The sequence below is a fragment of the Pseudotabrizicola sp. L79 genome (genome assembly GCF_036553525.1).
Lineage (GTDB): Bacteria > Pseudomonadota > Alphaproteobacteria > Rhodobacterales > Rhodobacteraceae > Pseudotabrizicola.
Window position 1 is genome coordinate 1 of sequence record NZ_JAZHDA010000053.1, and the last position, 54,643, is coordinate 54,643.

Below are 54,643 nucleotides of genomic sequence, written 5' to 3' on the forward strand. Positions count from 1 at the left end.
GATCCAACCAATCCCGCCGCCGCCTCACCGTCCAGTCCAACTTCCGTCAGCCCGTCCGCTTCGGTGAGGCGGTGTTTACGTCCCACCACAAAAACCCGCAAGAGAAAAAAACACCTCACGTCGCATTTTTTTCATAAAGCCAATGTTTATTGGGTGAATTGCCTGTGGATAAGGCAGGGGCGCTGGCCCGAACGGCAGGCCGCGCCCCGTTCCAGCCCGCTGATTCCACATTCTGCCCCCGGAATCGGGCCGCAAAACGGGCGACTCGCGCCTAATTCACCCCCCGCTGGGGCGACTCGGCCATCACGCACAGCAGCTCAAACAGGATCGACGCCCCCAGAACGGCCGTGACCCCGCCCAGATCAAAGGGGGGCGACACTTCCACCAGATCGGCCCCGACGATCTGCACCCCTTTCAGTGCCTGCACCACCTGCAGCGCCTGCCAGCTGTTGGGGCCCCCCACTTCGGGCGTGCCTGTGCCCGGCGCAAAGGCCGGATCGACGAAATCGATGTCATAAGAGATATAGGTCTCGCCCGCCCCGGCCCGCATCCGCGCCTCAAGCATCACATCCTTGACGCCCCTCTCATGAAATTCCTCGATCGGGATCACCCTTATCCCCACCGCTTTGGCAAAGTCGCGGTCCTCATCATCATAGGTCGTGCCGCGGATGCCGATCATCGTCACCCGATGCGGGTCCAAGAGCCCCTCTTCCACTGCGCGGCGAAAGGGGGTGCCATGGGTATACATCGCCCCGCCGAAATAGCTGTGGAACAGATCGGTATGGCTGTCGAAATGGATCATCCCCACGGGCCGGTCCTTGGCAAGGGCGCGCAAGATGGGCAGGCTGCACAGATGATCGCCCCCCGCGGTCAGAGGCCGGATCCCCGCCGACCGCACCTGCGCATAGAACGTCTCCATCCGCGCCAGCCCATCCATCAGATCCGCCGGGTTGGGCGGCACATCGCCCAGATCGGCGCAGGCCATCGCCTCAAAGGGGCGTATCCCGGTGACACCGTTTTGCGCCCGCATCATCGTGCTGGCATCACGCAGGGCGCGTGGCCCATGGCGCGGGCCGGGGCGGTTTGTCGTGCCCCCATCCCAAGGCGCACCGATCAGCCCCACCTGCACCTCGCCAAATCGCGCATGCCCCGGTGGTACATGCGGCAGCCGCATAAAGGTGGGAATGCCCGCGAATCGCGGCAGATCAAATCCCGACACCGGGGTAAAGAACGGATCGACAGTCATCACGGGGCCCCCTTTGCCGCCATCAAAAGCCAGCGCCACAGCGCCGTCTGCCCTGTCACCGACCCTGCACACGCCATTCCCTGCCCGAATCCGACATCGACCGGGGGGCAGGTCTTGACCCCGGCCCAGCCATCAGCCCTTATCGGGCAAACCCAATCCAACGGAATGACCATGTTCAACAAGACCGCAGACCCGACCTCGGCGCCGACGCCCCGCGCCTCGAACACCAAATCCGTCTTCGCGGCTGATCTCAAAATCTCGGGCGAGGTATCGTCCTCGGGCGATATCGAGATGGCAGGCGAGGTGGATGGCAACATTTCCGCCCGCAGCCTTGCCATCACCACCGATGGCCGCATGAATGGCTCGGTCCAGGCAGACACGGTCGAAATCAAGGGCAAGATGGACGGCCAGGTCGAAGCGGGCACCTTTACCCTGCGCGCCTCGGCACAGGTCGCGGCAGATGTGGCCTATACCGCACTGGTCATCGAAAGCGGGGCCAGCATCGAGGGCCGCTTCACCAAGAAAAAGTAACCGCAGCCCCAAGGTTCTGCACAAAGGCCCTGCCATCCCAGCAGGGCCTTTTGCATGTCAGCCCCGGCCCGGCGGAATCGCATAGGTCAGGCCCGCCCGCGCCACCGGCTCGGCCACGCCTTCGGAAAACAAGACCACATCCCCCACCGCCAGCCGCTTGCCCAGCTTCAACAGCCGGGCCTCGCCCACCAGATCACGGCCCGCTTCGGGCTTGCGCATGAAATCAATCGCGCAATTCGTGGTCACAGCCAGCGCCACCGGCCCGATCCGTGACAGGATCGCCAGATACAACCCCACATCCGCCAGCGCGAACATCGACGGCCCCGAAACCGTGCCACCGGGGCGCAAATGCCGCTCGGCCACGCGCAGGCGCACACGCACACCGTCCAAATCCGCACGCTCTACCACGAAATCATCGGCCACCTGCCCGAAGTCACTGGCCAGAAAGGCCTGCAACTGGCCCGCATCCATCTTCAACGTCACGTCTTTCCTCCGCCCCACGTCCCAGCCTAAGCTGACCGAAAACCGCCGGAGGATGCAATGACCGACACGATCCTGATCCGCGAAGACGCAGGCCCCATCGCCACGCTGACGCTGAACGACCCCACCAAGCTGAACGCCTTATCCGATGCGATGATCGCGGCACTGTCGCAAAGCCTTGATGCCCTGGCGACAGATCCGGCCATCAAGGTGGTGATCCTGCGCGGCGCAGGCCGGGCCTTTTGTGCGGGCCACGACCTGCGCGAAATGCAGGCCGCCCGTCAGGCCCCCGATGGCGGGGCCGCCGCCTTCAAGGATCTGTTCGACCGCTGCGCCACCATGATGCAAAAGATCCCCGCCCTGCCCCAACCGGTGATCGCACAGGTGCATGGCATCGCCACCGCGGCGGGCTGCCAGCTTGTCGCATCCTGCGATCTGGCTGTGTCCACTGCCGACACCCACTTTGGCGTAAACGGGGTAAATATCGGTCTGTTTTGCTCTACCCCCATGGTAGCACTGACACGCAAGGTGCCCCCCGGCGTGGCCTTTGAAATGCTGACCACCGGCGAATTCATCACCGGCCAACGCGCGGCCGAAGTCGGCTTGATCAATCGCCTTGCCTCGGCCGAAGACCTGCCCGCCGCCACGCACAAATTGGCAGAAACCATCGCCAGCAAACTGGGCGCGGCTGTCAAAATCGGCAAACGCGCCTTTTATGACCAGCTTGGCCTGCCCCTTGCCGCCGCCTATGCACTGACCGGCACCGTCATGGTGGAAAACATGCTCTATCCCGACACGAACGAAGGCATTTGCGCATTTCTGGAAAAACGCAAACCGGACTGGGCCTGACCGACCCTTGGCCCCCCGTTATGCCGCCACCTTGATCCCCAGCGTCAGCACAAAGGCCGCCACCGCCAGAAGAACGGCCACAGCAATCAAAAGCGCAGGCCCACCCACGGCCATCAGCCCGGTGCCGATCATCGACGACAGCGCCGTGACGATCACCCCCGGCAGCGAAATCACCGCTGCCGCCGCGGCATAATCCGTCGGGCCGTTGATCTCGGCAATCAGCACAGGCCGCAGGATCGTCATCACCCCCATCGCGCCCCCCTGCACCACCGCAAAGACAAAGGCCGCGCCCACGCCAACCTCGGCCAGCACCAACATCGCCGCCGCCAAGATCAGCGCCCCGGCCACAATCCGCGCAGTGGCCACCGTGCCAAGCCGTTGTCCCCCGCCAGTCAGCAGCAGAATACGCCCCGCCACCTGTGCAGGGCCGATCAGCGCACCGGCCAGAATCGCCATGCGATCCTCCATGCCCAGCCGATCCAGCAAGGGCCGCAACAGATTGACGACCATCCAGTGATCCAGACTGATCAGCGCGAACAACGCCATCAGCCGCCATGCCCCCGGTTTGGCCAGCAATTCGCCCCAGCGCGCAGCCTGCACCAGCGGCATCCGGCCCCGCACACGGCCACCGCCCAACACCCATGCCCCCCAAAGCTGCACGGGCAGCATCACCGTCAGCACCACGCCGCAGGCCACCCAGACCGCAACCCGCCAGCCAAAGGCCCCGGCCAGCCACGCCCCCGCCGGAAAGGCAAGGGTCGAGGCCAATCCGGCCACCAGCGTCACCTTGGTGATCGCCTGCCGCGCCCGGTCCCCAAACCGGCGGATCAGCAGCGCAAAGCACACCTCATACAAGGTGGTTGCAGCAGCAACCCCCAACCCGGCAAAGGCCAGCAAGAACAGCCACGGATTGGGCGCCAGCGCCAACAGCGCCAAGGCCGCCGCCCCCAGGCACATGCCGCCCACCATCACGCGCAGCGCAAAGCCCCGGTCCACCCAGCGGCCCACCCAGGGCGACAGGCCCGCCGTGCACAGGATGGCAACCAGCGGGCCTGCCGCGATAACGCCCTCGCCCCAGCCCAGATCGCGCTGCCAGTCCAGCACCAGCGCGGCAAAGATGTAAAAGAAACAGGCATAGCCCAGCGTCTGGCCCAAGGCCAAAGCCCAAACCGCCCGGCCATCGCGCGCCGACATGGAAACGCCGCCCGAAGGCGGCGCAGTCTCAGACCCCATAAATTTCCCCGAACTTGGCATCGAGGTAATCCAGAAGCGGCCCCTCGCTTGGCTCAAACCCGCAGGCCCGCGCCACTACCTCGCGCGGCTCATACAGGCCACCATGGGTTTGCAGGTTCTGGTGCAGCCACGCCGTCGCCGGCCGCGCATCCCCCTGTGCCAGATGGGCCTCTACATCCGGCACCGCCTGCCGCAAGGCCACGTTCAGACAGCCCGCATAGACATTGCCCAAGGTGTAGGTCGGGAAATAGCCGAACAGGCCACAAGACCAATGCACATCCTGCAACATGCCATGGCGCGGCCGATCCACCGCCACGCCGAAATCGGCCTTGAACCGATCATTCCACGCGGCCTCCAGATCGCCCGGCAGCAGATCACCCGCAATCAGCGCCCGCTCCAGATCGAACCGCATCATGATATGCAGATTGTAATGCACCTCATCGGCCTCGGTGCGGATATAGCCGGGCTGCACCCGGTTGACCGTGGCATAGAACGCCGCCGGGTCGGTCACGTTCAGCGGCCCAAAGGCGTGCTGCATTTGCCCGTGCAACCACCCCGTAAAGGCCCGGCTGCGGCCCAACTGGTTTTCATAGATGCGGCTCTGGCTTTCATGCACCCCCATCGACACACCCGCCCCCAAAGGCGTCAGCCGATAGGCCGGATCAATCCCCAGCTCATAGCAGCTGTGACCGACCTCGTGGATCGTCGAGTAAAAGCAGTTGAACGGATCGCTTTCGACCACCCGCGTGGTGATGCGGCTGTCATCGCCACTGCCCGAACTGAACGGATGCACCGCAAGGTCGATCCGCCCCCGGTTCCAATCATAGCCAAAGGCATCGGCCAGCTTGCGCGTCAGAGCCATCTGCGCCGCTTCGGGAAAGTTGCCCTCCAGCTTGGGCACCACTTTGCCCGACCCCAGCACCCGCTCACGCAGCGCCACCAGACGCGGGCGCATCCGATCAAACATCGCGCCAATCGTTTCGGCCGTCGCCCCCGGCTCATAATCATCCATCAGCGCGTCATAGCGCGTGCGCCCAGCCGCCAGACAATCGGCCTCTTCCTGCCGCAGCCGGATCACCTCGGACAGAACCGGCAAAAAGGCCGGGATGTCATCCGCCGCCCGCGCCGCGGCCCAGACGCCCTGCCCCTTGCTGGTCACCCGCGCCAATTCCTGTGCCAACCGCCCCGGCACCCGCGTCATCCGGTCATAGCTGCGGCGGATATGGCGCAACTGCGCCGCCGCCACCGGATCGACAGCGCCCACGCCCTCTTGCTCGGCCCGCACCAGCCAGTCGGCAATCCGCGGGTCCGTGCGCCGCGCATGCAGCACGCCTTCCATCGCGCTCATCTCCTCGGCGCGCTGATCGCCCGACCCGCGCGGCATCATCGTCTCCTGATCCCAGCCCAGCCGGCCAGCCACCTGCCCCAAAGCCTCGGTTTCGCGCTGATGGGCCATCAACTCGGCATAGGCGGAATTCGTCAGCATCATGCAGTCCCTTTGCGAATAGACCCGGCCACCGGGTATTGGGCCAGATGCCGCCCGCGGATGATCAACACCCACAGCACCACAGCCCCGATCTGATGGGTGATCGCCACATGCATCTGCGCCGCCGTCACCGCCGCCATGATGCCCAGCCCAACCTGGGCCACCATCATCAGCATCACCATGTCAAAGGCAAAGCGCGTGGTGCCATGCGCCGATTTGCGCGCCCGCAGCCAGACCACCACCCCAAAGACGAACAGGCCATACCCCGCCATGCGATGCATGAACTGCACCAGACCGGGGTTTTCAAAGAATGCATGCCAGATCGGCAAGGCCCCCCCATTGCCATCGGGCACATAAAACGCATCCGCCGGGAAGAACTGGCCATTCATATCCGGCCATGTCGGAAAGGCGCGGCCCGCATCGATCCCCGCCACCAAGGCCCCCAGCAAGATCTGCAAGAACGCAAAATGCATCAGCCCAGTCGACATCGAAAACAGCTTTCCCTCACGCCCGCGTCGCGCCTGCATCAGCGCCGCATCCGTCCGGCCCAGCAAGAACACATACCACGCAATCAGGCCCAGAATGATAAAGGCCAGCCCCAGATGCGTCGCCAAGCGATAGGACGCCACATCCAGCATCGTCCCATCCAGACCCGACGACACCATCCACCAGCCGATGGCCCCCTGCAATCCGCCCAAGGCCCCCAGCCCCAGCAGCCGCCCCGTCCAGCCCGGAGGGATCTGCCGCGCCGCCAGAAAGCCAAAGAACCCAACGGCCCAGACCAGACCAATCACCCGGCCCAACTGCCGATGGCCCCATTCCCACCAATAGATGAACTTGAACTCCTCCAGGCTCATCCCCTTGTTTTGCAACTGATACTCGGGGATCGCGCGGTATTTGTCGAATTCCGACGCCCAGGCTGCCTCATTCATCGGCGGCAGCGCCCCGGTCACCGGGCGCCATTCGGTGATCGACAGGCCACTGTCGGTCAAGCGCGTCAAACCGCCCACGGCGATCATCAGCATCACCAGCGCAAAGATCACCATCAGCCAGGCCCGAACGCCCCGCCGCGCGCCCTTGGGGCGGCTGTCGATCAGCCCCCCGGCGGGTTTGATGTCCTGCGGTTTGGCGGGCGACCCCACCTCTTCAAAAATGCTGCGTTTCCCGGCCATGCCTGCCTCGTCTGATACCGGGGCGAACACTAGGCCCCTGCCCCCCGCGCTTCAAGGGGGCGCGGCAGCTTGCCCCAAGCCCAAACACGAGGCCCCAACCCAAGCCTCAGCCTTCGCCGCCATCCTGACGCTTCAGCTTCCACGCGATCTGGCGCAGCATCCCGTGAAAGGTCTGCACTTCGGCCCGCGTCAGGTTCAGCCGCGCCCACATGTTGCGCAGGTTCAGCTTCATATTGGCGGCCTTGTCCTCGGGGAAAAAGAACCCCGCCGCGTCCAGCCTCTCTTCAAAGTGATCGGCCAGCTTTTCCACATCCACCTTGCGGGCGAATTCCGTCCGCGCCAACCCCATCACCTCGGGCACGATCACCTCGGTCTGTCGCCGCCACTCATAGCCCATCAACAACGCACATTGCCCAAGATTCAGGCTGGGAAAATCCGGGTTCACCGGCACCGTGACAATCGCATTGGCATGGGCCACATCCTCATTTTCCAGCCCCGCCCGCTCGGGGCCGAACAGGATGGCCACCTTCTTGCCCTCGGCGGCCATGGCCCGTGTCATCTCCATCGCGCGCTCGGGCGTCACCACCGGCTTGACCAGTTCACGCCCGCGCGCCGTTGTCGCAAAGACATAATCGCAATCGGCCACCGATCCGGCGACATCGTCGAAAAGGCCCGCCGCATCCAGCAGCCGCCCCGCGCCACTGGCCATCGCCACCGCCTTGGGGTTGGGCCAGCCATCGCGCGGCGCCACAATCCGCATCCGCGTCAGGCCGAAATTCAGCATCGCCCGCGCGGCGGCACCGATATTCTCGCCCATCTGCGGGCGCACAAGGATGAAGGCAGGCTCGATCATCGTCATCTCCCACAGGTCACGCCTCAAGGTCGGGGCGGCTGATACGCTGCCTTGGCCCGCAGGGCAAGAAGAGCGCAAGCCCCGCACCATCGCCCCCGCCGGCCCGCAGCCCGACATAGCCAAGGCCGAAAAAGGCTGCTACAGGGGCCAATACCGCCAAAGAGGATGCCATGGCCAGCGAAGAACGCCCGCAGATCAACCTGATCACGCCCCCCAGCTTTGACCTTGAAACCTTTCCCGCCCAGCTTGCGGCGGTGATGGACGCGGTTGATATCGCCTGCCTGCGCATCACGCTCGCCACCCGCGATGAAATGGAACTGATCCGCGCTGCCGATGCGATGCGCGAAGTGGCCCATGCCCGCGATGTGGCGGTGGTCATCGACAGCCATCTTTTGCTGGTCGAACGCCTGGGGCTTGATGGCGTGCACCTGCCCGATGGTGCCAAATCGGTGCGCAAGGCCCGCAAAGACCTTGGGGCCGATGCGATCATCGGTGCCTATTGCGGCGTCACCCGCCACGAAGGCATGGCCGCGGGCGAGGCCGGGGCCGATTACATCGCCTTTGGCCCGATCGGGCCCAGTGATCTGGGCGATGGCCAGCAGGTCGATTTCGACCTGTTTCAATGGTGGTCCGAGGTGATCGAGGTTCCCGTCGTCGCCGAAGGCGCGCTGACCCGCGATCTGGTCGAGAAATTCGGCCCCGTCTCCGACCACTTCGCCTTTGGCCCCGAAATCTGGGGCACCCCCGACCCGGTCCAAACCCTGAAAACCCTGATCGCCCCCTTGGGATAGCCGCAAAGCGCAGGTCAAGACCCGGCAGCACCGGTCGGGGCCCCGCCCCGACCGGTGCTGCCCTCACCTGAATGCCCCGTTACCCCAACCCAAAACGCAGGTCGGGCTTCAGCCCGCCCTACCGCGCATGCCATCTCCGGCAGGCACCCTCAAAACCTTAACACCTCATGAATTTCCGCAACTAACCCTTTGATTCAACCTACACCCGAACCTGTCTCTGCCAGAGACAGCCCTTTCATTCCGCAAACGGCAGACTGGCCCGCACCACCCGTTCACAATAGCCGGCCAGAACCTTGCGGTTTTCAAAAGCATCGACCGGCACTTCGGGATGAAAGACCACCTCAACCCGCCCCTGCCGCGGCGCGGCCAGCACCATCAAAAGATGCGGCGCAAAACCCATCTCTCCCCACCACCCATAAAAGCGCCCATCCGCCCCCTCTGGCGGATGATAGATCACTGTGACCGGCTGGATATGCATCAGCCGATCCAGCCCATGGGTATAAAAGGCCTCAAACAACGTGGTCTTGAACGGCAGCACCCGCCGGCTGTCGGTCGAGGTGCCCTCGGGAAAGAACAGCAACCGATGCCCCGCCCGCAACCGATCTTCGAACAGCGCCAGATGCTTCTTCGCCTCGCTGCCCTTGCGGGCAATGAACAGCGTCCCCGTCGCCCGCGCCAGCCAGCCAATGCCCGCCCAGCCCTCGACCTCGGCCTTGGCCACGAAAAACACCTGCGCGCAGGCATTCAGCGCAAAGATATCCAGCCACGAGGCATGATTGGCCACCATCGCCCCATCCCGGCGCATCGGCTGCCCCCGAACAATCAGGGGCAGCCCCAGAATACGAAAAGCCGACCGACACACGAACTGGGTCAGATGCGGCGTCCAGGGCCTGCGCAAGCCGAACAGCGGCGCCTCGATCAGCCGCAGCAGCAGCATCAGGGCAAGGCACCCATAGGTCACCGCCCCCAGCAGCCCGCCCCGCCACAAGACACGCAGCCAGCCCATGGGCCCGATCGCGGGAAAGGCCATCTCATCCGCTTTCCAGTCGCGCATGATCAGCCCCGCCGTTTCGTGTAGAAATCGCGGTGCTTGGCACTCATCCTCGCGGTGTCCATCACCAGACAGACATCCGTGGTGTTGAAGGCGCGATCCAGGAACGCCCCATCCCCGACAAACCCGCCAAGGCGCAGATAGGCCTTGATCAGCGCCGGTATCTGGGCCGCCGCCGTCCGACGGTCAACCTGCCCATCGGGCAACAGATCCATCCCCACGGCCCCGGCGCCAATGGCCCGCACGCGCAAAGCCTCGGGGGCCAGGTGATGGTGATAAAGATACGAGAGCGGCACTTTCAGCGCCCCCACATCGGTGCCATGCAGACTGGCCGCCCCGAACAGCACTTCGATCTCACGCTCTAGCACATAGGCCGCAAGGGCATTCCACAGCAAGAACATGCCCGTGCCACCGCGATGATCGCGATGCACACAAGACCGCCCCAGTTCCAGCAACCGCCGCCCCGAAGCCTTGAGCACCGACAGATCGAATTCGGTTTCCGAGTAAAACCGCCCGGCCTGATGCATCCGATCACAGGGCAGCAGACGATACACGCCCACAACATGATCCAGTGCCTTGGGGTCACGCGCCCGGTCGATCAGCACCATATGATCGAAATGGGGGTCGAATTCGTCCCGTTCGATCTGGGCGGCATGGTCCACCAGCGGGCCATTTGCCCCCAATTCCTGAACAAAAACCTGATAGCGCAGCCGCAAAGCCGCGGCATGGTCAGCCTCGTCTTGCGCCAGCCTGACAAGATATCCGTCTTGCGCTGCCATCCCCCGGTTTTCCCATCTCCCTGACATCTTGCCGCTCAGACAGTCCTTGCCCAAAGCCCGAGGCCTTTGCCAGTCTGGGCCGTATCTCGGTTAACACCCGATTAACAGTTGTCGGCATAAAAGTGACACAGCCCCGGCACAATCTGCCTTGGGCGAAACCGCCTTGCCACACTGCAATTGCCTTGCCCAAATACCCCTATGCGCCAAAAACCGGAACCAGTTCGATATGACGGGCATCAATGACAACCTTGCCCACATGTTCAAAATTCACCGTGATGCGCCCGCCGATGTTTGATTGCACCTGCCCCAGCCCCCAGTCCGGCTGTGCCGGGTGGCGGACCAGCATTCCCGGCTCCAAAAGCGCATTCATCATGATCTTTTTCCCATCTTCAGGTGGCCGATGACCGACAAACCCGATCTGACTGCCCTGCTCGGCTCTCGTATCTGCCATGACCTTATCAGCCCGATTGGCGCCATCGGCAATGGTGTTGAGTTGTTGATGATGGATGGCAACAGCAACCGCCCTGAAATGGCGCTGATTTCTGACAGCGTGGCCAATGCCAATGCGCGGGTGCGGTTCTTTCGGGTGGCCTTTGGCGCGGCGGGGGCGATGGATCAGCAGGTGTCCCGCGCCGAATGCAGCGCGATTTTGTCAGATCTGACGCGGGGCGGGCGGCTTAAGGTGCAGTTTCAGGCCCCCAATGCCTTTCCCCGGCGCGAGGCGAAGCTGGCCTTCCTGATGCTGATGTGTTTCGAAACCGCCCTGCCCCATGGTGGACTGGTCGAGATGGAACGCGGTGACGCCCGCTGGTCTTTGCTGGCGGCCGGCCCGCGCCAAAAGATCGACCCCGAGTTGTGGGAAATGCTGTCAAACCCGGCCCTTCGGCTGGAGCTGACACCGTCAAACGTGCATTTCGCCCTGCTGCGTGAGGAATTGAGCCGCCAGCACCGCCGCCTGACGGTGGATATTCGCGACCCCGAAATCCGGCTATCGTTCTGACAAAGCGCCTTAGGCGCGGCAAGTGCCGTCGCCGGTGACCAGATATTTGAAGCTGGTCAATTGCTCGGCCCCAACCGGCCCGCGCGCATGCAGCTTGCCGGTGGCGATGCCAATCTCGGCCCCCATGCCAAATTCACCGCCATCGGCAAACTGGGTCGAGGCGTTGCGCATCAGGATGGCGCTATCCAACCGCTGGAAAAACCGGGCAGCCGTGGCGTCATCTTCCGTCAGAATGCTTTCCGTATGGCCCGAGCCATAGCGGCGGATATGCTCGATCGCACCATCGACGCCGTCCACCAGCTTGGCCGCAATGATCATATCCAGAAACTCGCGGCCAAAATCGTCGGGCGCAGCCTGCACGGTGCCGGGCACCTCTCGCAAGGCGCCTTCGGTGCGCACCTCGACCCCCGCTTTCACCAGATCTTCGATCAGTATGGCCCCATGGCGGGCATAAAACTGGCGGTCGATCAACAGACATTCGGCCGCGCCACAAATGCCGGTGCGGCGGGTCTTGGCGTTCAAGACAACGCGGCGGGCCTTGTCCAGATCGGCCTGACCATCGGCATAGACATGACAGATGCCTTCCAGATGGGCAAAGACCGGCACCCGCGCCTCGCGCTGCACAAGGCCCACCAGCCCTTTGCCGCCGCGCGGCACGATCACGTCAATATAGGCCGTGGCCCGCAGCATTTCGGCCACCATCTCGCGGTCACGCGTTGGGATCAGCTGGATCGCCGCCTCTGGCAGACCGGCGCTGCGCAGGCCCGCCACCATGCACTCGTGAATCGCGGTCGAGGAATGAAAACTCTCGCTGCCACCGCGCAAGATGACGGCATTGCCCGCCTTCAGGCACAAAGCCCCCGCATCTGCGGTGACATTGGGGCGCGATTCATAGATCACGCCGACCACGCCCAAAGGTGTGGCCACGCGCTGGATATGCAGGCCCGTGGGGCGATCCCATTCGGCCAGAATGCGGCCCACCGGGTCGGCTTGCTCGGCCACCGCGCGCAGGCCATCGACAATGGCCCGGATGCGCCCCTCATCCAGCCGCAAACGATCAATCATGGCGGGTGACAGGCCCTTTTCCTGACCATAGGCCAGATCAAGGCTGTTGGCATCGATGATCGCGTGCCGGCGCTGCCAAACCGCCTCGGCGGCCCCGATCAGGGCGGCATGCTTGCGCTCGGCCGATGCAAAGGCCAGTTCGGCCGCCGCTGCCCGCGCCTTGGCCCCGATCTGTGCCATCATGTCGGTGAATGACCCGTCCATGCCATTGCCCCTTTATTTGCTCAAACCTGATCCCGCGGGCCAGAGGCAGCGCCCCCGGCCATCACCGGTCAGATCACCATATCATCCCGATGCACCAGCGCCGCGCGGCCCTGATACCCCAGAATACCCTCAATATCACTCGACCGGTGCCCGGCGATTGCCCGCGCCTCCTCCGAGGTGTAGCGCACCAGACCCTTGCCCAGCACCACGCCCTGCGGTGACAGGATCGCCACCGGCTCACCCCGGCCAAACTGGCCCTGCACCCGCGTGACGCCAGCGGGCAGCAGGCTTTTGCCCGCATTCAGCGCCACCACGGCCCCGGCATCCAGCACCAGTTCGCCCTTGGGCTTCATCGCGTTGATCCAGCGTTTGCGCGCCAGTTGCGGATCGGCCTGCGCCACAAACCATGTGCGGTTCGCCCCCGCCAACAGCGCCGTCAGCGGCTGCGCCACACTGCCCTCCATGATCGCCATGGCGCAACCCCCAGCCACAGCGGTCTTGGCGGCCAACAGCTTGGTCTTCATCCCGCCCTTCGACAGGCCCGAAATCGGATCACCCGCCATCGCCTCGATCTCGGGGGTGATCTTGTCCACCAGATCAAAACGCTGCGCCGTCGGGTCTTCCTTGGGATTGGCCGAATAAAAGCCATCGACATCCGACAACAGAACCAGTTGATCGGCCCCCACCGTCACCGCAATCTGCGCGGCCAAACGATCGTTGTCGCCAAAGCGGATCTCATCCGTGGCCACCGTATCGTTTTCATTCACAATCGGCACCACACCCAGCCCCAGCAGGGTTTCCATCGTGGCGCGGCTGTTCAGATAGCGGCGGCGGTCTTCGGTATCTTCCAGCGTCACCAGCACCTGGGCAGTGGTGATGCCATGCGGGGCCAGAACTTCCTCATAGGCGCGGGCAAGGCGGATCTGCCCCACGGCGGCGGCGGCCTGCGATTGCTCCAGCGTCAGGGCGCCATCGGGCAGGCCCAGCACCTTGCGGCCCAAAGCGATCGAGCCGGACGAGACCAGCACCACATCACTGCCCCGCCGCTTGGCCTCAACCACATCCAGCGCAAGCGCCGCCAGCCATGCCTGTTTCAACCCCGTCGTACGATCAACCAACAGGGCCGAACCGATCTTGATCACCAAACGCTTGGCCGCCCGCAGATCGGGTGCCACCAGCGGCATCAGGGCTGCCACGGTCCGGTCTCCTCTTTGGGTTCCTGGTCCTGGATCACGCCATAAACAGCGCGCAACACATCTTGCAGGCCCTTGCCCGACACGCCCGAAATCACATGCACCGGCCCGCCACTGGCCTTTTCCAGCGCGCGGCGGCGGTCGCTGATCTGTTTGGCATCCATCGCATCGGTCTTGTTCAGCGCCAGAATGCGTGGCTTGTCGCCCAGTTCCTCGTCATAGGCCTCAAGCTCGGCCACGATGGTGCGGTAATCCTTGGTGATCGTCGAAGATGTTCCATCCACCAGATGCAAAAGCACCTTGCAGCGTTCGACATGGGCCAGAAACTGCGTGCCCAGACCCCGGCCTTCGCTGGCGCCCTCGATCAGGCCCGGAATATCGGCCATCACGAATTCGCGCCCATCCACGCCCACCACCCCAAGGTTGGGGATCAGCGTGGTAAACGGGTAATCCGCGATTTTGGGGCGGGCGTTTGACACTGCCGCCAGAAAGGTCGATTTGCCCGCATTCGGCAAGCCCACCAGACCCGCATCAGCGATCAGTTTCAACCGCAGCCAGATGGTGCGTTCAACCCCGTCCTGCCCCGGATTGGCGCGGGCCGGTGCCCGGTTGGTCGAGCTTTTGAAGCGCAGGTTGCCCCAACCGCCATTACCGCCTTGTGCCAGCAGCACCCGCTGGCCCACTTCTGTCAGATCGGCGATCACCGTTTCTTCATCTTCGTCGATGATCTCGGTGCCCACGGGAACGCGCAGCACGATATCTTCGCCAGACCGGCCGGTTTTCTGGTTGCCCATGCCGGGCTGGCCGGATTTCGCAAAGAAGTGTTGCTGATAGCGAAAGTCGATCAGCGTGTTCAGCCCCTCGACCGCCTCGGCATAGACCGAGCCGCCGTTGCCTCCGTCACCGCCATCGGGGCCGCCGAATTCGATGAATTTCTCACGCCGAAACGACGCACAGCCCGCCCCGCCGCCGCCCGAGCGGATATAGACTTTGGTCAGGTCAAGGAACTTCATGGCAAGCGGCTTTCGGTTGGGATCGGCTTTGGCGATACAGGAACGGGGGCCAGACCTCAAGCAGGGGCCATAGGCAAAGGCGACCACCCACGGCGGTCGCCCCATGTTTTCTCAGGGGCTGCACGCGCGCAGCCCCGCCATCACGGCAATTTGCAGATATAGGTCCAGGTTGGCACCCGCGCCCCCCGCGCCACCGAATAGGTCTCGGCATCGCCCAGATACTGGAACCCCGCATTGGTCAACACGCGGGCCGAACCCGGATTGTCCTGAAACACCTCGGCAAACACGGTTTTGTTCTTTTGCGGATTGGCCCCGATCAGGGCGCGCACCGCATCAGAGGCAATGCCAAGATTCCAGAAGGCCGGCGCCACCCAATACCCGATTTCCGATTGGTCACGGTTATACTTTGCCACATCCATGCGCTTCAGGCTGATCACCCCCAGCACTTCGGGCAAGCCCGAGGCGGTGCCATCCATCACCCAGATATCCTCATCCCCGCCCGGGGTCGTCGCGCGGGTCACAAAAGCCTCGGCCGCGCCGGGGGGCAAGGGGTGGGGGATTGAACGGGTCGCCTCGGCAACCCGGCGGTCGCCGGCGTAAAGCGCAAACAGGCCCGCATCAGATTTGCGCACCTGCCGCAGCACAAAGCGTCCGGCCGGAATCTGGCCATCCATCGCAGCGGCTGCAATCATGTCAACGGTCATGGCTTCCCTCCTACGAAGCGCATGAAGGGCCATGCTGGCCCGACACGTCAAATACCCAATGTCCTGCCTGTGTCAGATGGGAACCCCCTCCCCCTCTGCCAAGACATTGCGGCAGAAGCGTGATTTCAGGTGACCATCCGTGTGACCGGCAGTGGAAATAAGCAAAGGGACCGGCTTTTCAGCCGATCCCCCGTTTACAAGCCAATTGTAAAGGTTCGGCTTACTCGGCAGCCTCCGCCACCGGGAGAACCGAAATAAAGGTGCGGCCTTTCAGGCCTTTCTTGAACGACACCTTGCCCTCGGTCACCGCGAAAATGGTGTGATCGCGGCCCATGCCAACGCCTTCACCCGGGAACCAGGTGGTGCCGCGCTGACGGACGATGATGTTGCCCGGAAGGACGGCCTGGCCGCCATAGAGCTTGACGCCAAGACGACGACCCGCAGAGTCGCGACCGTTGCGGGAGGAGCCGCCTGCCTTTTTATGTGCCATGGGGTGTTACTCCTTATGCTTCAGCAGCGGCTTTTTTGGCGCGCTTCGGTTTCGCCGGGGCAGCCGCAGCGCCGGGGGCCTCATGGGCGGCCAGACGCGCATCGGCAGTGCCGGTTGCCGCCATCACGCCCGACTTCTCAGCGCCCGAAGCCAGAACTTCGGTCACGCGAACCAGCGTCAGTTGCTGACGGTGGCCTTTGGTGCGCTGCGAGCTGTGCTTGCGGCGACGCTTGACGAAGTGAATGGTCTTTTCGCCCTTGATCTGGTCGATGACTTCGGCCTGCACGGCCGCGCCCGAAACCAAAGGTGCGCCAACGGTCACAGACTCGCCGCCGACCATCAGAATTTCGTTGAACTGGATCTTGTCACCAGCATTGGCCGCCAGCTTTTCAACGCGCAGAACGTCACCCGCCTGCACCTTGTATTGCTTGCCGCCGGTCTTGAGGACCGCAAACATGGGTCTTTCCTTTTCCATCTCCGCGCCCTGCGGCCCCTGTTTGCACAGGCGTTTCGGGGTTTCCCCGCCTTCGGGCAGCGCGCCCCTTTCGGGGACATCATTGCAAAACACGAACCCGGCAAAGATTCGCACCTGTGCCGGGATGCGGGCTTATCGGGGGAAAGCGGCGCCAAGTCAAGCCGGTTCCGCGGGCCAGTTCCTTGGCCGGGCGGCGCCATGTGGTCGCGTGGGGGGGCTTGCCAGCGGGATGGGCCGCACCATCTTGAGGCGCATGAAAACACCGACCGAAGTTCTTTACAACGCCGATTGCCCGGTTTGCCGGGTGGAAATCGACAGCTATCGCCGCAGGGCGCTGCGCGACGGCCTGCCGTTGCGGTTTGACACTTTGGACGAGGCCGAACGCTGGGGCATCAGCCGCGATCAGGCGGCACGGCGGCTGCATGTCCGCAAGGGCGGCGTGATCCTGTCCGGCCTGCCCGCCTTTCGCGCGCTGTGGGCCGAGATGCCGGGCTTTCGCTGGCTGGCTTGGGTGACCGGCCTGTGGGGCCTGCGCCATGTGGCGGGCGCGGTCTATGACCATGTGCTGGCACCGGGGCTGTATTGGATGCACAGGCGGAGGGGTGAGAACCGACCCCTGCCCAGCCGGGGTAACAACGGTCCAGTGGACCGTTTTTAGGTTCGAACGCCCGCGCACACCTGCGCGGGCCGGGCCGCCAATGCAGCAGACCCCTTCCCTTGCCTCCACCCATGCCGCCACCCGCCTATGGGGTGCAAAGCTGACCGCGACCGAGCCGCCGGGGCCCTGAGGGTGCGACCATCGTCGCGCCCGCCCCGGTGGGGCGGTTCGGGCGCGGTCAGATTTGCTTTGGGCAAATCTGACAGTGGGAGAAAGACTGGGTGAAGCCGGACCTAAACAAACCTATTGCTTCTTCTTAGAGTCGAAGTGTTCGCGGAACCATTTTGAAGCGATTTCTTTACTCTCGATGAATATCCGAATTTGGTCGTTTAGCTCCCTATCTGACAGCAAAGGGAATTGCCCTCGCGTCCAGATGACTGCTTTTCGCTTCCATTCTCGTGGACCAATCTGCCATTTCGGGAGGAAAATTATTCTACCGGGCGAATCTTCGAAGTCAGTCAAACGAAATACGGAGCGTTCCAAGATGGTCATGTAAAGTGAGGCTTGGTAAGAGTCGAAAGCTATCTCGCTCCATGGGTTTAAGAAGTTCGGGACAAAAAGCCCGCCTTCCCGAGTAACTGACAGAGGTCTAATAGGCAAAGGTTTGGCATCGGGCCCAATTGGAAACCACTCCACGAGGCTTGTAAATGCCGGAACTCCGCGTATTGGGAAGTTTTCCACGTAATCGAAGAAAGCATCAACCGCGTCTCTATTGTGAGGACGTCCAGCCGGGTTGCCCTTCATGGCAACAGTTTTTTGCGCCGTTTCGCGATCAATTGCATCTTCTATGTAATATCGTGCAGCATTTCTCGTAGCTTGGTAGTTCCAAGTTACCGACCCTCGCAAAAACGCGATAAGACGTTTCGCCGTTCGGTTCACTTCCGGGTGCTGCATTCGTGACCAATGCTCTGCGGCGGGAGGCCTGTTGATCTTATTGAAGTCAGTCATTGGATCTTGATCCTTTTTCCGATTGGAAGTTCACATTCTCTAATAATCGCTTCTGTGATCTCCATCCCGGCGTTTATTTCTACGCCTTTTGACCACACTCTATCCCAAGCGCCTCCCGTCGCGTGGGATAGTTCAACAAGCAAACCCGCAGGAACGTTAAGATATAGGTCTGCTAGCTCTCGTACGTATCGAACAGTGTCTTCAGGTATTGGATCATGCGCATCTACTAATTCACCGGTGGCATAACTAACCCGTTTTGCAAGTCCGCCAATTGGTTCCTTTTTGTAGCGCTTGAATTGATTATAGACCTCGCGAAATACTGGGCCGTATTCCCAAGCCTCAATCTTGGCAGAGACTAATGGCTTGTCGAAGTCCCGCAGGTAGTCAACGTGTATGAAAAACAAGGATTTGTTGAGATGCAAGTTGGTCACCCCCAAACCCAGTTCTCTAGCACGCAGCAAAACAATGTTCGCAACCGAACGAACGTCATACCCCCTTTTCATGAATCGCCCGTGTTCTTCATATGTTCATACTCTATTCACTCTACGCTCTAGTCAAGAGAGACGGCTGTTGCTAATCTTGGCTAGTACTCCCTACCCCCACACCTCACAAAACTCCCGCCATTCCCCCTTGCTCATGCCCGAGGTTTCCTGCGTCACGACCTCACCTTTCAACCTCCGCTTCAAAACGGCAATCGCTTTGGCCGAAAGGGTCACGCCCCCCATGCGGTAGTCCTCAAACGCGGCATAGGCCAGCGGCACCCAGTCGCGGACGGTGGCCGCAATCGCCTCGGCATAGACGCGGATTTCGTATTGGGCGTGGGCATCGGCGCGCAGGCGCAGGAAGTGGAAGAGGTTGTGCAGGTCCACCTTCCAATACCATTGGGTGTAGATGTTCATCGGCAGGTTCATCCGCGCCAGTTCGCGGGCAAGGCCCTGCTGGCCCTCTTGGCTGAGCATCGCCTCATAGTCGTCATAGCATTGGGCGGCGTCGCGTTTCAGGATTTCCAGCACGCGGGCGGATTCCGCGCCCGTCAGCACCTCGCCCCGGCCCTGATTGTTCACCACCGACTGGGCGGCCAGATGTTCGGGCTGGGGGATGTAGAATTCGCGATCCAGGATCGAATAGCGGGCCGAGTATTCGTTGACATTGGCGGTGCGGTGGCGAATCCACTGGCGGGCAACAAAAACCGGCAGTTTGACGTGCAGCTTGATCTCGCACATCTCGAACGGGGTCGAGTGCCAGTGGCGCATCAGATAGCGGATCAGGCCATCGTCGTTCTGCACATGTTTGGTGCCGGCGCCATAGCTGACGCGGGCGGCCTGAACGATGGCCGAATCGTCGCCCATATAGTCGATGACGCGGATGAACCCGTGGTCCAACACCTCATGCGCGCGGTAGAGATGGGCCTCCATCCCCTCGGAAACGGCGCGCAGGGTGGGGCGCGGGGTTTGCCGGGCGGCTTCGATTTCGGCTTTCTGGTCGGGGGTCAGCGGCATGGGGCGTGGCCTTTCGAATCCGTGGGGTTGCGACATCTGGTGTCTGTTGCGCCCCAAGATACGAGAGGTTGGGAAGGCGCGGCAAGGGTGTGCGACACATCTGCACCAATCCATGACGCACGGGCTTGGATTCGTTGACAGAACTGTCGGTTGCGGGCACCCTTGACGACAAAAGAACAACTCAATCGAGCAGGTAATCATGTCTTGGCGTTTGATGACGGTCCTGGTGGCCGGTCTTGGTGTTGCGGGCTGCAACGGGAATCCGTTTGACAACGAACCGGACTGTGACGCCGCGCCGTTTACTGCCGGCTGCACGACCACAGGCACGGATGGCAGCACCGATGGAGGCTCGACTGGGGGGTCAACGGGCGGGTCAACTGGGACCGCGTCGATCCCCGAAGCGCTGAAGGGGAACCTTGAAAGCGTCACCTACAGTGAGTCGGCTGGAACGCTGACGGCCGTGATCGACCCGCTGGATGCCAGCCCGGTGACGGTAACCTTTGTGCGCAATGCGACTTATGACACCACAGGCTATCAGGCCTTCACCTATCAGGAAACGTCAAGCAACCGCATCTTCCTGGCGCTGTTCAACACGTCGGCTGATGGGGCGGTGACAGCAGGCGTGGCGGGCAGCGGGCAGTTCACTGAAATGGTTTGGGGCACAAATTATGGCGCCAATACCGAGTTTTCTGCCCCAACCTCGGGCGGATTGGCCAATTACGCCGGCACCTATACCGGCCTTTTGAATACGGGCGTCACGGTGCCGGGCCCCGGCGCCCCGTTTGACCCCTCGCGCCCGGCACGGGTTGAGGGTGACGTCTTGCTGAATGCGGACTTTACCAACAATTCGGTCGAAGGCGGCATTCGGAACCGGACTGTGGTGGAAACCGGGGGGGCGCTGGCAAATCTGTTCCTGCAGATCACCGAGATTTCGACCGATGGCACCTTTGGCGGCACGGTTGTATTTGCAGACCAGACCGACGCTGGCACCTACGCTGGCGCCTTTGGGGGCACTGGGGCAACGGCTGTGGCGGGGGGCATCGAAGTCGGCCCGGATTCGACCAACAGCGACCTGCTGGAGCGTGGGGTTTTCGTGGGCGACCGCTGCGCGCCGGGTGACCCGTCGCCCTGCCCGTGAAACGCTCGCTTTTTTCCGCCCTTGCCACGATGGTTTGCCTTGCGCAGCCCGTGGCATCGGCCGGACAGCCTGATCTAGCCAGATCAGCCCAAACCGCCTTCACCGCCGGTCAGGTCGAGATGGCGCGGATGCTGGCACTTGCAGCCCTGAACAGTGATCCGAAAGACCCGACCGCATTGGCGGTGTTGGCGGCGGTGGGGCTGGCCACGAAAGAGCCTGAGGCGGCCCGTATCGTCGCCGCACAATCTTTTCGGGCTGCCCCCGACCGCGAAGGCAAATTCACCGCCGCAAGGCTGGCGGCGCGGGCGGCCGTAGAGACAGAGCAGACGGGCGTTGCGAAATACTGGCTGCGCCGGGCCGTTCAGGTTGCCCCCAATGATACCGCCCGCGCGGCCACCATCCGGGATTTTACCGCTCTGCGGGCACACAGTCGCCTGCGCTTTGATGTCGATCTGTCGATCAGACCCTCTGATAATGTGAATCAAGGGGCGCGGGACCAGCTTTTGGTGATCGACGGCAACCCGACATGGTTCTACTTTGACGGCAGTTCCATGGCTTTGTCGGGCATTGAAACCGCTGCGAGTCTGGGCCTGCGCTATCGGCTGGCCGGAACGGCCGCCGCACCGACCGAGGTCGGGCTGCGGCTGTATCACCGCGCCGTCAGCCTATCGAATGAGGCCAAGACGCAAGCCCCCACAGCCAGCGGCGCAGACTTCTCGAATTCGGCGCTGGATGCGACTGTGTTCCACACCCAGATCCTGTCCGACACGCAGAGCCTGCGTGGCGGGTTGACCCTTGGCCGCAGTTGGTTGGCTGATAAGCCTTATGCGGATCGGGCGCGGATGGAAGGTGCCCTGAGCACCCGGCATGATCTGCAAACCCGCAGCCGCGTTGGCTTTGCCATCGAACGGCAATGGCTGACCAGTGGCAAGCCCCCCGCAACCGCCTTTTCCCTTGAGGCAGGTGTGCAGCGGGCTTTGGATTGGGGTGATAGTGTCGCCATCAAGCTGGAGGCGGCAGAAACCGTCTCGAACGATGCCAATCAAGAGCATCGGCGTGTCGGCGCCAGTCTGCGCTATATGCTGGGCAAACCGGTGGCTGGGGCGGTGCTGTCGGGCGGTCTTGGGGTGGCCGCACGGGATTATCCTGTGTTTTTCAACGGCATTTTCAATGACACCGGACGCGAGGACGTGACGCTGTCGGGATCGGTGGATATGGCCTTGCCCAAGTTGGGGGCCTTTGGCTTTGAGCCGGTGGTGTCGATCGAGGCCAGCCGGACGCGGTCAAACGTCAGTCGCTATGACGGCCAGTCGCTGGGCATCGGGCTGCAAATCCAATCGTCATTCTAAGGGGGGTTCCGGGTGGATTGCTGGCCTTGCCCTCTCGCCTTTCGCGGCAGAGCCCCTAGTATTGGGTCAGCGACACAAGGAGCCTTTGATGAGCATCACCTATCTTCACACCATGGTCCGGGTGCTGGATCTGGACAAGAGCATTACCTTTTACCGCCTGCTGGGGCTGGAGGAAACGCGGCGCTATGACAATGAAGGCGGGCGGTTCACGTTGGTCTTCATGGCCCCGCCCGGCCAGCCCGAATGCCCAGTGGAATTGACCTATAACTGGGATGGCGATGATGGCCTGCCGTCTGATAGCCGCCATTTCGGCCATCTGGCCTATGAGGTGGATGACATCTATGCCATCTGCGCCCATCTGCAGGCCAATGGTGTGGTGATCAACCGCCCGCCGCGCGATGGCCGCATGGCCTTTGTGCGCAGCCCCGACAATATCTCGGTCGAGTTGTTGCAAAAGGGCAAGGCGAAAGAGCCGCAAGAGCCCTGGGCCAGCATGGCCAGCACCGGGCATTGGTAAAAAAGGGAAAGGGGGGCTGTCTGCCCCCCTCTGGGCCTTTGGCCCATTCACCCCCCGAGGATATTTGGAAACAGGTGAAAAGCCGGGCAGGTTTTGCCCGGTGTTTTCTTGTGGCGGATCAGGTCAGGCTAAGCCGGGCCTCGATCTTGATCAGCGCGTCTTGCAGTTCGTGCCAGGCCGTGCGCGCCATCGAGCGGAAGGTCATCAGCCGAAAGCTGTCGGGGCCTTCGCAGATCAGGATCAGGGGCAGGTGGTTCAGGCCGCAGCGCGCGGCCTGCCCGGCCTTGGCGGCGCGCAGGTCAAGCGGCACAAGGCGGGCCAGCACCGCGCGGGCCTGCGGGCCCGAAAGGGTAAGCGTGACCCAGGCATCGGATTGATCGGTGATCGCGGCCGGCAGAGCGGCGGGCGGCTCGGCCCCGATGAGAAAGGCCAGATCGCGCCCGGCCCAGACCAGCCGCGCGCCCGCCTTTTCAGACCAACTGTTCGGCGCGGGAAAGGCAAGGCCCAGGGGTTTGAGCGCCTTGGCAAGGGCCTTTTCCTGCCCCGGAAAGGGGGCGATCGAGTGAACCGGCGTCCACTCGGCCTCGGCCAGGGAGGTGGCGGCATGGGTCAGGGGCGCATGGCCCAGGGCGGGTTTGGCGATAAGATCAGGCACGCAGTTTGCCTCCTGTCGGGTCGTGGAAGACCGGATCGGTTACGGTGCACAGCACATCAATGCCGCGCAGGCGATCGACCAGACGGATGGTTTCGCCATGGCGGGCCCGCCCGTTGCGCAGGAAGCCAAGGCCAAGATGGCTGGCAAGCGTGGGCGAGTAGCCGACCGAGGTGACATAGCCTGCCGAATGGTCGCGCGTCAGGTCATCGCCCTGGGCAAAGAGATGCGCGCCTGCTGTGATCGGCCTGTCGGTCAGGGGTTTGAGGCCGACAAGTTGTTCGCGCTGGGGGCCGGTCAGGCCGGGGCGTTGGGCAGCGGCCTTGCCGATGCAGTCTTTCTTGGGGCTGATCATCTTTTCCATGCCGATGTCAAAGGCCGTGGTGCGGCCATGGATTTCGGCATGGGTGATAAAGCCCTTTTCAATGCGCAGGACGTTCAGCGCCTCTATCCCATACAGCCCGCCGCCCATGGTTTCGGCCCGCGCCGTCAGGTCGCGAAACAGCGCCTCGCCATAGCGGGTGGGAACGGCGAGTTCATAGCCCTGTTCGCCGGAAAAGGAGATGCGGAACAGCCGGGCGGCCACGCCCTGAAGGGTGACAGGGGTGCAACCCATGAAGGGCAGATCGGGGGCCTGCCCCAAGGCGCTGGCCAGAAGGTCGCGCGCCCTGGGCCCTGCGATGGCGAATTGCGCCCAGGCCTCGGTGACCGAGGTGAAGCGCACATCCCAGGTGGCGCAAAAGGCCTGATGCACGAAATCAAGGTGGCGCATCACAAGGCCAGCCGCGGCGGTGGTGGTGGTCATCAGCCAGTGCTGTTCGCCCAGACGCGCGGTGGTGCCGTCATCCAGCACATGCCCGTCTTCGCGCAGCATCAGCCCATAGCGCACGCGGCCCACCGGCAAGGTGGAGAAGGTGTTGGTATAGACGAGATCAAGGAAGCGGCCCGCATCGGCGCCTTGGATGTCGATCTTGCCCAGTGTCGAGACATCGGTGACGCCGACGCTTTCGCGCACCATCGCCACTTCGCGGTCGCAGGACTGGCGCCATGTCGTTTCCCCCGGTTTCGGGAAATAGCTGGGGCGATACCACAGGCCGGCCTCGATCATGGGGGCGCCCCGGTCGCGGCTGGCCTGATCCGAGGTGAGAAAGCGTTGCGGGGCAAAGCCCGCCGCACGCCCCCCTGCCCCCATGGCGGCAATGGACACAGGGGTAAAGGGCGGGCGGAAGGTGGTGGTGCCGGTTTCGGGAATGGCGCGGCCGGTGGCATCGGCCAGAACGGCCAGCGCGGCCACGTTCGAATTCTTGCCCTGATCGGGGGCCATGCCTTGGGTGGTGTAGCGCTTCATATGCTCGACCGAGCGGAAGCCCTCTTGCGCGGCAAGGGCCACGTCCTTGGTGGTGACGTCATTGGCAAAATCAAGCCAGGCGCGCGACTTGCCCGGAACGGCCCAAAGCGGCTGGAGGGAATAGGCGGCATCCTCGGCCCGGGGCGGGGCCATGTCGGGCAGCGACAGGCCCAGATCGGCAAGGCTGCTGCGCGCGGCGGCAAGGCCTGCGGCAAGGCAGCCATGGGTGGAAAAGCTGCCGTTGGCGGCACCGGCGGCCAAAAGGCCGGGAACGGCCCCGTCAGACGGAACAAAGGCGGCAAGGTCTTCGGACCAGCGCGGGCGGCCATTCATGTGGCATGTCAGGTGGACCGAGGGGTTCCAGCCCCCAGACATGCCAAGGCAGTCGGTGTCGATGCGGAAATCAGTATTGCCCTTTTGCACCGTGATCTGGCGCAGGCCCAGCCGCCCCTTGGTGCCGATCACCACAGCACCCTTGTGCACGGTGGTGCCCGGTTCGTCCGGGGCGTCGGGGCGGCTGTCGATGATGGCGACAACCGGCACGCCCGCCGCCATCAACTGACGCGCAGCAGTGCGGGCGCTGTCGTTATTGGCAAACAGCGTGATCGCCTTGCCCGGCACCACGCCATAGCGGTTCAGGTAACTGGTCAGGGCCGAGGCCATCATGATGCCGGGGCGATCATTGTCGGCAAAGGCAATCGCACGTTCCAAGGCACCAGCCGCCAGAATCGTGCGGCGCGCGACGATGCGCCAGAAACATTCGCGCGGCAGATTGGGGCGCGGGCGGCGGTGCAGGCCCACGCGCTCTAGCGCGCCATAGGTGCCGTCGTCATAGGCGCCGGTCACCGTGGTGCGCGTCATCAGCCGCACATTCGGCAGGCTGGACAATTCGTCCAGCATTGGGGCCAGCCAGTCGGGCGCAGCACCATCCGACAACAGCCGCCCCCCCGGTTCAGCCCCTTCGTCGGCCAGGATCACATCGGCCCCGGCCCGGCCCGCGGCCAGCGCGGCCATCAGGCCGGTCGGCCCAGCGCCAATGACCAGCAAATCACAATGCGCCCAAGCCTTTTCATAGCTGCCTTCGTCATGCTTGCCCGACAGGCGACCAAGCCCCGCCGCGCGGCGGATCAGCGGCTCATACAGCCCTTCCCAGAAACGGCGCGGCCACATGAAGGTCTTGTAGTAAAACCCCGCCGAAAGGAACGGTGCGGCCAGATCGTTGATCTGCATCACATCCCAGTTCAGCGAAGGCCAGCGGTTCTGGCTGCGCACGGCCAGCCCTTCAAACACCTCTTGCACCGTGGCGCGGGTGTTGGGGGTGACATTGGTGGGGCCCACCACTTCAAGCAGGGCATTGGGTTCTTCGGACCCGGCCGTCAGGATACCGCGCGGGCGATGATATTTGAAACTGCGCCCGACCAGACGCACATCATTGGCAATCAACGCCGAGGCCACGGTATCGCCGCGATAGGCGGGATAGGTGACCCCGTCAAAGGTAAAGCTGACCGGGCGGGTGCGGTCGATGCGGCCTTTGCCGTCAATCCTCATTTCGCACCCCCGGCCACGGCGTCAACCGCCAGAATTTCATGCGTGATCGTGTTGCGCGTGACCCGCAGCCAGGCGCTGCACCCCTGTTCGTGATACCACAGATCCTGCGTCACCCCGGCGGGGTTGTCGCGGTTGTGCAGATAATCATCCCAGTCTTGCGCCGGGGCATCGGCTGCGGGGCGGTTCAGGTAATCGGCGGCGCCGTAGTAATAAAACTCGCGCCGGTCGCGGGGGCCGCAATGGGGGCAGGTCAGGCGCATGGGGCGGAACCTTTCATCGGGGCAGGCTGGTGGCCGAGCGCGCAAGGGGGGCGCTGCCCCCCCGGCCCTGCGGGCCTCACCCCCGGGATATTTATGAACAGATGAAGTGGCGCGGTTCGGATCATGGGTCAGTGCAGGTTGTGCTGGCTGCCGGTGCCTTCCTCATCGAGGAGGTGGCCTGTGGCGAAGCGGTCAAGCCGGAAGCGGCGGGCGACGGCATGGGATTGGCCGGTGGCCATGAGGTGGGCCATGCACCAGCCCGAGGCCGGCACAGCCTTGAACCCGCCATAGTTCCAGCCGCAATCGAGGAACAGGCCGTCAACGGGTGTCTTGTCGATGATGGGCGAGCCGTCGGGCGACATGTCCATGATCCCGCCCCAAGAGCGCAGCACGCGGGCGCGGCCGATCATCGGCATCAGGGTCATGCCGGCCTCCATCACATGTTCGACCATGGGCAGGTTGCCGCGCGACGCGTAAGAGGCGTAGAAATCGAGATCGCCCCCAAAGACAAGGCCGCCCTTGTCGGATTGGCTGATGTAGAAATGCCCCATGCCAAAGCTGATGACATGGTCGATCACGGGCTTCAGACCCTCGGTCACAAAGGCTTGCAGGATGTGGCTTTCGATGGGCAGGCGCAGGCCCGCCATGGCGGCCACCTGCGAAGAGCGGCCCGCGACGACGATGCCCACCTTTTTCGCCCGGATCGCACCGCGCGTTGTTTGCACGCCGGTCACGCGGCCGCCTTCGACGTCGATCCCGGTGACTTCGCAATTCTGGATCAGATCGACGCCGCGCTTGTCGGCGGCGCGGGCATAGCCCCAGGCCACGGCATCATGGCGGGCGGTGCCCCCGCGCGGGTGCAAGAGGCCGCCATAGATGGGAAAGCGGGTATTGTCGAAATCGAGATAGGGCAGCAACTCTCGCACGCCATCACGATCCAGCAGGATGGCATCATCACCCTGGTTCAGCATGGCATTGCCGCGCCGGGCAAAGGCATCGCGCTGGCCATCGGAATGGAACAGGTTGATCAGGCCGCGCTGCGAATGCATGACGTTGTAGTTCAGCTCGGCCTCCAGCCCTTCCCACAGTTTCAGCGAGTGGCTGTAGAATTCGGAATTGCCGGGCAGGAAGTAGTTGGCGCGCACGATGGTGGTGTTGCGCCCGATATTGCCGCTGCCCAGATAGCCCTTTTCCAGCACGGCGATATTGGTCAGGCCGTGGTTCTTGGCCAGATAATAGGCGGTCGACAGGCCATGTCCGCCGCCACCAATGATGATGGCATCATAGTCGGCCTTGGGCGACGGGTCACGCCACGCGGGCCGCCAGCCCGTGTTGCCGAACAAGCCTTGGGTGATGACCCCCAGCCCAGAATAGCGCATCGCGGATGTTCCTTCCCTGACCGCCTGATCAAAGCGGGTCACGCGCAGATAAGCAAGAGGGCGAGCATATTCCTGCGCCATCTGCGACATCATCGGTCGCAGATGGTGCAGAGGGGCAAAAGCTGTGGCGGTTTCGCAAGCAGGGCGCTGGGGGGCGAAGAACGCCTTGGCGTGAGGGGTGAGGGACAGCGGTGATTGAGCAGATTCGCAACGAATCAGTCTAAAATCCACGGTATCTGCGCCCCCTGCCCCGGCTGGCTGTTGGCCAGCGGCGAACAATCAGGGGGCAGCGGGGTGATCGTTTCCTAGCGCCGCAAGTTCCCCGCCCCTGACAGGCCGATGCCACAATTTTGCCGCTGTATCCCGCTTTGGTCGAGGGGCGAAATTATAGCCAGAGTTCCGTGGGGGCGGAGCTTTTGGCCTGTGTAAGGATGTGGATATGAACCGCAAGACCGAAGCTGCCGCCGAACCGCGCGCCTCTGCCTGGGGCGACTTCCTGCGCAAGGAAGATGGGACTGTCTTGTTCTTTGCCGTCTGCATGATGTTGGTCATGCTGATGTTGGCAGGGATGGGCGTCGACATCATGCGCTTTGAAACTGTGCGCAACGAGTTGCAGCAGACCGCCGACCGGGCGGCGCTGGCCTCGGCCTCGATCACACAGGAGCTGGACCCCGACGATCTGGTCACAGATTACTTTGCCAAGGCCGGGATCGAAGACAAGCTGTCCAGCGTGCAGGTGACCACGGGCCTGAACTTCCGCACCGTGCGCGTTGAGGCGCGGGCCGACACCAACCCGATCTTCCTGAACCTTTATGGCAAACGCGCGGTCGATGAGATCGAGGCGCGGGCCCTGTCGGTTGCCGAACAGCGCATCACCAATGTGGAAATCGTGATGGTGCTGGACGTGTCGGGCTCGATGTCGGGCACCAAACTGGCCAATCTCAAGACCTCGGCCAAGGAATTCGTGAACACCGTCATCAATGCCGATGGCGAGGGACGCATCTCGATTGCGATCGTGCCCTATAACGGTCAGGTCAACATGGGGCAGGATCTGCAGAACCTGTTCGTAAACCGGATCGGCGATCACAACGTATCGAACGTCAACTGCTTTGACTTGCCTGCCTCGGTTTACTCGGGACTTGGCATGTCGCTGACAACCGAGCTGCCGGTGACGGGCCATGTCGATACTTATTCGTCAACCAGCTATACCAGCAGCTATGTCAGCACCTCGAACTCGAACGCGACACCCAATGCCAACAACCGTTGGTGCCCGGTTTCAACCCGCAACGTGATCTTGCCGCCCACCAACAACATCGCAACGCTGGAAAGCCACATCAACAACCTTGAATCGGTCGGCGCGACGTCGATCAATGCCGGGATGAAATGGGGCATGGCCCTGATGGACCCAGGCTCGCGCCCGATCATTTCGGCCATGGTGGCCAATGGCAAGACCCCGTCGAACTTCCTTGGCCGTCCCTATGAATATGTCGATGACGAGTCGATGAAGGTGATCGTGCTGATGACCGATGGCGAGCATTTCCCCGAAGAACGCCTGAACGACGGCTATCGCACCGAAAACTCGGATATCTATCGTGCCAACGATGGCTTGTATTCGATGTTTGACGACAGCAAGGTTGACAGCCGCAACTCGACCCGCCTGTGCAACAGCCGGCCGTTCTGGGTGCCGCATCTGGGGGCGTGGCATTCGCGCGCCTGGAATGGCACGTCGCCGTCGTCTTCGGCCTGCTATGTGCCATCAACCAGCACGTCGGGCGCCACGCGGCAGCGTTGGGATCAGTTGTGGGCCACGGTTCGGATGACTTGGGTCGCATGGCAGTTCTATGCACGCCCCAATGGCAACAGCAGCAGCGCCTATTACAACGCGATGGACATGTTCCGCACCAAGACCGAGGTTTCGGACATGAACAGCCAGTTGCAGGGGGTGTGCAGCCGCGCCCGTGCCGCCGAAGTGATCGTCTATGGCATCGCCTTTGAAGCGCCGACCAATGGCGCAGCCCAGATCGAGGCCTGTGCGACAACGACCAGCCATTACTTCAACGCCACCGGTCTGGAAATCCAGTCTGCCTTCCGCGCCATCGCCTCGAACATCAGCCAGCTGAGGTTGACCCAATGACATCGCGCTTTCACAGGGCCCTACGGCGCTTTACGCGCCACGAGTCGGGGACGGCGGCAGTTGAATTCACCCTGTCGTTCCCCTTGGTGCTGTTCATGTTCATCTGGGCGGTCGAACTAGGGCTGCTGATGACCAAGCAGGTGATGCTGGAATTCGCCGTTGATGTTGCGATGCGCGAATTGCGGTTGGGCCGGATGGAAAACCCGGATTCCGACACGCTGAAGGAAGACATCTGCGACAATGCCAAGATCATCGGCACCTGCCGCGACACGATCATGATCGAGATGACGCCGATCAACACCACCACCTGGGTGATGCCGGCAACCCCGGTCACCTGTGTGGACCGCGAAGAAGATGTGCAGCCGGTGGTGTCCTATAACCCCGGCACCCAGAACCAGATCATGCTGGTGCGGGTCTGTGTGATTGTCGAGCCGCTGTTCCCCGGCACCGGCATTGGCGCGATGCTGAACAAGGATCAGGATGGCGGCTATGGCATGGCGGCCCTGTCGGCCTTTGTGAATGAACCGTCTTGAGGATAATGACCATGATCAAGACATTGACCCGGAAACTGACCCAGCCCTTTCGCAGCTTTGCGCGTGAAGAAAAAGGGGCGATGGTGCTGGAAGTTCTGCTGACCATCCCGGTCTTTGCGTTCTGCACGATCGGCACCTATACCTATTGGGATGCCTTTCGGTCGCTGAACACCGCGCAGAAAGCCACTTACACGGTGGCCGACATGATCTCGCGAGAGACGCGGGAAATCAACACCACCTATCTGACCGGCCTGCATGATGTACTGCAATATATGGTGGGCGACGAATTGCCGGTGCAGATGCGGGTGTCCAGCATCACCTACAGCGGGGTGCGCAACCGGTTTGAGATTGACTGGTCGCGGTCGCCGAACAACGAACTGCCGCAACTGACCACCACCACGCTGCAAAGTCTGGTGCAGTATATTCCGATGCTGGCCGATGGCGATTCCATCGTGCTGGTCGAGTCGAACATGCAGTTCACCCCGGCGTTTCAGGAATCGCCCGCGTTTTTCATGTATGTCGGGGACGAGGTGTTCCGGCAGTTCATCGTGACGCGGCCGCGCTTTGTGCCAAAGATCTGCTTGCAGAACGTGGCGTGCAGCAACACCAACAGCTGACCCTATTTCTGGCCGATCATCTCGGACAGAACCTCGGCCATATAGCGGCCTTCGTGGCGGTGGGTCACGCCGCCCACGCCGATGCGATTGCCCGCCCGCCACCACAGGCCGGGCGCCCAGGCACGGGCGCCTGCTGTTCCGGTGGTGACAAGGGTGAAACCGCCCGCGGGCTTGAAGGCAAAGACGCCCCGTTCGACCGAGCGGATCTGATCGACCCGCGCCAGCACCTGCCCGGTTGTGTCGCGCAATTCCGTGCCGGTCAGCACCAGCCCGTTGGCCGTGCTGGCCCAAAGCCGCACCGCCAGCCACAAGATCAGCGCGCCCATGGCCAGAAAGGTCAGCATCGCTACTGGTGTGCCGGTCAGTGACCGGGTGGCCACGCCCAGAAAGAACAGCCCAAGCCCCCCCAGCACCGCCACCCCCACCACGCGGCGCGGGGCCGAAGGCTGCAAGCGGGCCAGAATGGTGGTGTCTGTCTGCTGCGGGGTCATCTCTTGCTCTCCTGTCGGCGGCGGGCGTTGCACCGGTGGCTTGCAAATAGGCCAGACGGGCGCTTGCGTCGAGATCAAAGCGCAGGGCCGGCTTGGCGGGCCTTGCCCTGTGGCCCGCCAGACTTTACGGTTTGGCCACAAGTGATGTGCCCCCGTTGGTCTTTGAAAGCTGCTTCCATGCCGCACCGCCCCTTTGAACGGATTCTGACCGCCATTACAGCGGGGCGCCTGATGGTGGTGGGGCTGTGCTTTGTCGTGGCCGGTTGCGCGACGATGCCAGCGCTGGACAGTGCCCGCGCCAGCCGCAGCGACGTGCCGCCCGCGACCTTGTTGCCGCTGGATCAGATTCTGGCGCAGGCAGAAACGGGCATGACGCAAGATCAGGCTTTGTCCGGGCTAGAGGCCCGCGCCGCCGCCCTGCGCGCCCGCGCCGCGCGGCTGCGCCTGATGTGAAACGCCGATTGGCCGCGTTGCCTTGCCCGGAAAGACGGGCTAAGAGCAGGGCGCAATCAGCCGACGGAGTTTCCCATGACAGCCCCTGCCCCGCCCCTGCGTATCGGTCTGGCCGGTTTGGGCACGGTGGGCATTGGGGTCGTCAAGATCGTGCAGCGCCATGCCGATCTGATCGCCGCGCGCACCGGGCGCGCAGTTGTGATCACCGCCGTTTCGGCCCGTGACAAGACCAAGAACCGCGATGCCGATCTGTCGGGCTATGCCTGGGAAACCGACCCGGTTGATCTGGCCCGGCGCGACGATGTGGATGTGTTTGTCGAGGTGATGGGCGGCCATGACGGCCCGGCCCGCGCCGCGACCGAGGCCGCGATTGCGGCGGGCAAGGATGTGGTCAGCGCCAACAAGGCCCTGCTGGCCCACCACGGCCAGGCCCTGGCCGAGGCCGCCGAGGCCAAGGGGGCCGTGATCCGGTTCGAGGCGGCTGTGGCCGGGGGGATTCCCGTCATCAAGGCCCTGACCGAAGGGCTGGCCGGCAACCGCATCACCCGCGTGATGGGGGTGATGAATGGCAGCTGCAACTATATTCTGACCCGGATGCAGAACGAAGGCCTGACCTATGAGACGGTCTTTGAAGAGGCCCGCCAACTGGGCTATCTCGAGGCCGACCCCAATCTGGATGTGGGCGGCATTGATGCAGGCCACAAGCTGTCGCTGCTGGCCTCGATTGCCTTTGGCACCAAGGTCGCCTTTGACAAGGTGGAACTGGAAGGCATCGGCAATGTCTCGATCGAGGATATCGAGCTGGCCGACGACATGGGCTATCACATCAAGCTGCTGGGCGTGGCGCAGCTGACAGGCCGGGGGCTGGAGCAGCGGATGACGCCCTGCCTTGTGCCCGCCGAAAGCCCGCTGGGCCAGTTGCAGGGCGGCACCAACATGGTGGTGCTGGAAGGCGACAGCGTAGGCCAGATCGTGATGCGCGGCCCCGGCGCAGGCATGGGCCCAACCGCCAGCGCCGTGATGGCCGATGTGATCGACCTTGCACGCGGGTTTCGCGTCTCCACCTTTGGCCAGCCCGCCGCCAGCCTGAAAGACCCGATTGCCGCCAAATCGGCCACGCCAGCGGCCTATTACCTGCGCATGACCTTGCTGGACAAACCCGGCGCCTTGGCCAAAATCGCCACCTGCATTGGCGAGGCAGGCATCTCGATCGACCAGATGCGCCAGTTGAACAAACCGGGCGAGGCCGACAACAAGGCCACCGTGCTGCTGGTGACGCACAAGGCCGCCCCGGCCGATATTGCACATGCCATGGCCCAGTTCGATGCAACGGGGGTGCTGATCGGTGCCCCGGTGGCGATCCGCATCGAAGAAGTCTAGGGGATGGACTGGCTGCAGGCCGTTGACATCTACTGCGAACGTGGCTCTGCCGGTTTTTGGGCCGAACCTGTCAATGCCCTGTCGAACCTGTCGTTTATCGCCGCCGCGATCTGGGCGGCGGCCACGGCGCAGGCGCGGGGCATCAAGGCCCCCATCGTCTGGCTGCTGATCACCATGGGCGTGCTGATCGGCATCGGATCTTTCCTGTTTCACACCTTTGCCAATCGCTGGTCTGAGCTGGCCGATGTTCTGCCGATCTGGAGCTTTGTCGCCGTCTTTGTTCTGACGGCGATGCATGTCATCGGCGGCATGCCCCTGCGCCGGGTGGGGATCTGGGCCTTTGGCATCCTTGGCGCTGCTGCAACGGTCGTTTTGTTCTCGGCCCTGGGCGAAGGCGCCCCAACAGGCGCAACTGCCCCCGATCCCCTGAACGGGTCGGGCCAATATGCGCCTGCACTGGCGGCGCTGGTGGTGTTTGCCGTGCTCTCGGCGCGCCGGGGCCATCCGGGCGCGCGCTGGATTGCGGGCGCAACCGGGGTGTTCCTGCTGTCGCTGATCTTTCGCACGATTGACCGTGACATCTGTGCCAGCCTGTCTTTGGGCACGCACTTTCTGTGGCATCTGCTGAATGGCCTGATGATCGGGCTGTTGCTGCAAATGCTGATCCGCACCGGCAAATTCACAGCCGATCCGGCCTGATAGCGCCACCAAGCTTGCCCGACCCAACGGCGCAGAGTATTGCAAACCGACCATTCAATGACGAAGGACTGCCGACCATGGCCAATGCCGCCGATTTTCAGGACCGTCTGCTTTCGCTGGGCCTTGCCCGTGTGTCCGAAGCTGCCGCCCTTGCCAGTGCGCGCCTGATCGGGCGCGGCGATGAAAAGGCAGCCGATCAGGCCGCCGTCAACGCCATGCGCGACCAGTTGAACCTTTTGGACATCGCCGGCGTGGTGGTGATCGGCGAAGGCGAGCGCGACGAAGCCCCGATGCTGTATATCGGCGAAGAAGTGGGCACCGGCAACGGCCCGGCGGTGGATATCGCGCTGGACCCGCTGGAAGGCACCACGCTGACCGCCAAGGACATGCCCAATGCACTGACCGTGATTGCCATGGCCCCGCGCGGCACCCTGTTGCATGCGCCCGACGTCTATATGGAAAAACTGGCCATCGGCCCCGGCTTCAAGCCCGGCACCGTGACCATGACCATGAGCCCCTCGGAACGCGTCTCGGCCCTGGCGGCAGCCAAGGGGGTGTCCACCGAGAACATCACCGTTTGCGTGCTGGAACGGCCCCGGCATGAAGAGATGATCGCGGAAATCCGGTCCACCGGCGCGTCGATCCGGCTGATCACCGATGGCGATGTGGCAGGCGTGATGCATTGCGCCGAACCGCAGGTGACGGGGATCGACATGTATATGGGCTCGGGCGGGGCACCCGAAGGCGTGCTGGCCGCTGCCGCGCTGAAATGCATGGGCGGGCAGTTCTTTGGCAAGCTGTTGTTCCGCAATGAGGATGAGCGTGGCCGCGCCAAAAAGGCCGGGATCAGCAATTTCGATCGTGTCTATACCCGCGATGATCTGGTGCGCGGGGATGTGATCTTTGCCGCAACCGGCGTGACGGATGGCAGCCTGCTGGCCGGCATCAAGCGCGAGCCGGGTTATCTGACCACCGAAACCATCCTGATGCGGTCCAAGACCGGTTCGGTGCGCCGGATGACCTATCGCAACCCGGTGAAATAAGGGCGGTGCCGGTTTCTGGTGGGAAACCGGCCAAAATCCTTTGAAGGATTTTGACGGGGGATGGCGATGCCATGCCCCGCCTTGCACTTCACGCGGCGCTGAGGCAAACCAGAGCCATGACCCAACGCGCCTTTCTCCATGTCGAGCAGTCGATCCTCGGTCGCCGCTGGGTCGGCCCCTCGGCCGAGGAGGACCGGCTGGCCGAGGCCATGGCGCAAGAAACACGCCTGCCGATGGCGCTGTGCCAGACGCTGGTGCGGCGCGGTGTGGCCCCTGCCGATGCGGCAGGTTTTCTGGCCCCCGCGCTGCGCGACCTGTTGCCCGACCCCTTGCTGCTGGCCGATATGGCCCCTGCCGCCGACCGCTTTCTGCAGGCCCTCTCAGACCGCCAGCGCATTGCCATCTTTGCCGATTATGACGTGGATGGCGGATCGTCCGCGGCTCTGCTGATGGTCTGGCTGCGGGCCATGGGGGCCAAGGCCACGCTCTATATCCCCGACCGCATCGACGAAGGCTATGGTCCCAATGTGCCCGCCATGCAGGCCCTGGGGCGTGACCATGATCTGATCATCTGCGTCGATTGCGGCACCCTAAGCCATGAGCCGATTGCCGCCGCGGGCTGCGATGTGATCGTGCTGGATCACCACCTTGGCGCCGAAACCCTGCCCCCGGCCGTGGCCGTCGTCAATCCGAACCGGCAGGATGAAGACGGCAGCCTTGGCCATCTCTGCGCCGCCTCGGTGGTGTTTCTGATGCTGGTCGAGGCCAATCGCCGCCTGCGCGCCACGGGCCAGACCGGCCCCGACCTGATGGCGATGCTGGATCTGGTGGCGCTGGCCACGGTTGCCGATGTGGCCCCGCTGATCGGGGTGAACCGCGCGCTGGTGCGGCAGGGGCTGAAGGTCATGGCGCGGCGCGAACGGGTGGGGCTGGTCGCGCTGGCCGATACGGCGCGGATGGATCAAGCCCCCACCCCCTATGCCCTTGGCTATGTGCTGGGGCCGCGCATCAATGCGGGCGGGCGCATCGGGCAGGCCGATCTGGGCGCGCGGCTGTTGGCGACCGACGATCCGCGCCTTGCCGCCAGCATCTCGGCCCGTCTGGAAGAATTGAACGCCGAGCGCCGCGAGATCACCGAGCGGGTGCGCGAAGAGGCGATGGCACAGGCCGAGGCGCGCGGGCTGGATGCGCCGTTGGTCTGGGCCGCCGGAGAGGGGTGGCACCCCGGCGTGGTGGGCATCGTCGCCGCCCGTCTGAAAGAGGCGTTCAACCGCCCCGCCGTGGTCATCGGGCTAGAGGGCGGCGAGGGCAAAGGCTCGGGCCGGTCGGTCGCCGGGGTCGATCTGGGCGCGGCGGTGCAGCGCGTCTCGGCCGAAGGGCTGCTGATCAAGGGCGGCGGCCACCGCATGGCGGCCGGGCTGACCGTCGATCAGGCCAGGCTAGAGCCCGCCATGGCCCGCCTGTCTGAACTGCTGGGGCGGCAGGGCGCGGGGCAAGAGGGCCCGCGTGAACTGCGGATCGACAGCCTGCTGATGACCTCTGCCATCTCGCCCGGCTTTGTCGAACAGATCGAGGCCGCAGGCCCCTTTGGCCAATCTGCCCCCGCCCCGCGCTTTGCCTTTGCCGATGTCGCGATCAGCCCGCGCCGGGTGGGCGAGCGCCACCTGAAGCTGACCTTTGGCGATGGCAGCGGCCCGCAGATCGAGGCCATGGCCTTTGGCGCCTATGACAGCCCGCTTGGCCCGGCGCTGGACCAACCCGGCCACCGCCGCTTTCACCTGACCGGTCGGCTAGAGCTGAACCACTGGGGCGGCCGCACCAAGGTGCAGCTGAAACTCGAAGACGCCGCCCCCGCAAAGTGACAGTGGCCCGCAAAGCACCAGTGGCCCGCAAAGTGACATGACTTGTGCATTTTTCCTCTTGCGAGTCAGAGGAAGGCCCAGTATTGACCGCCCCACGCCGAACGTGGCCCGTTCGTCTATCGGTTAGGACGTCAGGTTTTCAACCTGAAAAGAGGGGTTCGACTCCCCTACGGGCTGCCACTCAACCTATGCAAGTTATTGATTTCACTCAATAATCCGCAAGGTCGAAATTCTCTACCCACAATCTACCCATGACAGAATGACCCATGAAAGCGGCCCTTCGGGCGCTGCGACAGGCTGGAAACGATCACGCGAACGTGAACGCCCGGCTTGCGGCGCGGGTCGGCATGGCGAAAGACTTCGGCAACAACTTCGGCGGTTAACCACTAGCGCGACTTCAACGCTTCGCCTATTTTCGCACTAGATACAGTCCACTTTTGCGAGGTTAACACCACACATGGCTGCGAAATTCAAACCCGGCGACATTGTTCAACTGAAATCAGGCGGTCCCGCGATGACGGTCGCAAGCGATTTGACGAATGGTGGTCACTACTGCGAATGGTTCAAGGGCGCTTCAAGTGAGCGGTCTTTCTTTAAGCAAGAAACGCTTCAAGAATACGTCGCGCCGAAAAAAGCATGACGGAAGACGAAGCCGCCCGTTGGATGCTGGCAGAGTATGAACGCGACGGTTTCCTGTATCAGGAAGCCGCTGCAAGTCACTTGTTCCAGCTTCAAGATGAAACCCTAGCTTACTTCGACAAGTCTTCGAACCTATGCGTCGGCAAAGGCGTGTTGAAGATTTTCAACGACTTAACGCCGGAAGCGGTTTACGAACGTTCGGGCAAGTTCTGGCGCATTCGGCTTGAAACCGACCAGCCGGGGCGACAGCAGTAACGAAGGCATTTCATGGACAACGTGACTGCGGACATACTTACGGGCTTGGGTTTGGCGATAACCTTGGTCGGGGCATGGATCACGGCCCGCGCGGTCATTTTGAAGGAAGACGACGCAATCAACGTTGGGCTTGCTAGGTTCTCTGGAAAAGACCGCGAAGAAAACTTGCGTCTTCCTATGGTGCAGAACTTGCTTGCGTCTTCGCGCGGGGCGCGGCGTGGCTTGCTGTTCATTGCGGGCGGAACTGCGCTGCAAATCGTGCCGATAGCCGTTCGGCTATTTTCGCTGGCATTCGCATAAAAAAGACCCCCGAAACCTTGCGGCAACGGGGGTCAGGCAGCTTCCTCAGTGGCCCTGTGGAAGATCGTTAGAAGGCGGCTGCGGGGATACCCACAATATCGCCGTCGGGGTCGGAACCCGCAGCCTTGCTGGCTTGGCGCATCGCTTTCAGCCGAACTGCGGCGGTGGCGGACCTTGTGACGAAACTTCAAAGCGACGCGCCGAGCGAAAAAAATAGCCCCGGCGCATCACAGCAACTGGGACAGTCGGACCAAGTTGGCCTGTGGGTTTCAGCAAGAGGCTTCGGGGATGCACCCGACGCATGGGCCGGCGAAAGAGATGATCAGGCTCTGTGCGGGCAAGCTGCATTTTGCCGACAGCGTGCTCACCTCGGACTTCGGTGGCTCTATCGAAGAGCGGCAGAGGCTGCGCAAACCGAACTGACGACCATCGCAGCCACAGCTTGAAGCCCATGATCTTTGATCTGCTGTGACCACAGATGCACCACAGATGCACCACCCAGAAACCACGGAAAACCCACAGATCGCCGCCGGGTCTGAGTCCGCAGCGCCACACATTGTCCACCAGATCAGGGGGCCAGAATTCCGCACTAGGCGAAATCGACGATTTGCCCCTATAGTCTGTGGGTAAACACCCGGGGCACACCGGGGTTTGAGGCAGGCATAGAAACGACAAGCAAGGAGGGGGCCCATGCGCTGCCCATTCTGCGGCAATATCGACACCCAGGTAAAGGACTCGCGTCCGGCCGAAGATCACGTCGCCATCCGGCGCCGCCGCTTTTGCCCGGCCTGCGGGGGCCGGTTCACCACCTATGAACGCGTGCAATTGCGCGATCTTGTGGTGGTCAAAACCAGTGGAAAACGCGAAGATTTCGACCGTGACAAGCTGGAACGCTCGATCCGCATCGCCATGCAAAAACGCCCCATCGACCCCGAGCGGATCGACCAGATGATCTCTGGCATCGTGCGCCGTCTGGAATCCCTGGGCGAAACCGACATCCCCAGCCGCACCATCGGCGAGATCGTGATGGAAAGTCTGGCCCGGATCGACACCGTCGCCTATGTGCGTTTTGCCAGCGTTTACAAGAACTTCCAGGCGGCAGACGATTTCGACAAATTCGTCAGCGAACTCCGGCCCGGAGAAAAGGCCGACGAGTGAGCGTCTCGGACGCCGACCTGTCGCATATGTCCCACGCCCTCGCGCTTGCCGCGCGGGGGCTTGGCCGCACATGGCCCAACCCCGCCGTCGGCTGTGTGATCGTGCGCGAGGGCCGCATTCTTGGCCGCGGCTGGACCCAACCCGGAGGCCGCCCCCATGCCGAACGCCGCGCGCTGGATCAGGCGGGCGACGCGCGTGGTGCCACGGCTTATGTCACGCTGGAACCCTGCGCCCATCACGGCAAAACCCCGCCCTGCGCCCAGGGTCTGATCGACGCAGGCCTGGCCCGCGTGGTCACAGCCCTTACCGACCCAGACCCCCGTGTTGCCGGGCGCGGCCACCAGATGTTGCGGGACGCAGGGATCAGCGTCACAGAAAATGTGCTTTCCGATCAGGCGCGGCAACTGAACGCCGGCTTTTTGAAACGCGTGACCCAGGGCCTGCCGATGGTCACGCTGAAACTCGCCACCACACTCGACGGTCGCATCGCAACAGCCGCAGGCGAAAGCCGCTGGATCACCGGGCCACTGGCACGGCGTCATGTCCACATGCTGCGCCTGACCCATGATGCCGTCATGGTCGGCTCTGGCACCGCGCTTGCCGATGACCCCGACCTTACCGCCCGCGACATTGGTGCCAGCCACCAACCGATCCGAATTCTGCTGGATCAGCACTTGCGCCACAGCCCCGACAGCCGCCTTGGCCGCAGCGCGCCCCACAGCCCCGTCTGGGTGCTGCACGCGGCCGGGGCTGCTGCGCCCCGCCAAGCCGCTTGGCGCCAAACCGGCGCCCACCTGCTGGCCTGCCCCACCCTTGCGGGCCATCTGAACCTAAGATCAGCCCTCGGCATCCTTGCCGAACAGGGCCTGACCCGCATCCTTTCAGAAGGCGGCGGCACGATTGCGGCGGCGCTTTTACGCGACGATCTGGTGGATGACATCGTGCACTTCAGCGCCGGCACCCTGATCGGCGCCGAAGGCACCCCGGCCCTTGGCCCCCTCGGCCTGACCGCACTGGCAGATAGCCCGCGCTTCGCCCTCTACAGCCAGCACCGCATCGGCCCCGACGCCATGACATATTGGATCAGACCTCAACCCCCTGTATCCGCGTGATAATTTTGTGGCAGATGGGGCGGGGGCAGCACGTGCAGCCCCCCCGCACAACACCCTCAGCCCTCAAACAAATCCGTATGCCCCGGCGCGCGCGGTGCCTCCAGCCCCAGATGCCGCCAGGCCTTGGCCCCCAGCATCCGCCCACGCGGCGTGCGCTGGATCAGGCCCTGTTGCAACAGATAGGGTTCGATCACCTCTTCAATCGCATCACGCGGCTCTGACAGGGCGGCAGCTATGGTTTCCACTCCCACCGGCCCACCCCCATAATTCTCGGCCAACAGCACCAGATAGCGCCGGTCGGCCCCATCAAGGCCCAGATGGTCCACCCCCAGCCGCGTCAGCGCCCGATCAGCCAACGCCCGGCTGATCCGCCCCCCTTCTTCGACCATGGCGAAATCCACCACCCGCCGCAGCAAGCGCCCGGCGATCCGGGGCGTGCCGCGCGCCCGGCGGGCGATCTCCAGACAGCCCTCGGGCTCGGCCACCACCCCCAGCAAGCGCGCGCCCCGCGTCACGATCTCGTTCAACTCGGCTTCGGTGTAAAACTGCAAGCGGGTGGGAATGCCAAACCGGTCGCGCAGCGGCGTGGTCAGCAGCCCCAACCGCGTTGTCGCCCCCACCAGCGTAAAGGGCTGCAAATCAATACGCACCGTCCGTGCTGCTGGCCCCTCGCCAATCACCAGATCCAGCGCAAAATCCTCCATCGCCGGATAAAGCACCTCCTCGACCACCGGGCTCAGCCGGTGAATCTCATCGATGAACAACACATCGCGCGGCTCCAGATTGGTCAGGATCGCCGCCAGATCACCGGGCTTGGCCAGCACTGGCCCACTGGTCATGCGAAAGCCCACCCCCAGTTCGCGCGCCATGATCTGCGCCAAGGTGGTCTTGCCAAGGCCGGGGGGGCCATGGAACAACGTGTGGTCCATCGCCTCTTCGCGCATCCGCGCCGCCTGAATAAAAACGCGCAGATTGGCCCGCGCCTCGTGCTGGCCGATAAACTCCTCCAGCGCCTGAGGGCGCAGGGCGCGGTCAGCATCTTCGGGCAAACGGTCAGGGCGCAAGGCGGGATCGGGGTTCATCATGCGTGAACATTCCCTGAACGCGGCAGCTTTGGCAAGCGCAGATCAGGCCCAGGGGCCCGCTTTCGTGCCACGCCCGCGGCCCAGTTTCGGCATCCCACTCTGCCGCACCGGGGCCTGCATCGCCTCCAGCGCCGCAATCCGGTTGGCTGTGTTCGGATGCGTTGAAAACAACGCATCATGGGCATGGGCATGCAGCGGATTGATGATGAACATATGCGCAATCGCCGGGTTGCGCTCTGCCGCATTGTTGTCAATGCCTTTGGCAAAGGCCTCGATCTTGCGCAGGGCATCGGCCAGCCAAATCGGGTTGCCGCAAATCTCTGCCCCCACCCGGTCGGCCTCATATTCGCGCGACCTAGAAATCGCCATCTGCACCAGTGCCGCCGCCATCGGGGCCAGGATCATCAAGGCCAAAGTGCCCAGCAGCCCCCCCGGGCGATCGCGATCCCCACCAAAGAACAGCGCGAAATTCGCCAGCATCGAGATCGCCCCCGCAAAGGTCGCCGTCACCGTCATGATCAGCGTATCCCGGTTGCGGATATGGGCCAATTCATGCGCCATCACCGCCGCCACCTCCTCCTCGGTCAATCGGCGCAACAGCCCTGTGGTCGCCGCCACAGCCGCATTCTCGGGATTTCGCCCCGTGGCAAAGGCATTGGGCTGGTCCGTTTCAATCACATAAACCTTGGGCCGCGGCATCCCGGCCCCATCGGCCAGCCGATGCACCATCCGCACCAAGGCCGGGGCCGAGTTTTCGTCAACCGCGCGCGCACCCGACATCGACAAAACGGCCTTGTCGGCAGTCCAATAGCCCATCAGGTTCATGCCCGCCGCCGCCACCAGCGCAATCACCGCGCCCGTGGTGCCGCCCAGCATGGCCCCCAACCCCATGAACAGCGCCGTCAACGCCGCCATCAGCATAAAGGTCTTTACATATCCGCCCATCATACACCTCCGGCCATCAGATATGGGCAATTCACATCGCCCCGCCAAGAGCTTCATCAAGATCTTCATCTTGGCAAAAATACTCCGGGGGTCAGCGGGGTTCGCAGAACCCCGCGTCAGGGGGCAGCGCCCCCTGGCGGCCTAGGCTGTCAGCGCGGCGCCAACAGTTTCAGCGCCTTGCGGATCAGCGCGGCAGTATCCGCCTCAGGCTCTTCGCCCGCGATCGTCGCCACGGCTTGCGCCGCGTCCCCCTGTCCATAGCCAAGGTTGATCAGCGCCGACAGGGCATCGGCGGTAAAGGCTGCGCGCTGCACCGCAGCTTCATCCACCTTTGGGGGCTTGCGGGTCGGCCTGGCCACAGGCACTTCCTCGATCACCGAGTCATCCGCCTCGGCCCGAGACGACAGCCGCACCCCCGCCGCCATCACCGATGGTGCTTTGGATTTCAGCTCCAGAATCACCCGTTGCGCCAGTTTTGGCCCCACACCGGGGGCTGATTGCACGGCCTTGGCATCGCCCAGCGTGATGGCGCGGGCCACACCCTCGGCCCCCAAAGTGCCCAGAATTGCCATCGCGGCCTTGGCGCCCACGCCTTGCACCGTGGTCAACAGCTTGTGCCATTCCTTTTCCAGCATCGTCGGAAAGCCGAATAGCTGCAAAAGATCTTCGCGCACCATCAGTTCGGTATAAAGCGATACCGCCTCTCCCACGCCCGGCAAAGCCGACAGCGTGCGGTCGCTGACATAGACGATATAACCCACCCCGCGCACGTCGATCAGCACATGGTCAGAGCCGCGCCAATCCAGCCGTCCCGAAATCTTGCCAATCATCCCGCAGCCCTTTTCAACGCGGCCTCCAGCCGGCCCGAAGATTGCACATGATGGGCATGGCAGATCGCCACCGCCAAGGCATCCGCCGCATCTGGCCCCGCAATCTTGACCCCCGGCAAATGCAGCCGCACCATATGATCGACCTGCACCTTAGCGGCATGACCCACGCCGACCACCGTTTTTTTCACAGCATTTGGTGCATATTCCCCAACCGCAAGGCCGAACTGGGCCGGCACCAGCAGGGCAATGCCGCGCGCCTGCCCCAGCTTCAGCGTGGCCACGGCATCCTTGTTGACAAAGGTATGTTCCACCGCCGCGGTTTCAGGCGCATGCAGGCGCAGCACGTCGGTCAGTTGCGCGTGCAGGGAACACAGACGCCGGGCCAGATCATCGCCTTCGGAATGCAGCACCCCATTGGCCACATGGGTGATCCGAACGCCCGCCACATCAATCACGCCCCAGCCAAGATTCCTTAACCCCGGGTCGATTCCCAACACGCGCATACCAGACCTGCCCTTTTCTTTTGCATCATCGATAGCACGAAACAAGAACATCCGCCAAGTGCAAAGCCGGGCAGGCACGGTCTGTCACGTCGTGGTTGCCTTTTGGTCACGCAGCCGTTATGCAAGCGCAGCAAATACGACATGTCGCGCAGATTGGCCGACCTGTTGCCGGGCCACCTGCGGAAACCCCATGAATTTGGGCAATTTTGTGGCATTTCCCTATGCGTTTTTCGCATGGCTGCATTGCTATTGCAGCCACTTGCTTTGCACATGCAGCACGATTACTTGGCGAGGCACAGGCAGGATTGCCTGCGCAATGAGCAGTTTTGAAAGAGGATCACCGCCATGGCCGCCTTTGAGACGTCCCGCCCGGCGCCGTTCGGCGCCATCTCGATCTTCCGCGCCGTTCAAGGCGTCAGCACCATGCTTGACATGGTCGCTGGCTGGAACGACGCCCGTATCACCCGCAAAGCCCTGTCCAGACTGACCGACCGTGAACTGGACGATATCGGCTTGTGCCGTGGTGATATCGAGATGATCGGTCGCTAAGACCGTTCGCTTACGCTTTACGACGACCGGCCGCCAAGCATCTGCTGTGGCGGCCTTTGTATATCTTGCCTTTGAAAGGGCCCGCTGGCCCGGCCCGTGGTGCCCCTATTCGGTGACGCGCAGAACCCAACCCAGCTTATGGGATACGGCCCGCGTTACCGGATCGGCCTGCATCAGCCAGCCACCAATACGGTCAACCCCCTCGCCTGCCATCAGCTTGTCTACGCGCTGGTCATAGGCTGCTGTGCCCAGTTGATAAAGAAACACAGCCTTGATCACCGTCGCGCAGATCAGCACGGCAAGACTTTGGCGCAGCACAGCATAGGGAAATCGGAAACCGCGATTTTTTCGGGTGTAAAACGACCGGCCAAGCGTTCCAGACGCTTCGAAGCCAAAGCCTTTTGCACGCGCCTTTTCGATCTTGTCGATCCGGCTATGAAATTCAGCAAACCCTGGGTCGGACATGAGCGATATCTCCGTGGACGACCCCCACCGCTGCCTTGGTTAGACCACAATTGTGGCGGAATTGGGGCAAATCTGTCAGAGCGTCTCTAAAAGGCCTCAGTTTCGCCGCACCACAAGGGTGGACCATTCGCCAATATCTTCGCGCCCTGCTAGTTCATGGCCCGCAGCGACATAGGCAGCTGTGACTGATTCGGCCTGAACCACCAAAAGACCCGACAGAATGGCCAAGCCACCCGGGGCCAGATGCGCTGCCACATCCGGTGCCAGTTCGATCAGCGGCCCTTTCAGGATATTGGCAAAGACCAGATCAAAGGGGGCCGCTTCGGCCAGACGCGCATGGCCAAAGCCCGGCGCCTCAAGGCATTCGACCCTGCCTTCCAAGCCGTTGATCGCCACATTGGCCCGCGCCACATCCACAGCCACTTCGTCGATGTCGCTGGCAATCACCAGAGCCTCGGGCAGCACAGCTGCCGCCGCCATCGCCAGAACAGCCGTGCCACAGCCGATATCGGCCACGCGGGCCGGGCGAAAGCCATCGCCAAACAGGCGGTCGAACGCGCGCAAACAGCCCAAAGTCGTGCCATGATGGCCCGTGCCAAAGGCCACGGTCGCCTCGATCTGAAGGGCCACCTTGTCGGCAGGCACCTTGTCGGCATCATGGCTGCCAAAGACAAAAAACCGCCCGGCCTCGACCGGGGCCAGTTCGCGGCGCACATGGGCCACCCAGTCAATTTCGGGCACTTCCGAGACGACAAAGGATTTGGCGCCAAAGGCCACGGCCAGCAATTCCAGAACCGCCCCGTTCGGCGCTTCAAGGAAATAGGCGCCCACTTCCCACAGGCCCGAGCCGTCTTCGATCTCGAACACGCCCACACCTTCGGGTGTTGGCTCCATCCGCTCCAGCGCATCGCCAAGGGCCTCGGCCGCATCCTCTCCGGGCAGGGTGGTCAGGGCGGAATAGGTGGGCATCGTCGCAACTCCGGGGTTTGGGCATGTCTTGCGGGTTAGCCCCCGGCGAAGGGGGCGTCAACCCGCAGCAGGGCCACCCCGGCGCAACAACAGCCGCAAAGCCAGCCGCGCCAGCCGCGCAGGCCCCAGATCGACGTAATCCATCTTGCCACCCAACAGATCAAGATAGCGCCGCCGGGTGTGGCGCGACTGCGCCATCACATCCAGAAAACGCGGCTGCAAACGCGGGTGATAAACGATCTTGGCCACCAGCCGCGCCCGCCGCAATTCGCGCATCATATGCGCCGCCCGCGCCTGATACAGGGCCAGGGTCCGTTCTGGCCGGCCCAAACTCAGCGCCTCGATCGCAGCCTCGGCCGCCAGTTGCCCCGAATGCACGGCCCAGCCGATGCCTTCGCCTGTTACCGGATCAACCAGCCCCGCCGCATCGCCCACCAACAGCACATGGTCGCGCCCCGGCACCTGCTTTACCTCGCCCATCGGCAGATGGTGGCCCTTGATGCGCACCTGTGCAGGGTCGATGCCCCGGGCGCGCAGCCATTGGTCAAACCTTTGGGGCAAATCGTCATTGCGCAGGGCGGCCCCACCGATGCCAAGGGTGCGCCCGCCCGCCTTGGGAAAATCCCAGCCATAGCCCCACCGCGCCGCGACCATATCCAACTCAAGATGCGACGAGGTGGCACCCGGCACCTCGATCTCTAGCGCAAAGGCCACTTGAGCGGGGTCTTGCGCCCGACCAAACAGCGCCCGCGCCACGGCCGAATTCACACCATCGGCCCCGATCACCACTGCCGCGCGCACCTTGGCCCCGCCCGTCAGTCGCAGCGTGCCGGTTGCAAGATCCATCGCGGCAATGCGCTGACCGCAAAAATCGTCAGCCCCCGCAGCCATGGCCCGCGCCCGCAGGGCGGCGTCAAAGTCGCGGCGCATCGTCATGAACAGCGGCGGCCCGTCGGTTTCCACCCCCAGCACACGCGCCCCGGCCATCAGCCGCACGTCATCACAGCGATGGAACAGCGCCTCGGGCAAATCGTCAAAGGCCGCGCGCAGATGCCCCATCGCCCGCCCCGTGACACCGCCACCGCACAGCTTGTCACGCGGAAAGGCCGCCTTGTCGATCAATGCCACCCGCAGCCCGCGCAGGGCCATCACCCGCGCCGCCGTGGCCCCTGCTGGCCCGGCCCCAACCACGATCACATCATGGGTCAGCCCCGTTGTCGCAGGATCAGCCATGGCGAACCCCATCCACAGACCCCTGCACAGCACTGCTGATCACGCCCATTGCCACCCCTTATACGGCCAGTGGCTACAGCATATAGCGGGGCCTGCAAAAAGCGCCAGTCAGCCTACCACGGCAGGCCGGACGCCGCCCAAAATCGTCTCATAGCCCGGCGCAGGGTCGCGCGGCACCAGACAGGCCAGCCCAAGCGAGACAGAGGCCATTCCGGCAGCCAGCAAAAACACCGACCCCGGCGACACCACCCACAGATAGCCAAGCCCAGCGGGCAAGAACACAGCCGCAATGTGGTTGATGGTAAAGGCAACCGCCGCCGTCGGCGCAATATCGGCCGGATCAGCGATTTTCTGGAAATAGGTTTTCAGCGTGATGTTCATCGCGAAAAACAGATGGTCCAGCACATAAAGCACACTGGCAATCACCACGCCCCAGCCAAAGGCGTAAATGCCGCCATAGGCCAGAAAAACGATCAGCAGCCCGCCATATTGAACCAGCATCATGTTGCGGTCGCCAAAGCGGCCAATCCAACCGCCGATGAACGGCCCCGCCGCCATATTGGCGATGTAGTTCACAATGAACAGCGCCGTCACCTGATGCACGGCCATACCAAAGCGTTCGACCATCATAAACGCGGCAAAAACGACAAAGATCTGGCGGCGCGCGCCCGCCATGAATTGCATGGCATAATAAAGCCAATACCTGCGGCGCAAGATCATCTTGCGGTGCTGGGCCACGGGCGCCTCAAACTGCGGATACAGGAAAAAGGCCACCACCGCGATCAGCGCCGTCAAGCCACCCGACACCATATAAACCGTGTCATAAGACAGCCCCAGACTGTCCCACAGCGCGACCAACGCCAGATAGGCCACCAGACTGGACCCCGACCCCACAGCCACCAGCCAGCCCAGAACCCGTGGTGCGCGCTCTTTGCTAAGCCATTGCAATTGCAGGCTTTGGTTGACTGTTTCGTAATAGTGAAAGCCGATCGACGACAGCAGCGTCAGGAACAGGATGCCACCAAGGCTGGGGAACTGCGCTGTCAGGGCGCTGGCCACCCCCAGCAAGATCAGGCTGACCAACGCCAGAACCTGTTCGCGCACCACCAGCAGCACCAGGATCACGCCGATAGCCAAAAAGCCCGGAATCTCGCGCACGGAATGCAGCCAGCCGATTTCAACCCCGGTAAAGCCTGCCACCTCGATGACGAAATTGTTCAGCAGCGCAGACCATGTGGAAAAGGCCAGCGGCATCGCTGCCGCCATCAGGATCAACAACCCCTCGGGGCGGCGCCAATATGGCAACGCCTGAGCCTGTTCCAATGTCATCTTGCGCATCATCGGCACAGGTTACGCGCCAAAACCGCAAGCGGCGAGGGGGCGAATTGTGGCGGGCACAATTTTGCCCGCCCCATCCGTCAGTGCGACAGCATCCCGTCATCCAGCACATCGTCCTTGTCGCGCAACGACAGCTTGTCCATCAGCGTTTCGGATGCCGCGTTCATGCCCTTGATTTCCACCAGCGCGCCGCCCCGGCGGAACTTGGCCACCGCCAGGTCCAGGGCCTGCACCGATGAAATATCCCAGATATGCGCCCGGCTGACATCAATCACCACGCGGCGCACCGACTCGCGGAAATCAAAGGCCCGCATCAGATCTTCGGTTGATCCATAGAACAGTTGCCCTTCAACCCGATAGGTCCGCACGCCGTCTTCCATATCCGAGGTCACGCGGAACAGTTGCGCGATCTTGGCGGCAAAGAAGATGCCCGACAACAGCACCCCCACCAGCACGCCAATCGCCAGATTATGTGTCCAGACCACGGTCACCACCGTTGCCACCATCACCACCGAAGAGCTGGTGGGATGGGTGCGCAGGGTCTTGAACGACCCCCAGTTAAAGGTGCCGATGCTGACCATGATCATGATTGCCACCAACGCCGGCATCGGGATCTGGCTGACCCAGCCGCCAAGGCCCACGCAGAACACCAACAGCATGGCCCCGGCCACAAAGGTCGAAAGCCGCCCACGCCCGCCAGATCCGACGTTGATCACGCTTTGGCCGATCATGGCACAGCCTGCCATGCCGCCGATAAAGCCAGTGGCCGTATTGGCCAGCCCCTGCCCCACGCATTCCTGATGGCGGTTGCTGGTGGTGTCGGTCATTTCATCCACGATGTTCTGCGTCATCAGGCTTTCCAGCAGCCCGACCACGGCCACGGCGATGGAATAGGGAAAGATGATTTGCAGCGTTTCGAACGTCAGCGGCACATCGGGGATCAGAAAGATCGGCAATGTGTCGGGCAAGGCGCCCATGTCGCCCACAGTGCGCACATCCCAGCCAAAGCTGAGGGTCAGCACCGTCAGCACCACAATCGCCACAAGGGGCGAAGGCACCACCGTCGTCACCCGCGGCAAAAGATAGATGATCGCCAGGGCCGCCGCCACCAAGGCATAGGTCATCCACGACACCAGACGCGGGTCCAGTTCAGGCACCTGCGCCAGAAAGATCAGGATGGCGAGGGCATTCACGAAGCCGGTCATCACCGATTTTGACACGAACCGCATGACAACCCCCAGCCGCATCATGCCCATGACAATCTGCAACAAGCCCGCCAGGACCGTGGCCGCCAGCAGATATTCCAGCCCATGATCGCGCACAAGCGTGACCATCAGCACCGCCGTCGCCGCAGTAGCCGCCGAAATCATCCCCGGTCGCCCGCCGACAAAGGCGGTGATCACGGCGATCGAGAAGCTGGCGTAAAGCCCAACCTTGGGGTCCACCCCCGCGATCAGCGAAAAAGCAATCGCCTCGGGGATCAGGGCAAGCGCCACGACAAGGCCCGAAAGCACATCGCCCCGGATATTGCCAAACCACTCCTGACGATAGGTGTCAAAATTCATCAATATATCTCCCAGCCAAGGGGCGGGTCCGCCTTGGCAGTGTCGCGCAATTCGTCTGCGTTGTCCGGCGGATCGGCGGCCGGAAGAGCCACCGGGGAGTTGCACCCCGGTCCGTGTGATTGCGCGCTGCGTAGCGGGTTTGACCAGAAAAGGAAAGGGCGTCAGGCATCGCCACGAAACCCTCGCTGCGCAAAATCGGGGCCCCGGCCCGGTAGGCGGTAGCCTTGGTGCGCTCTGACGCTATTGCAAGCAAGCGCCGACGATGCGCACTTCGGCCAGCAGCCTTGGCCGCAGCCTTGGCCTATGTCCACTGCCTGCCTGATCCACCCAAAGATCGCCAGAGAACTGGCCAGAACGGCTAGGCCGAAATGCCATCCCAGATCAGTTTCACAGACACGGCCAATAGGGCCCAGGTGACCACCCGGAAAAACAGCTTTTCCGGCAACCAGTTCACCAGCCGCACCCCCACAAAAACGGCAATCGCCGCCGGGGGCATCAGCAGAACCGCGATTTTCAGATTGCCGGGATTCAACTGATCCAATGCGTAATAGGGCACCAGTTTGACGGCATTGATGATGGCAAAGGCGATGGTCGCGGTGCCGGCAAACACGGTTTTGGTCATCCGCAACGGCAAGGTGTAAACCTGATAAGGTGGCCCCCCAGTGTGGCTGACAAAGCTGGTAAAGCCCGCGATTGTGCCCCAGAACAGACCAGGCACGATTTTGGCCCGGTGCGGCGGGCCATCAACCGGCTTGCGCACCAGCGCGTTCACCGCGAAGACGCCACCGATCAGCCCAACCAGCGTCGTCACCGCCCATTCCGGCACCATATGCGCCGTGGCCCAGCCGATGGCGACGCCCGCCATCATCCCCGGCACGACAATCGCCAGCACCCGACGGTCAAAGGCATGGCGATAGGCGTAAAGGCCGAACATGTCAGACAGCACATACACCGGGAGCAACAGACCGGCCGCCGCAATCGGCGAAATCGCAAGCGACAGAACCGGCACCCCCATCATGCCAACCACCGGCAAGCCCCCCTTGCCCATGCCCACCAGCACACTGGCCACCACCGCCACAGCCCAGAACCAGATGCCGTCCATGCCATCCTCCGCCTTGCCCGCTTGGGTTAGCGCAAACGTCGGCCCGCGACCAGCCCATGCCCCCATTTGCCGCACACAATTGTATACAATGACCTGCACGGAACGCTTGCCAGACGCGGACGAAGGGGCTACCCCATGCCGCGAAACTTCACCAGAACGGGAGACCGGACTCATGGCACGACCCAAGATCGCCCTTATCGGCGCAGGCCAGATCGGCGGCACACTCGCCCACCTCGCCGCAATCAAGGAACTTGGCGATATCGTCGTTTTCGACATCGCCGAAGGCACCCCGCAGGGTAAGGCGCTTGACCTTGCGCAATGCGGCCCGGTCGAAGGCTTTGATGCCAATCTCAAGGGCACCAACTCTTATGCCGATATTGCGGGCGCTGATGTCTGCATCGTGACCGCAGGCGTGCCGCGCAAGCCGGGGATGAGCCGTGATGACCTGTTGGGGATCAACCTCAAGGTCATGAAGTCGGTCGGCGAAGGCATCAAGGCCCATGCCCCCAACGCGTTCGTGATCTGCATCACCAACCCGCTGGATGCGATGGTCTGGGCGTTGCAGCAGTTCTCGGGCCTGCCGGCCGAGAAAGTCGTGGGCATGGCTGGCGTGCTGGATGCCGCCCGTTTCCGCCACTTCCTGTCGGTTGAATTCAACGTCTCGATGCGCGATGTGACCGCCTTTGTTCTGGGTGGCCATGGCGATACGATGGTGCCGCTGACCCGGTATTCCACCGTTGCCGGCATTCCGCTGCCCGATCTGGTCGAGATGGGCTGGACGACGCAGGAAAAGCTGGACGGCATCGTGCAGCGCACCCGTGATGGCGGGGCCGAGATTGTGGGCCTGCTGAAGACCGGCTCGGCCTATTACGCGCCCGCGACTTCGGCCATCGAGATGGCAGAGGCCTACCTGAAGGATCAAAAGCGCCTGCTGCCCTGCGCGGCCTTTGTTAAGGGTGCTTATGGACTGGATGGGATGTATGTCGGCGTGCCGACGATCATCGGGGCCGGTGGTATCGAGAAGGTCGTGAACATCAAGCTGAACGCAGACGAACAGGCGATGATGGACAAGTCGATCGATGCCGTGAAGGGCCTGGTTGCGGCCTGCAAGACGATTGATCCGTCGCTGGCCTGAGGATCGGGGCACCAGCCTGAAATCAAAAACGCGCGCCCTTGGGCGCGCGTTTTCTTTTGCAGCGTCTCTGTTTAACCCGTCGCTAAGGTTTCTTTGGGGGGAGGCGGGCTGAAGCCCGACCTACGGGTTTGCGACACATTTACAGGTCTTCGACCATCACGACCCCATTCATCGCCTTGATCGCGCCCTTGATCTGGGGGGTGATCGGATAGGGTTTGGGCAGCTTCAGGTCGATCTCTTGCCCGTCATCGCAGGCCACGCAAACATAGATTTCGGCCCGGTTGCGGCCCGTGACCTTGCCCAACAATTCGGCAAGGGCGGGCAAGACCTCGGGGCGGTTGAGGTGGATCTTGAGGTCAGACGCCCCCACTTCGGCGGCCACCGCATCAATCGGCTGCACACCATTGGCCAAAAGCTTGACGCCATCGCCATCCGGGTCGGCCTTGACGGTCAGCACCACATTCTTGCCCGGCTCTAGCAGATCGCGCGCGGCTTCGAGCACGTCGGAAAACACCGTCACCTCATAAAGCCCAGTCGGATCAGACAGTTGCACAAAGGCAAAGCGGTTGCCCTTGGCGCTTTTTCGTTCCTGCTTTGACGCCACCGACCCCGCCAGCTTGGCCACCAGCGGCCCGCGCTGTGCCAGATGGGTAAGTTCCGTCAGCGTTTTCACATCCTTTTTCCGCAGCGCCCCCATGTAATCATCCAAAGGATGCCCGGTCAGGTAAAAGCCAACGGCCTGATGTTCATGGGTCAGCCGTTCAATCGGCAACCAGTCGTCGCGGAACGGCAGGCGGGGTTCGGGAATATCGGCCCCGGCCTCGCCGAACAGGCTGACCTGATTGCTGGATTGCGCCTCATGGATCGCGGCGGAATAGGCCACCAGTGCATCCAGCGCCTCGAACACGCGGGCGCGGTTGCTGTCAAGTTGGTCAAAGGCCCCGGCGCGGGCCAGCATTTCCAAGGGGCGCTTGCCTATCTTCTTCAAATCAACCCGGCGGGCCACATCAAACAGCGTCTTGAAGGGCTTGTCCGCCCCGGTTTCAGACCGGCGCGCTTCAACAATCGCGCGCATCGCGTCAACGCCCACATTCTTCAGCGCGCCAAGCGCATAGACGACGCGGCCGTCCTTGACATCAAAGGTGGCCAGCGAGCGGTTGACGCAGGGCGGCACGGTTTCAATGCCCAGCTTGTCCAACTCGCGCTTGTAGATCGCCAGCTTGTCGGTCAGGTGGATATCGCAATTCATGACGCCGGCCATGAATTCAACCGGGTGGTTCGCCTTGAGCCAGCCGGTTTGATAGCTGACCACGGCATAGGCGGCGGCGTGTGATTTGTTAAAGCCGTAATTGGCGAATTTTTCCAGAAGGTCGAAAACCTCGCCCGCCTTTTTGGCGTCGATATTATGGGTTTCCTTGGCGCCCTGAATGAATTTCGGGCGTTCCTTGGCCATTTCTTCGGCGATTTTCTTACCCATGGCGCGGCGCAAGAGATCGGCCCCGCCAAGGCTGTAGCCGGCCATGACCTGCGCGATCTGCATCACCTGTTCCTGATAGACGATGATGCCTTGGGTTTCCTCAAGGATGTGGTCGATGGTGGGATGAATCGATTCCAGCGGGCGCAGGCCGTTCTTCACCTCGCAATAGACCGGGATGTTTTCCATCGGGCCAGGGCGATACAGCGCCACAAGGGCCACGATGTCTTCGATACAGGTGGGCTTCATGCGCCGCAGCGCATCCATCATGCCCGAGCTTTCCACCTGAAACACGGCCACGGTTTTGGCGGCGGCGTAAAGATCATAGGTGACCTTGTCATCCAGCGGGATGTGGCCGATGTCATTTTCGGCCCCGGCAGGCGGATCATAAAGCCTGCGCCCATCCTGGGCGATGTGCAGCGGACGACCGCCCTTCAGGATCAGGCTGATCGCGTTCTGGATGACGGTCAGGGTTTTCAGGCCCAGAAAGTCGAATTTCACCAGCCCGGCCTGTTCGACCCATTTCATGTTGAACTGGGTGGCGGGCATATCGGCGCGCGGGTCTTGATACAGCGGCACCAATTCATCCAGCGGGCGGTCGCCGATGACCACACCCGCAGCATGGGTGCCTGCGCTGCGATACAGGCCCTCGACCTGTTCGGCATAGGTCAGAAGGCGGCCCACCACCTCTTCCTTGGCGGCTTCGCGCAGGCGGGGTTCATCGGCAAGCGCCTTGGTGATCGAAACGGGTTTGACGCCTTCGACCGGGATCAGCTTGGCCAGCTTATCGACCTGCCCGTAAGACATCTGCAAGACGCGGCCCACATCGCGCACCGCCATTTTTGACAACAGCGCGCCGAAGG

General features: G+C 62.9%; 58 protein-coding genes, 1 tRNA gene and 1 other annotated feature (1 of these 60 cut by a window edge). Of the genes, 24 read left to right on the plus strand and 35 right to left on the minus strand.

Annotated elements, in window-relative coordinates:
• Positions 1 to 271: 271 nt before the first annotated feature.
• The gene (locus V3C85_RS14885) at positions 272 to 1,246 is read right to left on the minus strand and encodes an agmatinase (RefSeq protein ID WP_331796048.1); all 975 of its coding nucleotides are present in this window, start codon (positions 1,244 to 1,246) and stop codon (positions 272 to 274) included.
• A 171-nt stretch (positions 1,247 to 1,417) separates the two neighbouring features.
• Between V3C85_RS14885 and V3C85_RS14890 the strand changes: the two genes are divergently transcribed.
• The gene (locus tag V3C85_RS14890) at positions 1,418 to 1,777 is read left to right on the plus strand and encodes a bactofilin family protein (protein ID WP_331796050.1); all 360 of its coding nucleotides are present in this window, start codon (positions 1,418 to 1,420) and stop codon (positions 1,775 to 1,777) included.
• Between the two features lie 57 nt (positions 1,778 to 1,834).
• On the opposite strand, the gene V3C85_RS14895 is transcribed toward V3C85_RS14890, so the two are convergent.
• Positions 1,835 to 2,260 (minus strand): PaaI family thioesterase, encoded by a 426-nt coding sequence (locus V3C85_RS14895; protein WP_331796052.1) that lies wholly within the window; start codon positions 2,258 to 2,260, stop codon positions 1,835 to 1,837.
• A gap of 57 nt (positions 2,261 to 2,317) precedes the next feature.
• Here V3C85_RS14895 and V3C85_RS14900 point away from each other — a divergent pair, with 57 nt between their 5' ends.
• Positions 2,318 to 3,106: an enoyl-CoA hydratase gene (locus tag V3C85_RS14900; protein ID WP_331796054.1), complete on the plus strand. Its 789-nt coding sequence runs from the start codon at positions 2,318 to 2,320 to the stop codon at positions 3,104 to 3,106.
• 18 nt (positions 3,107 to 3,124) lie between these two features.
• Here V3C85_RS14900 and V3C85_RS14905 read toward each other — a convergent pair whose 3' ends face one another.
• The 5 genes from V3C85_RS14905 to V3C85_RS14925 all read right to left on the minus strand — a co-directional run bounded on the left by V3C85_RS14905 (position 3,125) and on the right by V3C85_RS14925 (position 8,001).
• On the minus strand, positions 3,125 to 4,339 hold the full coding sequence (locus V3C85_RS14905) for an MFS transporter (RefSeq protein ID WP_331796056.1): 1,215 nt from the start codon (positions 4,337 to 4,339) through the stop codon (positions 3,125 to 3,127).
• Positions 4,329 to 5,825 (minus strand): carboxypeptidase M32, encoded by a 1,497-nt coding sequence (locus V3C85_RS14910; protein WP_331796057.1) that lies wholly within the window; start codon positions 5,823 to 5,825, stop codon positions 4,329 to 4,331. The genes V3C85_RS14905 and V3C85_RS14910 overlap by 11 nt, the downstream gene beginning before the upstream one ends.
• The gene (gene ctaA / locus V3C85_RS14915) at positions 5,825 to 6,997 is read right to left on the minus strand and encodes a heme A synthase (protein WP_331796058.1); all 1,173 of its coding nucleotides are present in this window, start codon (positions 6,995 to 6,997) and stop codon (positions 5,825 to 5,827) included. The genes V3C85_RS14910 and ctaA overlap by 1 nt, the downstream gene beginning before the upstream one ends.
• 106 nt (positions 6,998 to 7,103) lie before the next feature.
• Entirely contained in the window at positions 7,104 to 7,850 is a 747-nt protein-coding gene (locus tag V3C85_RS14920) for an RNA methyltransferase (RefSeq protein ID WP_331796059.1), read from the minus strand.
• 16 nt (positions 7,851 to 7,866) lie between these two features.
• Positions 7,867 to 8,001, minus strand: coding sequence for a hypothetical protein (locus tag V3C85_RS14925; protein WP_331796060.1), 135 nt, complete (start codon positions 7,999 to 8,001; stop codon positions 7,867 to 7,869).
• Positions 8,002 to 8,020: 19 nt separating this feature from the next.
• Here V3C85_RS14925 and V3C85_RS14930 point away from each other — a divergent pair, with 19 nt between their 5' ends.
• Positions 8,021 to 8,641, plus strand: coding sequence for a thiamine phosphate synthase (locus V3C85_RS14930; RefSeq protein WP_331796061.1), 621 nt, complete (start codon positions 8,021 to 8,023; stop codon positions 8,639 to 8,641).
• A gap of 235 nt (positions 8,642 to 8,876) precedes the next feature.
• On the opposite strand, the gene V3C85_RS14935 is transcribed toward V3C85_RS14930, so the two are convergent.
• The 3 genes from V3C85_RS14935 to V3C85_RS14945 form a co-directional block, all read right to left on the minus strand.
• Positions 8,877 to 9,695, minus strand: coding sequence for a lysophospholipid acyltransferase family protein (locus V3C85_RS14935; protein WP_331796062.1), 819 nt, complete (start codon positions 9,693 to 9,695; stop codon positions 8,877 to 8,879).
• Positions 9,696 to 9,697: 2 nt separating this feature from the next.
• Positions 9,698 to 10,471 (minus strand): GNAT family N-acetyltransferase, encoded by a 774-nt coding sequence (locus tag V3C85_RS14940; RefSeq protein ID WP_331796064.1) that lies wholly within the window; start codon positions 10,469 to 10,471, stop codon positions 9,698 to 9,700.
• Positions 10,472 to 10,667: 196 nt separating this feature from the next.
• Positions 10,668 to 10,841 carry a DUF3553 domain-containing protein gene (locus tag V3C85_RS14945; RefSeq protein WP_331796803.1) on the minus strand — a complete coding sequence of 58 codons (174 nt, stop codon included), beginning with the start codon at positions 10,839 to 10,841 and terminating at the stop codon, positions 10,668 to 10,670.
• Between the two features lie 30 nt (positions 10,842 to 10,871).
• Between V3C85_RS14945 and V3C85_RS14950 the strand changes: the two genes are divergently transcribed.
• Positions 10,872 to 11,471: a histidine phosphotransferase family protein gene (locus tag V3C85_RS14950; RefSeq protein ID WP_331796066.1), complete on the plus strand. Its 600-nt coding sequence runs from the start codon at positions 10,872 to 10,874 to the stop codon at positions 11,469 to 11,471.
• A gap of 9 nt (positions 11,472 to 11,480) precedes the next feature.
• On the opposite strand, the gene V3C85_RS14955 is transcribed toward V3C85_RS14950, so the two are convergent.
• The 6 genes from V3C85_RS14955 to rplU form a co-directional block, all read right to left on the minus strand.
• A complete protein-coding gene (locus V3C85_RS14955; RefSeq protein ID WP_331796068.1) occupies positions 11,481 to 12,740 on the minus strand; it encodes a glutamate-5-semialdehyde dehydrogenase in 1,260 nt (419 codons plus the stop codon).
• Positions 12,741 to 12,808: 68 nt separating this feature from the next.
• On the minus strand, positions 12,809 to 13,924 hold the full coding sequence (gene proB / locus V3C85_RS14960; RefSeq protein WP_331796804.1) for a glutamate 5-kinase: 1,116 nt from the start codon (positions 13,922 to 13,924) through the stop codon (positions 12,809 to 12,811).
• Positions 13,924 to 14,946 (minus strand): GTPase ObgE, encoded by a 1,023-nt coding sequence (obgE, locus tag V3C85_RS14965; protein WP_331796069.1) that lies wholly within the window; start codon positions 14,944 to 14,946, stop codon positions 13,924 to 13,926. Before obgE ends, proB begins: the two co-directional genes overlap by 1 nt.
• Before the next feature lie 140 nt (positions 14,947 to 15,086).
• Entirely contained in the window at positions 15,087 to 15,650 is a 564-nt protein-coding gene (locus tag V3C85_RS14970; protein WP_331796071.1) for a GNAT family N-acetyltransferase, read from the minus strand.
• Between the two features lie 220 nt (positions 15,651 to 15,870).
• Entirely contained in the window at positions 15,871 to 16,140 is a 270-nt protein-coding gene (rpmA, locus tag V3C85_RS14975) for a 50S ribosomal protein L27 (RefSeq protein WP_331796072.1), read from the minus strand.
• A gap of 13 nt (positions 16,141 to 16,153) precedes the next feature.
• Complete coding sequence (gene rplU, locus V3C85_RS14980; RefSeq protein ID WP_331796073.1) at positions 16,154 to 16,597, minus strand: 50S ribosomal protein L21; 444 nt, start codon at positions 16,595 to 16,597, stop codon at positions 16,154 to 16,156.
• Between the two features lie 271 nt (positions 16,598 to 16,868).
• Between rplU and V3C85_RS14985 the strand changes: the two genes are divergently transcribed.
• A complete protein-coding gene (locus V3C85_RS14985) occupies positions 16,869 to 17,273 on the plus strand; it encodes a thiol-disulfide oxidoreductase DCC family protein (RefSeq protein ID WP_331796075.1) in 405 nt (134 codons plus the stop codon).
• Positions 17,274 to 17,516: 243 nt separating this feature from the next.
• Here V3C85_RS14985 and V3C85_RS14990 read toward each other — a convergent pair whose 3' ends face one another.
• The 3 genes from V3C85_RS14990 to thyX all read right to left on the minus strand — a co-directional run bounded on the left by V3C85_RS14990 (position 17,517) and on the right by thyX (position 19,720).
• Complete coding sequence (locus V3C85_RS14990) at positions 17,517 to 18,221, minus strand: hypothetical protein (protein ID WP_331796076.1); 705 nt, start codon at positions 18,219 to 18,221, stop codon at positions 17,517 to 17,519.
• Complete coding sequence (locus tag V3C85_RS14995) at positions 18,218 to 18,724, minus strand: Panacea domain-containing protein (RefSeq protein WP_331796077.1); 507 nt, start codon at positions 18,722 to 18,724, stop codon at positions 18,218 to 18,220. Before V3C85_RS14995 ends, V3C85_RS14990 begins: the two co-directional genes overlap by 4 nt.
• A gap of 90 nt (positions 18,725 to 18,814) precedes the next feature.
• On the minus strand, positions 18,815 to 19,720 hold the full coding sequence (gene thyX / locus V3C85_RS15000; RefSeq protein ID WP_331796078.1) for an FAD-dependent thymidylate synthase: 906 nt from the start codon (positions 19,718 to 19,720) through the stop codon (positions 18,815 to 18,817).
• A 199-nt stretch (positions 19,721 to 19,919) separates the two neighbouring features.
• Here thyX and V3C85_RS15005 point away from each other — a divergent pair, with 199 nt between their 5' ends.
• The 3 genes from V3C85_RS15005 (at position 19,920) to V3C85_RS15015 (ending at position 22,724) form a co-directional block, all read left to right on the plus strand.
• Positions 19,920 to 20,858, plus strand: coding sequence for a hypothetical protein (locus V3C85_RS15005; RefSeq protein ID WP_331796079.1), 939 nt, complete (start codon positions 19,920 to 19,922; stop codon positions 20,856 to 20,858).
• On the plus strand, positions 20,855 to 22,207 hold the full coding sequence (locus V3C85_RS15010) for a tetratricopeptide repeat protein (protein ID WP_331796080.1): 1,353 nt from the start codon (positions 20,855 to 20,857) through the stop codon (positions 22,205 to 22,207). The genes V3C85_RS15005 and V3C85_RS15010 overlap by 4 nt, the downstream gene beginning before the upstream one ends.
• An 88-nt stretch (positions 22,208 to 22,295) precedes the next feature.
• A complete protein-coding gene (locus V3C85_RS15015; protein WP_331796082.1) occupies positions 22,296 to 22,724 on the plus strand; it encodes a VOC family protein in 429 nt (142 codons plus the stop codon).
• Between the two features lie 118 nt (positions 22,725 to 22,842).
• On the opposite strand, the gene V3C85_RS15020 is transcribed toward V3C85_RS15015, so the two are convergent.
• From V3C85_RS15020 to V3C85_RS15035, 4 genes are all read right to left on the minus strand, one after another.
• Positions 22,843 to 23,379 carry a sarcosine oxidase subunit gamma gene (locus tag V3C85_RS15020; protein ID WP_331796084.1) on the minus strand — a complete coding sequence of 179 codons (537 nt, stop codon included), beginning with the start codon at positions 23,377 to 23,379 and terminating at the stop codon, positions 22,843 to 22,845.
• A complete protein-coding gene (locus V3C85_RS15025; protein WP_331796086.1) occupies positions 23,372 to 26,272 on the minus strand; it encodes a sarcosine oxidase subunit alpha family protein in 2,901 nt (966 codons plus the stop codon). Before V3C85_RS15025 ends, V3C85_RS15020 begins: the two co-directional genes overlap by 8 nt.
• The gene (locus tag V3C85_RS15030) at positions 26,269 to 26,532 is read right to left on the minus strand and encodes a sarcosine oxidase subunit delta (protein WP_331796087.1); all 264 of its coding nucleotides are present in this window, start codon (positions 26,530 to 26,532) and stop codon (positions 26,269 to 26,271) included. Before V3C85_RS15030 ends, V3C85_RS15025 begins: the two co-directional genes overlap by 4 nt.
• A 128-nt stretch (positions 26,533 to 26,660) precedes the next feature.
• Positions 26,661 to 27,911: a sarcosine oxidase subunit beta family protein gene (locus V3C85_RS15035; RefSeq protein WP_331796088.1), complete on the minus strand. Its 1,251-nt coding sequence runs from the start codon at positions 27,909 to 27,911 to the stop codon at positions 26,661 to 26,663.
• Between the two features lie 439 nt (positions 27,912 to 28,350).
• Here V3C85_RS15035 and V3C85_RS15040 point away from each other — a divergent pair, with 439 nt between their 5' ends.
• From V3C85_RS15040 to V3C85_RS15050, 3 genes are read left to right on the plus strand one after another with little or no spacing between them, the layout of a single operon-like run.
• On the plus strand, positions 28,351 to 30,045 hold the full coding sequence (locus tag V3C85_RS15040; protein WP_331796089.1) for a pilus assembly protein TadG-related protein: 1,695 nt from the start codon (positions 28,351 to 28,353) through the stop codon (positions 30,043 to 30,045).
• A complete protein-coding gene (locus V3C85_RS15045; RefSeq protein WP_331796091.1) occupies positions 30,042 to 30,578 on the plus strand; it encodes a TadE/TadG family type IV pilus assembly protein in 537 nt (178 codons plus the stop codon). Before V3C85_RS15040 ends, V3C85_RS15045 begins: the two co-directional genes overlap by 4 nt.
• Positions 30,579 to 30,589: 11 nt before the next feature.
• Positions 30,590 to 31,195 (plus strand): TadE/TadG family type IV pilus assembly protein, encoded by a 606-nt coding sequence (locus V3C85_RS15050; RefSeq protein WP_331796092.1) that lies wholly within the window; start codon positions 30,590 to 30,592, stop codon positions 31,193 to 31,195.
• A 2-nt stretch (positions 31,196 to 31,197) separates the two neighbouring features.
• Here the strand turns inward: V3C85_RS15050 and V3C85_RS15055 are convergent, their stop codons facing one another.
• On the minus strand, positions 31,198 to 31,686 hold the full coding sequence (locus tag V3C85_RS15055) for a hypothetical protein (protein WP_331796094.1): 489 nt from the start codon (positions 31,684 to 31,686) through the stop codon (positions 31,198 to 31,200).
• A 177-nt stretch (positions 31,687 to 31,863) separates the two neighbouring features.
• Between V3C85_RS15055 and V3C85_RS15060 the strand changes: the two genes are divergently transcribed.
• From V3C85_RS15060 to ribD, 11 genes are all read left to right on the plus strand, one after another.
• Complete coding sequence (locus V3C85_RS15060) at positions 31,864 to 32,139, plus strand: hypothetical protein (RefSeq protein WP_331796096.1); 276 nt, start codon at positions 31,864 to 31,866, stop codon at positions 32,137 to 32,139.
• Positions 32,140 to 32,214: 75 nt separating this feature from the next.
• Entirely contained in the window at positions 32,215 to 33,519 is a 1,305-nt protein-coding gene (locus V3C85_RS15065; RefSeq protein WP_331796098.1) for a homoserine dehydrogenase, read from the plus strand.
• Between the two features lie 3 nt (positions 33,520 to 33,522).
• Positions 33,523 to 34,218 carry a ceramidase domain-containing protein gene (locus V3C85_RS15070; RefSeq protein WP_331796099.1) on the plus strand — a complete coding sequence of 232 codons (696 nt, stop codon included), beginning with the start codon at positions 33,523 to 33,525 and terminating at the stop codon, positions 34,216 to 34,218.
• A gap of 77 nt (positions 34,219 to 34,295) precedes the next feature.
• Positions 34,296 to 35,261, plus strand: coding sequence for a class II fructose-bisphosphatase (gene glpX, locus V3C85_RS15075; protein ID WP_331796100.1), 966 nt, complete (start codon positions 34,296 to 34,298; stop codon positions 35,259 to 35,261).
• Between the two features lie 116 nt (positions 35,262 to 35,377).
• Positions 35,378 to 37,123 (plus strand): single-stranded-DNA-specific exonuclease RecJ, encoded by a 1,746-nt coding sequence (gene recJ, locus V3C85_RS15080; protein ID WP_331796101.1) that lies wholly within the window; start codon positions 35,378 to 35,380, stop codon positions 37,121 to 37,123.
• Positions 37,124 to 37,228: 105 nt separating this feature from the next.
• Positions 37,229 to 37,303 (plus strand) — tRNA-Glu (locus V3C85_RS15085).
• Between the two features lie 277 nt (positions 37,304 to 37,580).
• Positions 37,581 to 37,763, plus strand: coding sequence for a YodC family protein (locus V3C85_RS15090; protein WP_331796102.1), 183 nt, complete (start codon positions 37,581 to 37,583; stop codon positions 37,761 to 37,763).
• Positions 37,760 to 38,017 (plus strand): DUF6953 family protein, encoded by a 258-nt coding sequence (locus V3C85_RS15095; RefSeq protein ID WP_331796103.1) that lies wholly within the window; start codon positions 37,760 to 37,762, stop codon positions 38,015 to 38,017. Before V3C85_RS15090 ends, V3C85_RS15095 begins: the two co-directional genes overlap by 4 nt.
• A 12-nt stretch (positions 38,018 to 38,029) precedes the next feature.
• Complete coding sequence (locus V3C85_RS15100) at positions 38,030 to 38,317, plus strand: hypothetical protein (protein ID WP_331796104.1); 288 nt, start codon at positions 38,030 to 38,032, stop codon at positions 38,315 to 38,317.
• Between the two features lie 690 nt (positions 38,318 to 39,007).
• Positions 39,008 to 39,475: a transcriptional regulator NrdR gene (gene nrdR / locus V3C85_RS15105; RefSeq protein WP_331796105.1), complete on the plus strand. Its 468-nt coding sequence runs from the start codon at positions 39,008 to 39,010 to the stop codon at positions 39,473 to 39,475.
• A gap of 26 nt (positions 39,476 to 39,501) precedes the next feature.
• Positions 39,502 to 40,587 carry a bifunctional diaminohydroxyphosphoribosylaminopyrimidine deaminase/5-amino-6-(5-phosphoribosylamino)uracil reductase RibD gene (gene ribD / locus V3C85_RS15110; RefSeq protein ID WP_331796806.1) on the plus strand — a complete coding sequence of 362 codons (1,086 nt, stop codon included), beginning with the start codon at positions 39,502 to 39,504 and terminating at the stop codon, positions 40,585 to 40,587.
• A 56-nt stretch (positions 40,588 to 40,643) separates the two neighbouring features.
• Here ribD and ruvB read toward each other — a convergent pair whose 3' ends face one another.
• From ruvB to ruvC, 4 genes are all read right to left on the minus strand, one after another.
• Entirely contained in the window at positions 40,644 to 41,672 is a 1,029-nt protein-coding gene (gene ruvB / locus V3C85_RS15115) for a Holliday junction branch migration DNA helicase RuvB (RefSeq protein WP_331796107.1), read from the minus strand.
• Between the two features lie 42 nt (positions 41,673 to 41,714).
• Entirely contained in the window at positions 41,715 to 42,617 is a 903-nt protein-coding gene (gene htpX, locus V3C85_RS15120; RefSeq protein ID WP_331796108.1) for a zinc metalloprotease HtpX, read from the minus strand.
• A 149-nt stretch (positions 42,618 to 42,766) separates the two neighbouring features.
• Positions 42,767 to 43,447 (minus strand): Holliday junction branch migration protein RuvA, encoded by a 681-nt coding sequence (gene ruvA / locus V3C85_RS15125; protein ID WP_331796109.1) that lies wholly within the window; start codon positions 43,445 to 43,447, stop codon positions 42,767 to 42,769.
• On the minus strand, positions 43,444 to 43,950 hold the full coding sequence (gene ruvC / locus V3C85_RS15130) for a crossover junction endodeoxyribonuclease RuvC (protein WP_331796110.1): 507 nt from the start codon (positions 43,948 to 43,950) through the stop codon (positions 43,444 to 43,446). The genes ruvA and ruvC overlap by 4 nt, the downstream gene beginning before the upstream one ends.
• A 345-nt stretch (positions 43,951 to 44,295) precedes the next feature.
• On the opposite strand from ruvC, the gene V3C85_RS15135 reads away from it, so the two are divergent.
• Positions 44,296 to 44,499: a DUF1127 domain-containing protein gene (locus V3C85_RS15135; RefSeq protein ID WP_331796111.1), complete on the plus strand. Its 204-nt coding sequence runs from the start codon at positions 44,296 to 44,298 to the stop codon at positions 44,497 to 44,499.
• A gap of 105 nt (positions 44,500 to 44,604) precedes the next feature.
• Here V3C85_RS15135 and V3C85_RS15140 read toward each other — a convergent pair whose 3' ends face one another.
• The 6 genes from V3C85_RS15140 to V3C85_RS15165 all read right to left on the minus strand — a co-directional run bounded on the left by V3C85_RS15140 (position 44,605) and on the right by V3C85_RS15165 (position 51,171).
• The gene (locus V3C85_RS15140; RefSeq protein WP_331796112.1) at positions 44,605 to 44,964 is read right to left on the minus strand and encodes a hypothetical protein; all 360 of its coding nucleotides are present in this window, start codon (positions 44,962 to 44,964) and stop codon (positions 44,605 to 44,607) included.
• A gap of 96 nt (positions 44,965 to 45,060) precedes the next feature.
• Positions 45,061 to 45,933 carry a 50S ribosomal protein L11 methyltransferase gene (locus V3C85_RS15145; RefSeq protein WP_331796113.1) on the minus strand — a complete coding sequence of 291 codons (873 nt, stop codon included), beginning with the start codon at positions 45,931 to 45,933 and terminating at the stop codon, positions 45,061 to 45,063.
• Between the two features lie 57 nt (positions 45,934 to 45,990).
• On the minus strand, positions 45,991 to 47,166 hold the full coding sequence (locus V3C85_RS15150) for a geranylgeranyl reductase family protein (RefSeq protein ID WP_331796114.1): 1,176 nt from the start codon (positions 47,164 to 47,166) through the stop codon (positions 45,991 to 45,993).
• 108 nt (positions 47,167 to 47,274) lie between these two features.
• Positions 47,275 to 48,507 (minus strand): MFS transporter, encoded by a 1,233-nt coding sequence (locus V3C85_RS15155; RefSeq protein WP_331796115.1) that lies wholly within the window; start codon positions 48,505 to 48,507, stop codon positions 47,275 to 47,277.
• Between the two features lie 77 nt (positions 48,508 to 48,584).
• The gene (locus tag V3C85_RS15160; protein WP_445942024.1) at positions 48,585 to 50,069 is read right to left on the minus strand and encodes a SulP family inorganic anion transporter; all 1,485 of its coding nucleotides are present in this window, start codon (positions 50,067 to 50,069) and stop codon (positions 48,585 to 48,587) included.
• Positions 50,070 to 50,127: 58 nt separating this feature from the next.
• Positions 50,128 to 50,185, minus strand: a sequence feature (sul1 is cis-regulatory element that is thought to sense ions involved in sulfur or methionine metabolism; They are found in Alphaproteobacteria).
• 242 nt (positions 50,186 to 50,427) lie between these two features.
• A complete protein-coding gene (locus V3C85_RS15165) occupies positions 50,428 to 51,171 on the minus strand; it encodes a sulfite exporter TauE/SafE family protein (protein WP_331796118.1) in 744 nt (247 codons plus the stop codon).
• A 172-nt stretch (positions 51,172 to 51,343) separates the two neighbouring features.
• On the opposite strand from V3C85_RS15165, the gene mdh reads away from it, so the two are divergent.
• Positions 51,344 to 52,306, plus strand: coding sequence for a malate dehydrogenase (mdh, locus tag V3C85_RS15170; protein ID WP_331796119.1), 963 nt, complete (start codon positions 51,344 to 51,346; stop codon positions 52,304 to 52,306).
• Between the two features lie 139 nt (positions 52,307 to 52,445).
• Here the strand turns inward: mdh and dnaE are convergent, their stop codons facing one another.
• Positions 52,446 to 54,643, minus strand: partial view of a DNA polymerase III subunit alpha gene (dnaE, locus tag V3C85_RS15175; protein ID WP_331796120.1) — the 3' portion only. 1,300 nt of this gene lie beyond the right edge of the window; only the last 2,198 of its 3,498 coding nucleotides appear in the window; the start codon falls outside the window, past its right edge; the stop codon is at positions 52,446 to 52,448.

Excerpts from the sequence above, each read along its gene's own strand:
- V3C85_RS14885 (WP_331796048.1), bottom strand. The coding sequence starts at position 1,246 with ATGACTGTCGATCCGTTCTTTACCCCGGTGTCGGGATTTGATCTGCCG.
- V3C85_RS14890 (WP_331796050.1), top strand. The coding sequence starts at position 1,418 with ATGTTCAACAAGACCGCAGACCCGACCTCGGCGCCGACGCCCCGCGCC.
- V3C85_RS14900 (WP_331796054.1), top strand. The coding sequence starts at position 2,318 with ATGACCGACACGATCCTGATCCGCGAAGACGCAGGCCCCATCGCCACG.
- V3C85_RS14905 (WP_331796056.1), bottom strand. The coding sequence starts at position 4,339 with ATGGGGTCTGAGACTGCGCCGCCTTCGGGCGGCGTTTCCATGTCGGCG.
- V3C85_RS14910 (WP_331796057.1), bottom strand. The coding sequence starts at position 5,825 with ATGCTGACGAATTCCGCCTATGCCGAGTTGATGGCCCATCAGCGCGAA.
- ctaA (WP_331796058.1), bottom strand. The coding sequence starts at position 6,997 with ATGGCCGGGAAACGCAGCATTTTTGAAGAGGTGGGGTCGCCCGCCAAA.
- V3C85_RS14920 (WP_331796059.1), bottom strand. The coding sequence starts at position 7,850 with ATGATCGAGCCTGCCTTCATCCTTGTGCGCCCGCAGATGGGCGAGAAT.
- V3C85_RS14930 (WP_331796061.1), top strand. The coding sequence starts at position 8,021 with ATGGCCAGCGAAGAACGCCCGCAGATCAACCTGATCACGCCCCCCAGC.
- V3C85_RS14935 (WP_331796062.1), bottom strand. The coding sequence starts at position 9,695 with ATGCGCGACTGGAAAGCGGATGAGATGGCCTTTCCCGCGATCGGGCCC.
- V3C85_RS14940 (WP_331796064.1), bottom strand. The coding sequence starts at position 10,471 with ATGGCAGCGCAAGACGGATATCTTGTCAGGCTGGCGCAAGACGAGGCT.
- V3C85_RS14945 (WP_331796803.1), bottom strand. The coding sequence starts at position 10,841 with ATGAATGCGCTTTTGGAGCCGGGAATGCTGGTCCGCCACCCGGCACAG.
- V3C85_RS14950 (WP_331796066.1), top strand. The coding sequence starts at position 10,872 with ATGACCGACAAACCCGATCTGACTGCCCTGCTCGGCTCTCGTATCTGC.
- V3C85_RS14955 (WP_331796068.1), bottom strand. The coding sequence starts at position 12,740 with ATGGACGGGTCATTCACCGACATGATGGCACAGATCGGGGCCAAGGCG.
- proB (WP_331796804.1), bottom strand. The coding sequence starts at position 13,924 with ATGCCGCTGGTGGCACCCGATCTGCGGGCGGCCAAGCGTTTGGTGATC.
- obgE (WP_331796069.1), bottom strand. The coding sequence starts at position 14,946 with ATGAAGTTCCTTGACCTGACCAAAGTCTATATCCGCTCGGGCGGCGGC.
- V3C85_RS14970 (WP_331796071.1), bottom strand. The coding sequence starts at position 15,650 with ATGACCGTTGACATGATTGCAGCCGCTGCGATGGATGGCCAGATTCCG.
- rpmA (WP_331796072.1), bottom strand. The coding sequence starts at position 16,140 with ATGGCACATAAAAAGGCAGGCGGCTCCTCCCGCAACGGTCGCGACTCT.
- rplU (WP_331796073.1), bottom strand. The coding sequence starts at position 16,597 with ATGTTTGCGGTCCTCAAGACCGGCGGCAAGCAATACAAGGTGCAGGCG.
- V3C85_RS14985 (WP_331796075.1), top strand. The coding sequence starts at position 16,869 with ATGAAAACACCGACCGAAGTTCTTTACAACGCCGATTGCCCGGTTTGC.
- V3C85_RS14990 (WP_331796076.1), bottom strand. The coding sequence starts at position 18,221 with ATGACTGACTTCAATAAGATCAACAGGCCTCCCGCCGCAGAGCATTGG.
- V3C85_RS14995 (WP_331796077.1), bottom strand. The coding sequence starts at position 18,724 with ATGAAAAGGGGGTATGACGTTCGTTCGGTTGCGAACATTGTTTTGCTG.
- thyX (WP_331796078.1), bottom strand. The coding sequence starts at position 19,720 with ATGCCGCTGACCCCCGACCAGAAAGCCGAAATCGAAGCCGCCCGGCAA.
- V3C85_RS15005 (WP_331796079.1), top strand. The coding sequence starts at position 19,920 with ATGTCTTGGCGTTTGATGACGGTCCTGGTGGCCGGTCTTGGTGTTGCG.
- V3C85_RS15015 (WP_331796082.1), top strand. The coding sequence starts at position 22,296 with ATGAGCATCACCTATCTTCACACCATGGTCCGGGTGCTGGATCTGGAC.
- V3C85_RS15025 (WP_331796086.1), bottom strand. The coding sequence starts at position 26,272 with ATGAGGATTGACGGCAAAGGCCGCATCGACCGCACCCGCCCGGTCAGC.
- V3C85_RS15030 (WP_331796087.1), bottom strand. The coding sequence starts at position 26,532 with ATGCGCCTGACCTGCCCCCATTGCGGCCCCCGCGACCGGCGCGAGTTT.
- V3C85_RS15035 (WP_331796088.1), bottom strand. The coding sequence starts at position 27,911 with ATGCGCTATTCTGGGCTGGGGGTCATCACCCAAGGCTTGTTCGGCAAC.
- V3C85_RS15040 (WP_331796089.1), top strand. The coding sequence starts at position 28,351 with ATGAACCGCAAGACCGAAGCTGCCGCCGAACCGCGCGCCTCTGCCTGG.
- V3C85_RS15045 (WP_331796091.1), top strand. The coding sequence starts at position 30,042 with ATGACATCGCGCTTTCACAGGGCCCTACGGCGCTTTACGCGCCACGAG.
- V3C85_RS15050 (WP_331796092.1), top strand. The coding sequence starts at position 30,590 with ATGATCAAGACATTGACCCGGAAACTGACCCAGCCCTTTCGCAGCTTT.
- V3C85_RS15055 (WP_331796094.1), bottom strand. The coding sequence starts at position 31,686 with ATGACCCCGCAGCAGACAGACACCACCATTCTGGCCCGCTTGCAGCCT.
- V3C85_RS15060 (WP_331796096.1), top strand. The coding sequence starts at position 31,864 with ATGCCGCACCGCCCCTTTGAACGGATTCTGACCGCCATTACAGCGGGG.
- V3C85_RS15065 (WP_331796098.1), top strand. The coding sequence starts at position 32,215 with ATGACAGCCCCTGCCCCGCCCCTGCGTATCGGTCTGGCCGGTTTGGGC.
- V3C85_RS15070 (WP_331796099.1), top strand. The coding sequence starts at position 33,523 with ATGGACTGGCTGCAGGCCGTTGACATCTACTGCGAACGTGGCTCTGCC.
- glpX (WP_331796100.1), top strand. The coding sequence starts at position 34,296 with ATGGCCAATGCCGCCGATTTTCAGGACCGTCTGCTTTCGCTGGGCCTT.
- recJ (WP_331796101.1), top strand. The coding sequence starts at position 35,378 with ATGACCCAACGCGCCTTTCTCCATGTCGAGCAGTCGATCCTCGGTCGC.
- V3C85_RS15090 (WP_331796102.1), top strand. The coding sequence starts at position 37,581 with ATGGCTGCGAAATTCAAACCCGGCGACATTGTTCAACTGAAATCAGGC.
- V3C85_RS15095 (WP_331796103.1), top strand. The coding sequence starts at position 37,760 with ATGACGGAAGACGAAGCCGCCCGTTGGATGCTGGCAGAGTATGAACGC.
- V3C85_RS15100 (WP_331796104.1), top strand. The coding sequence starts at position 38,030 with ATGGACAACGTGACTGCGGACATACTTACGGGCTTGGGTTTGGCGATA.
- nrdR (WP_331796105.1), top strand. The coding sequence starts at position 39,008 with ATGCGCTGCCCATTCTGCGGCAATATCGACACCCAGGTAAAGGACTCG.
- ribD (WP_331796806.1), top strand. The coding sequence starts at position 39,502 with ATGTCCCACGCCCTCGCGCTTGCCGCGCGGGGGCTTGGCCGCACATGG.
- ruvB (WP_331796107.1), bottom strand. The coding sequence starts at position 41,672 with ATGATGAACCCCGATCCCGCCTTGCGCCCTGACCGTTTGCCCGAAGAT.
- htpX (WP_331796108.1), bottom strand. The coding sequence starts at position 42,617 with ATGGGCGGATATGTAAAGACCTTTATGCTGATGGCGGCGTTGACGGCG.
- ruvA (WP_331796109.1), bottom strand. The coding sequence starts at position 43,447 with ATGATTGGCAAGATTTCGGGACGGCTGGATTGGCGCGGCTCTGACCAT.
- ruvC (WP_331796110.1), bottom strand. The coding sequence starts at position 43,950 with ATGCGCGTGTTGGGAATCGACCCGGGGTTAAGGAATCTTGGCTGGGGC.
- V3C85_RS15135 (WP_331796111.1), top strand. The coding sequence starts at position 44,296 with ATGGCCGCCTTTGAGACGTCCCGCCCGGCGCCGTTCGGCGCCATCTCG.
- V3C85_RS15140 (WP_331796112.1), bottom strand. The coding sequence starts at position 44,964 with ATGTCCGACCCAGGGTTTGCTGAATTTCATAGCCGGATCGACAAGATC.
- V3C85_RS15145 (WP_331796113.1), bottom strand. The coding sequence starts at position 45,933 with ATGCCCACCTATTCCGCCCTGACCACCCTGCCCGGAGAGGATGCGGCC.
- V3C85_RS15150 (WP_331796114.1), bottom strand. The coding sequence starts at position 47,166 with ATGGCTGATCCTGCGACAACGGGGCTGACCCATGATGTGATCGTGGTT.
- V3C85_RS15155 (WP_331796115.1), bottom strand. The coding sequence starts at position 48,507 with ATGATGCGCAAGATGACATTGGAACAGGCTCAGGCGTTGCCATATTGG.
- V3C85_RS15160 (WP_445942024.1), bottom strand. The coding sequence starts at position 50,069 with ATGAATTTTGACACCTATCGTCAGGAGTGGTTTGGCAATATCCGGGGC.
- V3C85_RS15165 (WP_331796118.1), bottom strand. The coding sequence starts at position 51,171 with ATGGACGGCATCTGGTTCTGGGCTGTGGCGGTGGTGGCCAGTGTGCTG.
- mdh (WP_331796119.1), top strand. The coding sequence starts at position 51,344 with ATGGCACGACCCAAGATCGCCCTTATCGGCGCAGGCCAGATCGGCGGC.